The sequence below is a fragment of the Levilactobacillus yonginensis genome (assembly GCF_003946265.1).
Classification (GTDB): Bacteria; Bacillota; Bacilli; order Lactobacillales; family Lactobacillaceae; genus Levilactobacillus; species Levilactobacillus yonginensis.
Genome location: NZ_RHNO01000015.1, coordinates 1 through 57,671, shown reverse-complemented (window position 1 = coordinate 57,671; position 57,671 = coordinate 1). Strand labels below are relative to the sequence as shown.

The 57,671-nt window shown below is 47.9% G+C and carries 53 protein-coding genes, 5 tRNA genes and 1 other annotated feature (1 of these 59 running past the window's edge); of the genes, 11 read left to right on the top strand and 47 right to left on the bottom strand.

Annotated features, from left to right (window positions below):
- The 17 genes from EKM87_RS08720 to EKM87_RS08640 form a co-directional block, all read right to left on the bottom strand.
- Positions 1-326, bottom strand: the beginning of a protein-coding gene (locus EKM87_RS08720) for a response regulator transcription factor (protein WP_125683853.1). 370 nt of this gene lie to the left of the window's left edge; the window shows 326 of its 696 coding nt (coding positions 1-326); it begins with the start codon at positions 324-326; the stop codon falls past the left edge of the window.
- A gap of 145 nt (positions 327-471) precedes the next feature.
- The gene (gene rplL / locus EKM87_RS08715; protein ID WP_125683851.1) at positions 472-837 is read right to left on the bottom strand and encodes a 50S ribosomal protein L7/L12; all 366 of its coding nucleotides are present in this window, start codon (positions 835-837) and stop codon (positions 472-474) included.
- A gap of 58 nt (positions 838-895) precedes the next feature.
- A complete protein-coding gene (rplJ, locus tag EKM87_RS08710; protein ID WP_125683849.1) occupies positions 896-1,402 on the bottom strand; it encodes a 50S ribosomal protein L10 in 507 nt (168 codons plus the stop codon).
- A gap of 24 nt (positions 1,403-1,426) precedes the next feature.
- Positions 1,427-1,551, bottom strand: a sequence feature (ribosomal protein L10 leader region).
- 72 nt (positions 1,552-1,623) lie between these two features.
- Complete coding sequence (rplA, locus tag EKM87_RS08705; protein WP_125683848.1) at positions 1,624-2,322, bottom strand: 50S ribosomal protein L1; 699 nt, start codon at positions 2,320-2,322, stop codon at positions 1,624-1,626.
- A 98-nt stretch (positions 2,323-2,420) separates the two neighbouring features.
- The gene (gene rplK, locus EKM87_RS08700; protein WP_125683847.1) at positions 2,421-2,846 is read right to left on the bottom strand and encodes a 50S ribosomal protein L11; all 426 of its coding nucleotides are present in this window, start codon (positions 2,844-2,846) and stop codon (positions 2,421-2,423) included.
- A gap of 253 nt (positions 2,847-3,099) precedes the next feature.
- Positions 3,100-3,651, bottom strand: a complete 552-nt coding sequence (gene nusG, locus EKM87_RS08695) for a transcription termination/antitermination protein NusG (RefSeq protein WP_125683846.1) — start codon at positions 3,649-3,651, stop codon at positions 3,100-3,102.
- A gap of 123 nt (positions 3,652-3,774) precedes the next feature.
- Complete coding sequence (secE, locus tag EKM87_RS08690; RefSeq protein ID WP_125683845.1) at positions 3,775-3,951, bottom strand: preprotein translocase subunit SecE; 177 nt, start codon at positions 3,949-3,951, stop codon at positions 3,775-3,777.
- Positions 3,952-3,996: 45 nt separating this feature from the next.
- The gene (gene rpmG, locus EKM87_RS08685) at positions 3,997-4,146 is read right to left on the bottom strand and encodes a 50S ribosomal protein L33 (protein WP_082153174.1); all 150 of its coding nucleotides are present in this window, start codon (positions 4,144-4,146) and stop codon (positions 3,997-3,999) included.
- 74 nt (positions 4,147-4,220) lie between these two features.
- On the bottom strand, positions 4,221-4,790 hold the full coding sequence (locus EKM87_RS08680; RefSeq protein WP_125683844.1) for a sigma factor: 570 nt from the start codon (positions 4,788-4,790) through the stop codon (positions 4,221-4,223).
- 72 nt (positions 4,791-4,862) lie between these two features.
- Positions 4,863-5,408, bottom strand: a complete 546-nt coding sequence (locus EKM87_RS08675) for an NYN domain-containing protein (RefSeq protein WP_125683843.1) — start codon at positions 5,406-5,408, stop codon at positions 4,863-4,865.
- A 31-nt stretch (positions 5,409-5,439) separates the two neighbouring features.
- Positions 5,440-6,219 (bottom strand): 23S rRNA (guanosine(2251)-2'-O)-methyltransferase RlmB, encoded by a 780-nt coding sequence (gene rlmB, locus EKM87_RS08670; RefSeq protein WP_125683842.1) that lies wholly within the window; start codon positions 6,217-6,219, stop codon positions 5,440-5,442.
- Positions 6,219-6,626, bottom strand: coding sequence for a Mini-ribonuclease 3 (locus EKM87_RS08665; protein ID WP_125683841.1), 408 nt, complete (start codon positions 6,624-6,626; stop codon positions 6,219-6,221). The genes rlmB and EKM87_RS08665 overlap by 1 nt, the downstream gene beginning before the upstream one ends.
- 3 nt (positions 6,627-6,629) lie before the next feature.
- Positions 6,630-8,039 carry a cysteine--tRNA ligase gene (gene cysS / locus EKM87_RS08660; RefSeq protein WP_125683839.1) on the bottom strand — a complete coding sequence of 470 codons (1,410 nt, stop codon included), beginning with the start codon at positions 8,037-8,039 and terminating at the stop codon, positions 6,630-6,632.
- 293 nt (positions 8,040-8,332) lie between these two features.
- A complete protein-coding gene (gene gltX, locus EKM87_RS08655; protein ID WP_125683837.1) occupies positions 8,333-9,823 on the bottom strand; it encodes a glutamate--tRNA ligase in 1,491 nt (496 codons plus the stop codon).
- A 152-nt stretch (positions 9,824-9,975) separates the two neighbouring features.
- Complete coding sequence (locus tag EKM87_RS08650; protein ID WP_125683835.1) at positions 9,976-11,157, bottom strand: PIN/TRAM domain-containing protein; 1,182 nt, start codon at positions 11,155-11,157, stop codon at positions 9,976-9,978.
- A gap of 36 nt (positions 11,158-11,193) precedes the next feature.
- On the bottom strand, positions 11,194-12,576 hold the full coding sequence (gene radA / locus EKM87_RS08645; RefSeq protein WP_125683833.1) for a DNA repair protein RadA: 1,383 nt from the start codon (positions 12,574-12,576) through the stop codon (positions 11,194-11,196).
- 90 nt (positions 12,577-12,666) lie between these two features.
- Positions 12,667-13,206 carry a dCTP deaminase/dUTPase family protein gene (locus EKM87_RS08640; RefSeq protein ID WP_125683831.1) on the bottom strand — a complete coding sequence of 180 codons (540 nt, stop codon included), beginning with the start codon at positions 13,204-13,206 and terminating at the stop codon, positions 12,667-12,669.
- Positions 13,207-13,379: 173 nt separating this feature from the next.
- Here EKM87_RS08640 and EKM87_RS08635 point away from each other — a divergent pair, with 173 nt between their 5' ends.
- The 3 genes from EKM87_RS08635 to EKM87_RS08625 all read left to right on the top strand — a co-directional run bounded on the left by EKM87_RS08635 (position 13,380) and on the right by EKM87_RS08625 (position 15,554).
- Positions 13,380-13,700, top strand: coding sequence for an N-acetyltransferase (locus tag EKM87_RS08635; protein WP_225428424.1), 321 nt, complete (start codon positions 13,380-13,382; stop codon positions 13,698-13,700).
- A gap of 25 nt (positions 13,701-13,725) precedes the next feature.
- Positions 13,726-14,412: a ribose-5-phosphate isomerase RpiA gene (rpiA, locus tag EKM87_RS08630; RefSeq protein WP_125683829.1), complete on the top strand. Its 687-nt coding sequence runs from the start codon at positions 13,726-13,728 to the stop codon at positions 14,410-14,412.
- Between the two features lie 335 nt (positions 14,413-14,747).
- On the top strand, positions 14,748-15,554 hold the full coding sequence (locus EKM87_RS08625) for an aldo/keto reductase (RefSeq protein ID WP_125683828.1): 807 nt from the start codon (positions 14,748-14,750) through the stop codon (positions 15,552-15,554).
- 145 nt (positions 15,555-15,699) lie between these two features.
- Here EKM87_RS08625 and EKM87_RS08620 read toward each other — a convergent pair whose 3' ends face one another.
- Entirely contained in the window at positions 15,700-16,158 is a 459-nt protein-coding gene (locus EKM87_RS08620) for a hypothetical protein (RefSeq protein WP_125683826.1), read from the bottom strand.
- A gap of 116 nt (positions 16,159-16,274) precedes the next feature.
- Between EKM87_RS08620 and EKM87_RS08615 the strand changes: the two genes are divergently transcribed.
- Together EKM87_RS08615 and EKM87_RS08610 are read left to right on the top strand one after the other, a co-directional pair.
- A complete protein-coding gene (locus EKM87_RS08615) occupies positions 16,275-16,709 on the top strand; it encodes a MarR family winged helix-turn-helix transcriptional regulator (protein ID WP_125683824.1) in 435 nt (144 codons plus the stop codon).
- 532 nt (positions 16,710-17,241) lie between these two features.
- On the top strand, positions 17,242-18,576 hold the full coding sequence (locus EKM87_RS08610; protein WP_125683822.1) for a C1 family peptidase: 1,335 nt from the start codon (positions 17,242-17,244) through the stop codon (positions 18,574-18,576).
- 152 nt (positions 18,577-18,728) lie between these two features.
- On the opposite strand, the gene EKM87_RS08605 is transcribed toward EKM87_RS08610, so the two are convergent.
- The 6 genes from EKM87_RS08605 to EKM87_RS08580 form a co-directional block, all read right to left on the bottom strand.
- Positions 18,729-19,859: a glycerate kinase family protein gene (locus EKM87_RS08605; protein ID WP_125683820.1), complete on the bottom strand. Its 1,131-nt coding sequence runs from the start codon at positions 19,857-19,859 to the stop codon at positions 18,729-18,731.
- Positions 19,860-19,882: 23 nt separating this feature from the next.
- Positions 19,883-21,187 carry a GntP family permease gene (locus EKM87_RS08600; protein ID WP_125683818.1) on the bottom strand — a complete coding sequence of 435 codons (1,305 nt, stop codon included), beginning with the start codon at positions 21,185-21,187 and terminating at the stop codon, positions 19,883-19,885.
- A gap of 358 nt (positions 21,188-21,545) precedes the next feature.
- A complete protein-coding gene (locus EKM87_RS08595; protein WP_125683816.1) occupies positions 21,546-22,778 on the bottom strand; it encodes a serine hydrolase domain-containing protein in 1,233 nt (410 codons plus the stop codon).
- Positions 22,779-22,903: 125 nt separating this feature from the next.
- Entirely contained in the window at positions 22,904-23,575 is a 672-nt protein-coding gene (locus EKM87_RS08590; protein ID WP_125683814.1) for a 2,3-bisphosphoglycerate-dependent phosphoglycerate mutase, read from the bottom strand.
- A gap of 619 nt (positions 23,576-24,194) precedes the next feature.
- Positions 24,195-25,265 carry a DMT family transporter gene (locus tag EKM87_RS08585; RefSeq protein WP_125683812.1) on the bottom strand — a complete coding sequence of 357 codons (1,071 nt, stop codon included), beginning with the start codon at positions 25,263-25,265 and terminating at the stop codon, positions 24,195-24,197.
- A 40-nt stretch (positions 25,266-25,305) separates the two neighbouring features.
- Positions 25,306-26,253, bottom strand: a complete 948-nt coding sequence (locus EKM87_RS08580; protein WP_125683810.1) for an AEC family transporter — start codon at positions 26,251-26,253, stop codon at positions 25,306-25,308.
- Between the two features lie 367 nt (positions 26,254-26,620).
- On the opposite strand from EKM87_RS08580, the gene EKM87_RS08575 reads away from it, so the two are divergent.
- From EKM87_RS08575 to EKM87_RS08560, 4 genes are all read left to right on the top strand, one after another.
- Complete coding sequence (locus EKM87_RS08575) at positions 26,621-27,748, top strand: LCP family protein (protein WP_125683808.1); 1,128 nt, start codon at positions 26,621-26,623, stop codon at positions 27,746-27,748.
- A 412-nt stretch (positions 27,749-28,160) separates the two neighbouring features.
- Positions 28,161-28,808 (top strand): EAL domain-containing protein, encoded by a 648-nt coding sequence (locus tag EKM87_RS08570; protein ID WP_125683806.1) that lies wholly within the window; start codon positions 28,161-28,163, stop codon positions 28,806-28,808.
- Positions 28,809-29,039: 231 nt separating this feature from the next.
- The gene (locus EKM87_RS08565; protein ID WP_125683804.1) at positions 29,040-30,170 is read left to right on the top strand and encodes a GGDEF domain-containing protein; all 1,131 of its coding nucleotides are present in this window, start codon (positions 29,040-29,042) and stop codon (positions 30,168-30,170) included.
- 160 nt (positions 30,171-30,330) lie between these two features.
- Positions 30,331-31,572: an RNA-guided endonuclease InsQ/TnpB family protein gene (locus tag EKM87_RS08560; protein ID WP_164506465.1), complete on the top strand. Its 1,242-nt coding sequence runs from the start codon at positions 30,331-30,333 to the stop codon at positions 31,570-31,572.
- A gap of 161 nt (positions 31,573-31,733) precedes the next feature.
- Here EKM87_RS08560 and EKM87_RS08555 read toward each other — a convergent pair whose 3' ends face one another.
- From EKM87_RS08555 to EKM87_RS08545, 3 genes are all read right to left on the bottom strand, one after another.
- Positions 31,734-32,156: a PTS sugar transporter subunit IIA gene (locus EKM87_RS08555; RefSeq protein ID WP_125683800.1), complete on the bottom strand. Its 423-nt coding sequence runs from the start codon at positions 32,154-32,156 to the stop codon at positions 31,734-31,736.
- 35 nt (positions 32,157-32,191) lie between these two features.
- On the bottom strand, positions 32,192-32,803 hold the full coding sequence (locus tag EKM87_RS08550; RefSeq protein WP_125683798.1) for an HAD family hydrolase: 612 nt from the start codon (positions 32,801-32,803) through the stop codon (positions 32,192-32,194).
- Between the two features lie 98 nt (positions 32,804-32,901).
- Positions 32,902-34,326 (bottom strand): MATE family efflux transporter, encoded by a 1,425-nt coding sequence (locus EKM87_RS08545; protein ID WP_125683796.1) that lies wholly within the window; start codon positions 34,324-34,326, stop codon positions 32,902-32,904.
- A 380-nt stretch (positions 34,327-34,706) separates the two neighbouring features.
- On the opposite strand from EKM87_RS08545, the gene EKM87_RS08540 reads away from it, so the two are divergent.
- Positions 34,707-35,732 (top strand): hypothetical protein, encoded by a 1,026-nt coding sequence (locus tag EKM87_RS08540; RefSeq protein WP_125683794.1) that lies wholly within the window; start codon positions 34,707-34,709, stop codon positions 35,730-35,732.
- Positions 35,733-35,924: 192 nt separating this feature from the next.
- Here the strand turns inward: EKM87_RS08540 and EKM87_RS08535 are convergent.
- From EKM87_RS08535 to EKM87_RS08505, 7 genes are all read right to left on the bottom strand, one after another.
- A tRNA-Leu gene (locus EKM87_RS08535) sits at positions 35,925-36,009 on the bottom strand.
- Between the two features lie 79 nt (positions 36,010-36,088).
- On the bottom strand, positions 36,089-36,970 hold the full coding sequence (thrB, locus tag EKM87_RS08530) for a homoserine kinase (RefSeq protein ID WP_125683792.1): 882 nt from the start codon (positions 36,968-36,970) through the stop codon (positions 36,089-36,091).
- Positions 36,971-36,989: 19 nt separating this feature from the next.
- Positions 36,990-37,469 carry a SprT family protein gene (locus EKM87_RS08525; RefSeq protein WP_125683790.1) on the bottom strand — a complete coding sequence of 160 codons (480 nt, stop codon included), beginning with the start codon at positions 37,467-37,469 and terminating at the stop codon, positions 36,990-36,992.
- Positions 37,462-39,654, bottom strand: a complete 2,193-nt coding sequence (locus tag EKM87_RS08520) for a Tex family protein (protein WP_125683788.1) — start codon at positions 39,652-39,654, stop codon at positions 37,462-37,464. The genes EKM87_RS08525 and EKM87_RS08520 overlap by 8 nt, the downstream gene beginning before the upstream one ends.
- 151 nt (positions 39,655-39,805) lie before the next feature.
- Positions 39,806-40,240, bottom strand: a complete 435-nt coding sequence (locus EKM87_RS08515; RefSeq protein ID WP_125683786.1) for a hypothetical protein — start codon at positions 40,238-40,240, stop codon at positions 39,806-39,808.
- A 21-nt stretch (positions 40,241-40,261) separates the two neighbouring features.
- Positions 40,262-41,092 carry an ammonia-dependent NAD(+) synthetase gene (nadE, locus tag EKM87_RS08510; RefSeq protein WP_125683784.1) on the bottom strand — a complete coding sequence of 277 codons (831 nt, stop codon included), beginning with the start codon at positions 41,090-41,092 and terminating at the stop codon, positions 40,262-40,264.
- Positions 41,093-41,122: 30 nt separating this feature from the next.
- Complete coding sequence (locus EKM87_RS08505; RefSeq protein WP_125683782.1) at positions 41,123-42,589, bottom strand: nicotinate phosphoribosyltransferase; 1,467 nt, start codon at positions 42,587-42,589, stop codon at positions 41,123-41,125.
- A 160-nt stretch (positions 42,590-42,749) separates the two neighbouring features.
- On the opposite strand from EKM87_RS08505, the gene EKM87_RS08500 reads away from it, so the two are divergent.
- The gene (locus EKM87_RS08500) at positions 42,750-43,484 is read left to right on the top strand and encodes a WecB/TagA/CpsF family glycosyltransferase (protein WP_125683780.1); all 735 of its coding nucleotides are present in this window, start codon (positions 42,750-42,752) and stop codon (positions 43,482-43,484) included.
- Positions 43,485-44,061: 577 nt separating this feature from the next.
- Here the strand turns inward: EKM87_RS08500 and EKM87_RS08495 are convergent.
- The 13 genes from EKM87_RS08495 to EKM87_RS08435 all read right to left on the bottom strand — a co-directional run bounded on the left by EKM87_RS08495 (position 44,062) and on the right by EKM87_RS08435 (position 57,665).
- Positions 44,062-44,763, bottom strand: a complete 702-nt coding sequence (locus EKM87_RS08495; RefSeq protein WP_125683778.1) for a GntR family transcriptional regulator — start codon at positions 44,761-44,763, stop codon at positions 44,062-44,064.
- Positions 44,764-44,798: 35 nt separating this feature from the next.
- On the bottom strand, positions 44,799-45,941 hold the full coding sequence (gene nagA / locus EKM87_RS08490; RefSeq protein WP_125683776.1) for an N-acetylglucosamine-6-phosphate deacetylase: 1,143 nt from the start codon (positions 45,939-45,941) through the stop codon (positions 44,799-44,801).
- Positions 45,942-46,164: 223 nt separating this feature from the next.
- Entirely contained in the window at positions 46,165-47,385 is a 1,221-nt protein-coding gene (locus tag EKM87_RS08485) for an RNA-guided endonuclease InsQ/TnpB family protein (RefSeq protein WP_125683774.1), read from the bottom strand.
- Between the two features lie 159 nt (positions 47,386-47,544).
- Positions 47,545-48,348: a pyrroline-5-carboxylate reductase gene (gene proC, locus EKM87_RS08480; protein ID WP_125683773.1), complete on the bottom strand. Its 804-nt coding sequence runs from the start codon at positions 48,346-48,348 to the stop codon at positions 47,545-47,547.
- A 2-nt stretch (positions 48,349-48,350) separates the two neighbouring features.
- Positions 48,351-50,309 (bottom strand): S9 family peptidase, encoded by a 1,959-nt coding sequence (locus EKM87_RS08475; RefSeq protein ID WP_125683771.1) that lies wholly within the window; start codon positions 50,307-50,309, stop codon positions 48,351-48,353.
- 211 nt (positions 50,310-50,520) lie between these two features.
- Complete coding sequence (locus EKM87_RS08470) at positions 50,521-53,610, bottom strand: leucine-rich repeat domain-containing protein (RefSeq protein WP_125683769.1); 3,090 nt, start codon at positions 53,608-53,610, stop codon at positions 50,521-50,523.
- A 313-nt stretch (positions 53,611-53,923) separates the two neighbouring features.
- Positions 53,924-53,995, bottom strand: a tRNA-Gln gene (locus EKM87_RS08465).
- A gap of 10 nt (positions 53,996-54,005) precedes the next feature.
- Positions 54,006-54,088, bottom strand: a tRNA-Tyr gene (locus tag EKM87_RS08460).
- An 82-nt stretch (positions 54,089-54,170) separates the two neighbouring features.
- On the bottom strand, positions 54,171-54,971 hold the full coding sequence (locus tag EKM87_RS08455) for a metallophosphoesterase (protein ID WP_125683865.1): 801 nt from the start codon (positions 54,969-54,971) through the stop codon (positions 54,171-54,173).
- Positions 54,972-55,057: 86 nt separating this feature from the next.
- Positions 55,058-56,539: a peptide MFS transporter gene (locus EKM87_RS08450; protein WP_125683767.1), complete on the bottom strand. Its 1,482-nt coding sequence runs from the start codon at positions 56,537-56,539 to the stop codon at positions 55,058-55,060.
- A gap of 342 nt (positions 56,540-56,881) precedes the next feature.
- Positions 56,882-57,199: a PTS sugar transporter subunit IIB gene (locus tag EKM87_RS08445; protein WP_125683765.1), complete on the bottom strand. Its 318-nt coding sequence runs from the start codon at positions 57,197-57,199 to the stop codon at positions 56,882-56,884.
- A 292-nt stretch (positions 57,200-57,491) separates the two neighbouring features.
- Positions 57,492-57,564 (bottom strand) — tRNA-Thr (locus EKM87_RS08440).
- A 28-nt stretch (positions 57,565-57,592) separates the two neighbouring features.
- A tRNA-Asn gene (locus EKM87_RS08435) sits at positions 57,593-57,665 on the bottom strand.
- Positions 57,666-57,671: the final 6 nt, after the last annotated feature.

The following is a 57,671-nucleotide window of genomic DNA, read 5'->3' as shown; positions in this document are numbered from 1 at the left end:
TCGATATCAAACGGTTTGGTGATATAATCATCCGCCCCCGTATCTAAACCAGCCACCTTATCACCAACGTAGTCGCGGGCCGTCATCATGATGACCGGTAAATCATCGTGCTTACGAATCCGCCGAAGAACGCCTAATCCATCTAACTCAGGCAGCATCCAATCTAGTAAAATCAAGTCCAGCTGTCCGCGATTACTTTCATAAATACTTAGTGCTGTCTTACCATCTTGTGCGTTCAACACCGTGTAATCCTCAAATTGGAGCTCAGTGGTCAACGAATCAAGTAACGCTGCGTCGTCCTCCACAATTAAGATTGTTCCCGCCATGCTGCAACCTCCCGTAAACTTTACTTATCCTTAGCATAGCGATATTGTCCCTGAATTACTATCTGCTTCACTTAAATTTAAAAAATTATGCACAAAAAAACCACTACCCGCAGGCAGTGGTTTCTCATTTCGTAAGTGAAGATGATTACTTAAGAGTAACCACACCACCAACGGCTTCAAGCTTTTCCTTGATGTCGTTAGCTTCGTCTTCAGCAACGCCTTCCTTGATGACAGATGGTACGTTGTCAACGAGGCCCTTAGCGTCCTTCAAACCTAAACCAGTGATTTCACGGACAGCCTTGATGGCCTTAACCTTGGCGTCACCAGATTCAGTTAATTCAACGTCGAATGAATCCTTGGCAGCAGCGTCGCCACCAGCAGCACCGGCTGCAGCAACTGGTGCAGCAGCGGATACGCCGAATTCGTCTTCGATACCCTTAACTAAGTCGTTAAGGTCAGTAATGGATGCTTCTTTAAGAGAAGCGATGATAGCATCTTTATCAAAAGCCATGTTATTTTCCTCCAATAATTGGGTTTTATATTTTATGTTTCAAATTTGAATCAGGGACTTAGGCTGCGTCGCCTTCGTCACCCTTTTCAGCAATCGCCTTAACAGCGTAAGCCACGTTCCGTACTGGTGCTTGTAAGACATTAGCCAGCATAGAGAGCAGGTCTTCACGACTAGGCAAGGTAGCGTAGGTGTTGATTTCGTCGATAGACATGATCTTGTCTTCGATGTAACCACCCTTGATTTCAAGGGCGTCAACACTATCCGCAAACTTCTTCAAGACCTTAGCTGGTGCGATTGGATCCTCGTCAGAGAAAGCAACGGCAGTAGGACCGGCGAAAAGATCGTTAAGACCTTCGTAACCAGCTTTTTCTGCAGCACGTACCAAAACCTTGTTCTTGATGACGTTCATTTGGACGCCAGCTTCACGTAATTGCTTACGTAAGTCAGTAGCTTGTTCAACTGTTAACCCACGGTAATCAACGACGATAGCACTAACGGCGTTGTTGAATTTCTCAACGACCTCATCAACCTTTTTTGCTTTGATTGCAATAGCTTGTTCACTCAAATTGTTCACCTCCCGGAGTAGTTTGGTGGGATAAAAAAATCCCTATGCCACCAAGACATAAGGAGTCCAAAGTTTAAGTAAACTTCTTCCTCGGCAGGAAATTAAGACCATTAGGCCACCTGAGTCTTAGGTAGATCTATTAAATACAACTTCAATAGCATACAATACTTCGACATTGCTGTCAATGCACTGATAGGGATTTTTTTAATTCACGTTTTAACTTAGGCTAATAATGAAGCCAAGTCAACGTCGACGCTAGGGCCGAACGTTGAAGAAATTGAAACGTGTTGTACGTAAGTACCACGTACAGCAGCTGGACGAATGCGAACAATCGTTTCAGCAATGGTCTTCAAGTTACCGGCAAGCTTGTCAGCATCAAAGGAAACCTTACCAAATGGAACAGCAACGTTACCATCCCGGTCAGTCCGGTAAGTAACTTGCCCGTTCTTAGCATCGGAAACGGCTTTTTCGACGTTCATCGTAACCGTACCCGTCTTAGGGTTAGGCATCAAGCCCTTAGGTCCTAAGACACGACCTAAACGACCAACTTGGGCCATCATGTCTGGCGTTGCAATGGCAACGTCAAAGTCCAACCAGCCGTCTTGGATGCGTTCTACTAAGTCTTGTTCGCCAACAACGTCAGCACCAGCTGCTTCAGCAGCCTTAGCTTGGTCACCCTTAGCGAATACGATTACCGTAGTATCTTTACCGGTACCATTAGGTAATACCAATGCGCCACGGAGTTGTTGGTCCGCTTGCTTTGTGTCAACGTTAAGCTTGAAGGCAACTTCAACAGTTGCGTCAAACTTAGCGAAATCCATCTTCTTTACTAAATCAACGGCGTCGCCCATGGTGTAGACCTTGTCGGCCTCGACCAGTTTGGCAGCGTCTTGATACTTTTTACCTCGTTTGTGAGCCATTTTTGTGTATTCCTCCTTGCAAATGTGGTTGTAACGGATAAACCTCCCACTTGACACATTTCATTTTCGTGAAGTGTCCGACTATCCGAAAACTGAGCTTAACCTTCGACCGTGAAGCCCATGCTCCGGGCAGTACCTTCAATCATGCGCATAGCTGCTTCAACGTCAGCTGCGTTTAGATCTTGCATTTTAGTTTCAGCGATTTGCTTAACTTGATCCTTGGTTACCGTAGCAACCTTTTTCGTGTTAGGTTCGCCAGAACCACTTTCAACACCAGCGGCCTTCTTCAACAGAACAGCTGCTGGAGGGGTCTTGGTGATGAAATCAAAGGAACGATCTTCATAGACACTGATCACAACAGGAATCAGCATACCAGCTTGGTCAGCTGTACGTGCGTTGAATTCCTTAGTGAAGCCCATGATGTTGATACCTGCTTGACCTAAAGCTGGTCCAACTGGGGGAGCTGGGGTTGCTTTACCCGCAGGAATCTGTAATTTGACGACATTAGCTACTTTTTTAGCCACGAGACAATACCTCCTTGAGTCCGTGTGTGGTAAGTGGAGCTGTTAGTTTGCTCCTCCCACGTTAACTGTACGCTCTAACGCATACTTGAGAATCATACCACACTTTACTAACTACAACAAGTTCTTTTCAACCGGATGCTGAATGACCCACTAGCGAGGATGGGTTCCCCACTCTGGGGCTAAAACGTCCCCACAGTGTGGTTCCTGTCGGCTGTAAGCGGCAAGCTGCCTCCCATCACGCATCCAAAAGAACTTAACCTAAGATGGGGTCAACTTGATCAAAGTTCAGTTCAGTACTCGTTTCCCGACCGAACATATCGATGTTGACCTTCAACTTCATCTTTTCGTTGTCAACTTCCGTAATCTTCCCAACTAAGCCACTGAAGGCACCGTCGACAATGGTTACTGAATCTCCAACAGCAACGTCCAGCTCAGCGTGACGAGCAGAAATTCCGACCCGACGTAAGATGCGTTCAACTTCATCTGGCAGGAGTGGCGTTGGCTTACTACCTTGTCCATGGGAACCCAAGAACCCAGTAACACCAGGCGTGTTCCGCACAATGTACCAAGCTTGGTCACTCATGACCATTTCAACTAAAACGTAGCCAGGGAAGGTCTTTTCCATTGTGACCTTGTCCTTACCGTTCTTAACTTCGTGTTCCTCTTCTTCGGGGACAACGACCCGGAAGATGTTGTCTTGCATCCCCATTGATTCGGCCCGCGATTCCAAGTTCGCCATAACTTTGTTCTCGTAACCTGCGTAGGTGTGAAGAACGTACCATTGCTTTTCAGCTGACTCAACCATGTTTGGTGCACTCCTTTAGTATTCTTTGACTTTTCGAGCAAAATAAAAAAACTCCGCGTACACGAAGTTCCCTGTTACCAACTAATATAGCATATTTAAACGTCTTTGACTACCGACAATCCACTAGGAGATGAACTTTAAGCCGTACTGAACGACCCAGTCGACGACCGCAAAGAAGATTGCGAACAAGACAGAAATCCCAACGACGGTGCCAGTATCGTGCCGCGTTTGCTTAACCCCCGGCCAAGAAACTTGTTTCATTTCTGCTCCGACGGACTTAAAGAAACGGAATAAACGCATGGTGTTGCCTCCCTAAAATTAGTGTTTGTCGTGATTTACTACGCATTAGCGGGTTTCACGGTGTAACGTGTGTTTCCCACAGTACTTACAAAACTTCATAACCTCTAGTCGCTTAGTGCGGGTTGCACTTGCTGTGATGGTGTAATTCCGTGACCCGCAAACTGAACAGGCCAGGGCAATTTTCCTTTGAGCCATCTTGCCACCACCTTTAATTAAATCCTATTCAACTCATACTGCAATAGCTTACCATCGTTTGTCCCCGCCGTCAATCATTCAGCGAGGAGTCGGCGGAGCTTGACTTGACTCCGATGAGACGCCGCCGTGACCTGTCGGTAAGGTAACCGTTTTCGTTGGCTGATCACTAAAAGTGTCTCGCCCCGCAGTAACCCGTTAAAAACGGTGTGTTCAACCCCAGACAGGCTTTCCTGTACACGCTGAACGGCATCCTGAACCTCTAACTGCTCCCGTACAGCCCAACGACTATCCTTTAAGGTGTCCGCAAAATAGTCGCTGTTGGCTTCCAGTGAGATAACCTTATGGCTCTGCTGCCGCTTTAGAGCCTTGCTTCGACGAATCAGATCAAATACCCGATGGCGCAGGTTGAGCCGGTAAAATGCCCCAAAATTGGGAGCCTTAGTGGCGTCAAACCGCGAAATGGACCGACAGAACACTAGCAAGGCCTCCTGATCCCAATCATCCTGATCAAACCCAACAATAAAGTAACGGTGTTGTAACTTTTTCAGTACGGGTCGGTAACGCTCAAAAAGAATATGTAGGGCGGGTGAATCTAACTGATCCTGTAAACACACTAATAAAGCCGCGTTGCTCATCTCATTCATCAAAAAAGCCTCCCCTTCAACTGGTTACTCCAGTTTACAGGAAGGCACAGCACCCTTCTTACGAACGGGCGTTTATTTCTTATCTTTCTTATGGGGCTTGGCCATCATTTGGTCCCGCAACTTTTCCAGCTTATAGAGCTGTTGATCATTCCACGGTGACTTACGCACAATACCGCGGTCCGCAAACTCTCTCGCCGTTTGCTTGACCTCATTTTGGGCCCGTTCAATGTCCGTTAGTAATTCCCCAGCTGGGATTCGTAAGGCCCCCTCGGAGAAAATCGTCCATTGTTCCGCCTGATCACTCGTTGCCACCGTAACCTGTGTAAACCGCGTCTGACGTTCCTTGGCCAGCTTTTCGATATAGCTATCAGCGGTCTCGTCGCGATTAGTCCACACAACCTCTAAGTCGAATTGATTGTAGCTCTTAGAAATGCCGGGAACGTACATCGCATCAAACACCACCGTAATGCTGGCATCACGCAATTTTTTGTAGTTGGCCAACAGGTTCAGCAACTCGTCACGGGCCTCAGGTAACCGATCCTGCAACTTTAACCGGTTGAGTTTGGGCCAGTTGCCGATCATATTATAGGCATCGACAATTAAAATGTCTTCTTTCATTGACCTCTCCCTCGCTCATCTCTTGATTAGATTAGTGTTGAACCGGATGCCGGGAACTAAATCCTTGATACATCAACAGTCCAGCGGCAACACTGGCATTCAAGCTTTGGACCTCACCGACCATTGGAATCGTCAACATTTGGTCAACCGTTTCCTTCAGTAAACGTGAAATACCTTTGCCTTCGTTACCGATGATCAGTGCCGTTGCCCCCTTGGCATCCCAGTCACGATAATCAGTTCCAGCCATGTCAGTCCCAAAGACCCACACGCCCCGATCCTTTAACTCGTGAACGGTGTTGACCAGGTTGGTGACCCGGGCAACGGGAACGCGTTCAATGGCCCCGGTGGAGGTCTTGGCAACCGTCGACGTCAGACCAACTGCCCGCCGCTTCGGAATGATCACCCCATGTACACCACTGGCATCCGCCGTCCGCAGAATCGATCCTAAGTTATGAGGATCTTCCACACCGTCTAAAATCAGAAAGAATGGTGCTTCGCCAGCGGCTTCCGCCTTAGCAAAGAGGTCATCGATACTAGCATAGGCAAAGGCTGCGACACCTAAAGCCACCCCTTGGTGATTCTGATGTTCAGTCAGCAGATCCAGCTTTTGCTTAGGCACTTCTGAAATAACCAAGTGACGTTTCTTAGCTAACTGTCGGATCTCATCCAGAGCTTCCGCCTTCAGGCCACTCTGCAGAAAAACTTTGTTGATTGTTTGTTGGCTACGCAAGGCCGCAACGGCTGGATGCCGGCCAATGACAAAATCGCTGCTGATATCTTTATCTTCATTTGTTGGTTGATCTGGTCTCATTATTCAGTCCGCCCCGCTTCTACTTGTTCAATGCACCACTGACCGAGTTCATCGACTCGGGCCTGTTTACCGCTCAACGCAAGGTAGCCCATCAAGGCTTCAAACCCGGTTGAGATTCGGTAAGTCACCACGTCCGTGTTCTTAGCGTGCGTGTAACTCTTAGCATTCCGCCCCCGTTTGAACATGGTCCACTCGTCTTCGCTCAAAATCTTATCCTGTTCCATCAGATCGATCAAAGCCGCTTGAGCCTTGGCGGAGACGTAATGGGTCGCCTTCTTTTGCAGGTGATTGGGCTTAGCCAAGCCTTCCGCAATCAAGTGTTTACGGATGATGACTTCGTAAGAAGCATCCCCCATGTAGGCCAGTGCGACCCCGTTCAGTTGCCGATAATCTACTTCAGTTGTCATTAATTAACCCTTTCTCCAACGCGTCCCTTGGGGCGTGTCTTCCAAAATAATTCCTTGATTCTTCAATTGTTCACGAATTTCATCACTGCGTTCAAAGTTCCGGTTCTTTCGAGCAGCCAGGCGTTCATCAATCAACGCCTGAATCCCGTCGTCATCCAGGGAATCAGCTTCATTGAAGGTGACCCCAAAGACGCCCACCAGGTCAGCCAGTGTCTTGCGAATAAAGTTTAACGTACCAGCAAAGACCACTGGCCGTTCCGCGTACACGTTACCTAACCGGGCTAAGTCGTGGACACCCGCGACACCATTTTGGACGTTAAAATCATCATCCATGGCATCAATGTAGTCCGCAACAATTTGCCGAGTTTCTTGTTCTACCTTAGGATCATTGCCTTCTTCGGCGTCCTTCAAACGGTAGCCCATGTTGTTGTACGCCGTCTGTAAGCGTTCCAGGTTGCGTTCAGCGGTATCTAAATTCCGTTGACTGTACTGAATCGGCCGGCGATACTGAGTCGTTGCCATAAAGAACCGCAACGTTTGTGGATCCACTGTCTTCAGAATGTCGTGCACCGTAACAAAGTTGCCCAGCGACTTACTCATCTTCTCGTCGTCATCCCCAACGGTCACAAAACCATTGTGGAGCCAATAGTTCACAAACTTCTTGCCCGTCTTGGCCTCACTCTGGGCGATTTCATTTTGATGATGTGGGAAGACCAGGTCTTCACCCCCACCATGAATGTCAAAGGTATCCCCGAGGTAGTGGGTCGACATCACGGAACACTCGATGTGCCAGCCAGGACGTCCTGCTCCCCAAGGCGATGGCCAGGAAATTTCACCAGGCTTAGCACCCTTCCAAAGAGCAAAATCTACGGGATCTTCCTTACGAATCGTTTCCTCATCGTTGGTATGCTGAGAGGCACCCTCTTCTAAGTCATCAATATTCATGTGAGCCAGCTCACCATAGTGATCAAACTTCCGCGCCCGGTAGTAGACGTCACCAGCAACCGGGTAAGCGTAATCCTTCTTGATTAAATCCTGCACAAATTCAATGATTTCATTGATGTGTTCAGTAGCCCGTGGATTGGCCGTCGCCGGTTCAATGTTCAAGGCCGCCGTGTCTTCCTTGAAGGCCTTGATAAACCGGTCACCTAATTCGGGGACCGTAATGCCTTCCTTCTTAGCCTCGTTGATCATCTTATCGTCAACGTCGGTAAAGTTCGAGACATACTTGACCTGGTATCCCCGGTATTCAAAATACCGGCGAATGGTATCAAAGGCAATGGCACTACGCGCGTTACCAATGTGAATATAGTTGTAAACGGTGGGGCCACACACATACATGTTGACCACTCCGGGGGTAATCGGTTCAAATGTTTCCTTTTGACGAGTCATGGTGTTAAATACTTTGAGCATCCCGAAGCTCCTTTCACGTCTCATAGTTTTCGTTAATTAGCTAGTTATTGCCACCCGATTGAAATCATACTGAATCTAACGGTGATTCCTTAAGTGTCGCCATCGTCGTGGTGGGCCCTAACTGAACAGAACCAGTTGTCTGGGCAACAACTCACGATTGGCACCGGTCGGGCGGTGCGGCAGCCTACTTCATTGAAATAAACTGAGGTAGCTCCATTGTAGCATAATCAGGGGATAACAAAGAAGCCGAATGAAGTGCCAATTGGCCTTCACTCGGCTTCTTTACGAAATCATTAGCCTTCTAATTGCGCTAAAGTTTGTTTGATGTGTGTTAAAGCAGTTTCCCGCCCAACTAATTCAATGGATTCTGGCAGTTCTGGCCCGTGCATTTCGTGGGTCACAGCAATTCGAATCGGCATCCAAAGTTGCCGACCCTTGATACCAGTCTCAGCTTGAACGGCTTTGATGACCTTAAAGATTTCTGGCGCATCAAATAAGTCCAACTTTTCAATCTGAGCAGCGAACGCCTTCAAGACCAGCGGTGCGGTCTCGTTGTTGATTTCGTCAAAGGCTTCACCACTAACTTGGTCAGGTTCTTCAAAGAAGACTGAAGCCATGTCATTGATTTGAGCCATGTAACTCATCTGACGCTTGTACAAGTTGATCAATTGCCGCGCCCATTCAATCTTTTGATTGTCTGGGTTAGCTGGAATATTCCCCGCCTTGATCAATTGCTTCAAAGCCAGATCCATGATGGTACTGTCATCGGCATCCTTCACGTAACGGTTGTTCAACCATTCCAGCTTGTCACTGTCAAACGTGGCAGGTGATGAACTCAGGCGAGTTTCATCGTACATCTTAATGAATTGCTTACGGTTGAAGATTTCATCTTCACCCACCGGTGACCAGCCCAACAACAGAATGAAGTTGAACATAGCCTCTGGCAAGTAACCCAGGTCACGGTATTGTTCGATGAATTGCAGAACAGATTCATCACGCTTAGATAACTTCTTACCAGTATCCTTGCTGATGATCAAGCTCATGTGGCCGAACTTAGGTGCTTCCCAACCAAAGGCTTGGTAGATCATCAATTGCTTAGGCGTGTTGGCAACGTGGTCATCACCACGGAAGACGTGGCTGATAGCCATCTTGTGGTCATCAACAACCACGGCGAAGTTGTAAGTTGGCATCCCGTCACGCTTAGCGATAACGAAGTCCCCACCAATGGTGTCAGAGTTAAAGGAAACGTTTCCCTTAACCATGTCATCCCAGGCAAAAATTTCATCCTTAGGTACGCGGAAACGAACAACTGGCTTCAAGCCCTTAGCCTTAGCGGCATCGATAGCGGCTTGCTTTTCTTCTTCGCTCATCCCAGCGTATTCATATTCGTAGTGAGGCATTTCCTTGCGCGCTTTTTGAGCTTCACGGTCGGCTTGTAATTCATCTTCCGTCCGGTAAGATTCGTAAGCCTTGCCTTCATCTAACAATTGTTGGATGAGTGGCGTGTAAATGTCGCGCCGTTCGGATTGACGGTAAGGACCGTAGTCGCCACCGACGTCAGGACCTTCATCCCAGTCCAAACCAAGCCACTTTAAGTTCTCTAATTGGCTCCGTTCACCGTCTGCGATGTTCCGTTTCGTATCCGTATCCTCGATCCGGATGATGAACTTACCCTTGTTGTGACGGGCAAATAAATAGTTAAAAATGGCCGTCCGGGCATTACCAATGTGCAAATGACCGGTTGGGCTCGGTGCGTACCGAACCCGAATTGAATTTTTCGCCAAAACGTTTGCGCCTCTTTCTAAATTTTATTCACGTTTAATTGCTGACACTTCGCCATAATTTTATGACGCAATGTTCTAAGTTTACAATGCTCGCCAAGAAAAATAAAGGCGTGACCCTCAATCCTTCTCAGAATTCCGTCAATTTCAGTAAATTAACGGGAACGCTTTGTATTTTTGGACCCCTTAGCTGCTGACTTTTCACTTTCAGCCTGTTCCTCAATATTCTTACTGGAGTGAGCTGGCTTAGCAAAAATCATCCGGCCGGCATCCGTTTGAATGGCACTCGTAACCGTGACATCCAACTGCTTATTGATGAAGTAACGACCATCTTCCACGACAACCATGGTTCCGTCATCCAGGTAAGCAACCCCCTGTTGACGTTCGGTCCCATTCTTGACGACCATCACGTGGATGTCCTCACCAGGAATGACCCGTGGTTTCAACGCATTAGCTAGGGAGTTGATGTTTAAGACCTGAACGTTTTGGAACTGGATGACTTTGTTCAGGTTGTAATCGTTGGTAACAATCACCCCACCATTTTGCTTAGCCAGGGCAATCAACTTGCTATCAACTTCCGGAATGTCTTCAAAGTCCCCTTCGTACATTTCAATCGGCATGATGTGTTCATTCTGGAGCTTGTTCAAAATGTCCAAGCCACGACGACCCCGTACCCGCTTGATTGAATCACTAGAATCTGCAATGTACTGAAGTTCATACAACACGAAGTTGGGGACTAAGAGTGTCCCTTCCAGGAAGCCCGTCTTAGCCAAATCGTAGATACGACCATCGATTAAGATATTGGTATCCAAAATCTTGTAGTGGTGAAAGTTAGGTTCCACCTCTTTATCTAACACGGCTTTTTCTGCTTTCTCTTCAGCGCTCTTCTTGTTTCGAGGTTGGAACAGCTTCCGCCATTCTTCTGGCCGCATCTTACTCAGCCGCACCCCAATTCGAAAACCAAAATAACCAAAAAGTAGCATTAAGATTCCGGGAATAACGGTTCCAAACAGAACGTTTGGAATCTTAAACAGGAACGACGAAATCAACAACGCTAGGACTAACCCAACGATGGTCATCAACGCCCCCAGAATCATGGTCACCGGATTCTGCTGGTTCAAATAGGCTTCGATTCGATTGATTAGTTTCAGCAACAGGCCCGCAAAGAGCAATCCCAAAATCAGGAAAATAATAGCACCAAGCAAAATATTAACGAGCATGTTGTCGACTAACGGACTCGTGACCCCCATCAATACCCAGATGTGGGGCAGATAAGCTACCCCGAGAATGGCCCCGATGACGGCAAAGACAATCAAAATCACTGTTTTCTTACGCATTATTTACTCACCTCCCTTCACTGGCAGTGAACACCGTTAAACGCCCAAAGCCAATTTCAACGTTTGCCGCAACGTGGAAACTCCCACAACGTCGATTCCAGTTGGTGGGTTCCACCCTTGGAGATTGTTTTTAGGAACGTAAATCCGTTTGAAACCGAGCTTTTTGGCCTCGGCAACCCGCGATTCAACCCGGTTGACCCGCCGAATTTCACCAGTCAGTCCGACTTCACCCACGAAGCAGTCCGTAGGGGCCGTCGCCGTGTCCCGATAACTGGAAGCAATCGACATCGCAATCGCCAAATCAATGGCGGGTTCGTCAAGTTTGACCCCACCGGCAGCCTTCAAAAAGGCATCTTGATTCTGTAACATCAAGTTCGCTCGCTTTTCCAGAACGGCCATCAGTAAGGAGACCCGGTTACGGTCCAACCCACTTGAGGTCCGTTGCGCATTGCCAAAGACTGACGGTGTAATCAAGGCTTGAACTTCAACCAGAATTGGTCGCGTCCCTTCCATCGAGACCACAATCGCCGACCCAGTTGCATCCTTCAACCGTTCCTCTAAGAAAATCTCCGACGGATTGGCCACCTCATAGAGCCCGCCTTCCCGCATTTCAAAGATTCCTAGCTCATTGGTGGACCCAAAACGGTTCTTCACTGCCCGTAAGATCCGGTAGGTGTGGTGCAAATCACCTTCGAAGTACAAGACGGTGTCCACCATGTGTTCCAAAATCTTAGGCCCCGCAATGGCGCCTCCCTTGGTCACATGACCCACGACGAAAATCGTAATGCCGTTGGTCTTGGCAATTTGCATGAGTTCACCCGTCACGGCCCGAATCTGAGAAACCGAGCCAATGGCCGATTCAATTCCTGGTGCCTGCATAGTTTGAACGGAATCGATAACCACGTAATCCGGCTGCATTTGTTCAATGTTAGCTCGGATGCTGGCCATATCCGTTTCTGGATAGAGGTAAAGATTATCACTATTGACCACTAATCGGTCAGCCCGCATCTTAATCTGCGAAGCACTTTCTTCCCCTGACACGTACAACACCTTGCCCCCGGTCTGACTAAGTTGCCCAGACACCTGTAGCAGCAAGGTGGACTTGCCAATTCCGGGGTCCCCACCAATTAAGATGAGGGAGCCCGGTACGATACCACCACCCAAGACCCGATTCAATTCCTCCATCTGAGTCTTGACCCGAGTTTCAGTGGAATGCTTAATTTCACTCATGAGTTGTGGATGGGACTGTTCCCCACCGACAGCTGTTCGCGTAGATTGCGGCTTTGGCTTATCAGCGGCCGGGGTCACAACCTCTTCCACCATCGTATTCCACTCGCCACAGTTGGGACAGCGGCCCAGATAGCGCGGTGAACTATAATCACAGTTCTGACAAACATAAGTTGTTCTTGGTTTAGCCACGTAGATCCCCCTGTTTTCTTGATTGATTTAACTTTATTTTAGCATACCTAATGGGCGTTCCCCACTAGTCTGTTGCGCTATTTTTCCGACCTAATTTTTGTCCGAAGACCCAAAGCCACCAGTCCGTTGTTGCTGTGGAATCTGTTCCCCATCAGCGAGTAAAAATGGCATAAAGATTCCCTGCGCAATCCGTTGGCCCTTCTGGATAGTGATGTCAGTTAGACCCACGTTGACCAGCTGAACAAAAATTTCGCCTTCATTTTTATCATTATTATAGTAATCAGCGTCAATCACGCCGACCCCGTTTGGCAGAATCAAATTGTGTTTCAACGGGTTACTGGACCGGTTAGCCAGCATCAGCACCTCACCCGGCTGCATAAATGCCTTGATGCCCGTCGGAACCAGCCAAGGCTTCAGGTCACTTTGGCCGGCCGTTAGCTCAGCTGTCGTCAAGGGTTCACGGTGCTTCAGGTGTTTAAAAGCGTGGAGAAGATCATGGCGCCAAATAGAAGGTAACGTAAAGTCCTCGGCGCACTCAAAGTCGTAGCCCGCCGCCTGTTGCGTGGTCCTATAAGGGAGTTTTAACCCCTGATCGGCATACTTACTGACAATTTCAAATCCCCGTTGCATAAAAATCGACACTCCCTCATTTTTAGATGAACGCTAATCTTTCACTCTGTTACTAGAATAAGCATCCTCAGACCAGATTACCAGCAAAAACACGTTCTCTCGAAAATTAGTTGACAACCCTTGCCTGATAGACCAAAATCGAAGTAAGACTGGTTTGGAAAAGGAGTTTTGGCATGGCGATTACAGAAGAACCTGGTCGATTGACCCTAATGGTCGACGACCAGTTGCGGGCAAGCTTACACTACATTTGCTTGAGTGACGCAAGTTGGGTACTCGAACAAATTTTTGTCCGACCATCACAGCCTGCTACTGAATTAGCAGCTCAACTGATCACCCGGTTCATCGAGCTAGCAACGGCGGCGCACGTAACCGTTAAGTTGTTGGACCCGTACGCCAAACGCTACTTTACTCAGCATCCCGCGCCCACGTTGCTGGCAGACCACCAACTGCCGGTCAGCGGGGCCGCGGCGGTACAACCAGTATCTTTAGACTAGAACACTCAGAAGAGGAGACATTTAGATGGATCAGAATGCATTAAAGGCCCTCGTTGGCCAAGAAGCCGTAAAGTACGTCAAAGATGGCATGATTTTAGGTATCGGTACCGGTTCAACCGTTCGTTACATGATCGATGCCCTTGGCAAGCGCGTTAAGGAAGAGGGCCTCAGCATCGTGGGGGTCGCCACTTCAGACCGTTCCGCTAAGCAAGCTGAATCATTGGGCATCACCATCAAGCAATTGGATAAAGTCGACCACCTCGACCTCACCATTGACGGTGCTGACGAAATTGACGATAACTTCCAAGGAATCAAGGGTGGCGGTGCTGCTCACCTTTGGGAAAAAATCGTGGCTATCAACTCGACTAAAAACATGTGGATCGTTGATGAAAGCAAAATGGTTCATCACTTAGGCCAATTCCCACTTCCACTAGAAGTCATTCCATTCGGTTCCACTCATGTGTTAGAAAAGCTGGATAAAATGGGCTTACACCCTGAATTCCGGATGCAAGAAGACGGCAGCCACGTGCTGACCGACTCCAAGAATTACATCATTGACCTGCACTTGGGCCGGATCGACCATCCTCACGAATTAGCCGACACGTTAAACGGCATCGTGGGTGTCGTCGAACACGGACTCTTCTTAGACACGGTCAACACTGTGATTGTTGGCCGTCAAGATGGACCAGAAGTCCTGAACGCACGGGACTAGTTTTAACTTAATTCTAAAATGCCCCATTCAATTCTGAAATAGAATTGAATGGGGCATTTCTTATGATTTTCAAGTGATTTTCTTGGAAATGGCGACTTGAAGACGTGCCTTGCGGCTTCAAGCGAGGGGCAAGACCGCTTTTGGGCTTGTCCCGTCCTGCCCACCGCGTTCCAGTCCAAATTTGGCGAACGGTAAGGCGACAATTTTCCACTATGTCTGTACTCAAACGAATGGTACACGGTGATAAGGTGCCATCCGTGAAACTATTAGCCCAGTAGTGTATCATTAATACATGTTTATATCGCTTTAAAATATTTGTATAGTGAGGTAATTACATGGAAACGACACAATTAAGCAACGGCGTTACCATCCCCATGTTAGGATTCGGAACTTACTTAATTGACAGTAAAGACGTCCCAGCAGCTATCAAGACAGCCTTAGATGCTGGCTACCGGCATCTCGATTGCGCCCACATTTACGGCAACGAACCAGCCGTTGGTACGGCCATCAAAGCGTCTGGCATTGACCGCTCTGACCTGTTCATCACGTCCAAGGTTTGGAACGCTGATCAAGGTTACGATAAGACCCTGGCAGCCTTCGACCAAACATTAAGTGACTTACAATTAGACTACTTGGATTTATATTTAATCCACTGGCCAAATGAAGAAAACTTCGACCTCACCTTAGACACTTGGCGCGCCTTAGAAACGCTCTACCAACAAAAGAAGGTTCGGGCCATTGGGGTTTCCAACTTTTCCGAAGACCAACTGAACCAGGTTTTTGCCATGGCTAAAGTTAAACCAATGGTCAACCAAATCGAACGTCACCCCTACAAGGTACAAGCTGAATTAGGCAAATTCGACACGGACAATGGTCTGCTGAATGAAGGTTACTCACCGATTGGCCACGGTCACTTGATTCTCGAAGACCCCGTCATCACTAAGCTGGCTGATAAATATGGTAAGTCCCCAGCACAAATTGTTTTGCGCTGGCAAGTTGACACGGGCTTTGTGGTCTTCCCTAAGTCCTCAAAGCCAGCCCGGGTTCGAGAAAACTTTGAAATCTCTGGCTTTCATTTGACGACCGAAGAAATTGCAGAAATCAACGGCTTAGATCAAGATAAGCATTTAAATTACGACTAAGCAGTTGTTAAAAATTAGAAATATCGGTCATTCAAAACCGACCAGCGTCTGGGAGCAGTCCCAGGCGCTTTTTTTGTTACCGGCGTCTCCATGCTTGGTTATGAGTCACTGAAGGCTGATAACGCTGGAAGTCTCAACTGCCCTACTAAGAAGGCATAATCCGAAATACCAAGCGAGTCGCTGCTGGCATAACGAACAGGTCCCGAATAAAATAGGCCATTGTCAGGGTACTGAAGAACCCCAGAATAAATTGACTCACCGTCATATGCCCCAGTGTCCCGTTCAACAGTAACGCCCGCGTGCTCATTGTGAAACACATTGTCAGGAGCATGGTCCAACTACGAATCGTCGTAGATTTCGCTTGGATTCTCGCCTCATCAACCATCCGGTGCGTCTGCCATTTAATTAACAAGTTACTCAAATTCACAGCTACCAGGAGGTTAAGAACGAAAGCGAAGGCAATCGTGGGCCCAACTGACAGCCAAAATACTCGCCACATGTTGTGGTTAATGCCAACACTCTTCGCCATTCCTAACCAGCTCATACTGCTAGCCATACCGGTGCACAAAAATAATGTAAAAAGTAATCGCTGTTTTAAAGTCATTTTAAAGTCCTCCATATAGTTGATAAGACAACTATTACAGAATAGTCGTATTTAGTGTATTTGTCAACTATATTTATGCTATACTAACCTAAATAACCACAAAGGAGGCCGTTGCCTTGGACACTATCAAATTAGGAAAGTTCATTGGAGCACTCCACCGTCGCTTTCAGACGGCTATGAATCGCGAATTAACGCTCCCTGAAATCAATGCCAGCAACGCAAATTTTCTACTGTTTATCAGCGAACATGACCGGGTCACCGCCAAACAAATCACAACCGAACTGGCCATCAATAAAGGTCTCGTTAGTCGTGAAATGACCCGCCTTGAGAACGCTGGTTACGTCACCAGGGTCCCTGATGCCACTGACCGCCGAGCCACTTGGGTCAGTATTACCCCTAAGGGCCTGACTGCCTGTGAAACGATTCGGCAAATTAAACAAGCGCTCTGGGATCAAATTCTCGTTGATACATCAGCAGCTGACGTCGAACTATTTTTCAATCAATTGGCATCCCTGAGTGAGCGTGCAAAGGTATTCGATCATCTCCAGTGATCCATTTTCACTAAAACCACGATTTAACGTTCATTTAAGCCAGCAATTAACAAAGGGTGCTCACTACTCCACACGGAGTTAGTGAGCACCCTTTTAATACGTCAACTGCCTATTTACGCTTAACCAAATGTCTAATCAGCCAAATAATCCCACCAAAGACTGCAATCCAAAAGACAAAACTAATTATGTAAAACAAAGAATCTCCCAAATAGAACATCCTGACATCCCCCGACAAGTATATCTATTCAAATAATGGGCTTGGTCGTTTGGGTTGTCAACCAAAAGTTGTGTGCGTCAAAGGCTGGTTAGTCAATGATCATTAACGTTAATCGTCACATAATCCCGGTCTTGGATTGTTTGTCTAGCGTGGTTAGGCCGAACTGACTGCCGCTTGTCACACATTTCGATTACATTCGTTCGGAGCCGCAAACGGGCCTGAGACTTTTGTCCCTGACCCACGAATTTCAACCAACCCTATACAAAAATGAGAAGATTGGGGTACAATGAGAGAATAGTTAGGAGAGTGACGTCATTGAGTAAAGAAATCACGGCGGATCAAACCGCCCGTTACCAACAAGCTTTAGCTGCTGACCCCACCGCAAAGGTCTTAGAACGGGCCGTCAGTCATCAAGGAATTTTAGCAACTTCTGCCGATTACGCTTCAGAAACCGACATGACTCCCGTCTTCTCCATTGATTTGGACACTGGGAAAGTTGCCAATCAAAAGCAAAGTGGCCGTTGCTGGATGTTTGCCGCATTGAACACGATGCGTCATCATTTAGCCGACCTCTTCAACTTAAGCGATTTTGAATTATCTCAGAACTACACTAACTTCTGGGACAAGTTTGAAAAAGCTAACTACTTTTATGAAAACGTCTTGGCCACTGCTGACCAACCAACGTCTAGCCGGAAGGTCGCCTTCTTAATGGCTACCCCACAACAAGACGGTGGTCAATGGGACATGCTGTGTGCCATCATTGAAAAGTACGGAATCGTGCCTAAGTCCGTTATGCCTGAAACTTATAACAGTTCCAAGTCCAGCGAACTCAACAGCACGTTGAACTTAAAGCTACGTAAGGATGCCGTTACTTTACGTAAATTAGTTGCCGACAAGACCAGCGATGCTGACATTGCCGCTGCTAAGGACAAGATGTTAGGCGAAGTTTACCGTTTACTGAGCTTCTCACTCGGCGAACCCGTTAGCGAATTCGACTTCGAATACCGCGACGATGACAAAAACTACCACATCGACAAGGGCTTGACCCCTAAGTCCTTCTTCGACAAGTACGTCAACTGGGACTTAAGCGACTACGTTTCCATCATCAACGCCCCAACTGACGACAAGCCATACAACCACACCTACACCGTTGAAATGTTAGGCAACGTGGTCAACGGCCGCCAAGTTAAGCATTTAAACGTCACGATGCAGGACTTCAAGCAACTGGCCATCAAGCAATTACAAGCTGGCCAATCCGTTTGGTTCGGTTGTGACGTTGGTCAATCCTCAGAACGTCAAAAAGGAATCATGGACACCAAGTTCTACGACAAGGATGCCCTCTTCAACATCGACTTCTCCACGACCAAGGCAGAACGCCTTGATTATGGTGAAAGCATGATGACCCACGCCATGGTCTTAACTGGTGTCGACTTGGTCGATGGCCAACCAACCAAGTGGAAAGTTGAAAACTCTTGGGGTGAAAAGGTCGGAACGAAGGGTTACTTCGTGATGAGCGACGCTTGGATGGATGAATATTGCTACCAAGTTGTTGTGAACAAGCAATTCTTACCTGACGACTTGAAGAAGACGCAGGAAACCGAAGAACCAACTGTTCTGGCGCCATGGGACCCAATGGGTGCTTTAGCTTAGTCAAAAGTTTCTTTCTTAATATAGTCCAAAAGTCCGTGAAATCGCTAAGATTTCACGGACTTTTTAATGCCTAACTTTTTTAATTTCAAATCGTCTAATGGCAGGCTGTTTTTCCCGGCAGACCTAGCCTAGCCAGCAGGTGTCAAATCAAGCTATTTGATGACGCGGGCAATATTCTCCGCAGTCCGGGCCAAGTTAGCCTGTCCCGTCTGAATGGCGGTTGGCAGATCAACAACTCCCGGTAGGATACCAAAGATGGCATCAATGCCCAAATCATAGAGTTGGTCGATTCCCTCTCCAACGTTGCCAGCTACACCAATCACCTTAGCGTGTGGACTGGCTGCTTTCACAGCCTGAGCAGTTCCCATCGGGGTCTTACCGTACTGCGTCTGGAAATCAATGGCACCTTCACCAGTAAAGGCCAGGTCAGCCCCCACCGCTCGCTCTTTCAGGTGCGTTTCCCGAACCACAATTTCGACACCTTTCTCCATCTGCGACCGGGTAAAGGCTAACAAACCCGCACCCAGTCCACCGGCAGCACCGGCACCAGGGTAATCTGCCAAGTCTTTCCCCAAGGTTTGTTTAATAATTGCCGCGTAATGGGCCAAGTTCGCATCCAGAATGGGAACCATCTCTGGCGTCGCCCCCTTCTGCGGACCAAACACGGCTGCCGAACCTTTTGGTCCCACCAATGGATTCGTCACGTCAGACGCAATCCGGATCTTGGTTTGGGCCACCAACGGATCAACCGCAGAAACGTCGATACTGGCTAGTTCAGCCAAGCCACCGCCACCTCGCTTGATGGGCTCGCCGGCAGCATTGAGGAACTTTACCCCTAACGCTTCAGCCATCCCCTGACCGCCGTCCGTCGTGGCACTACCACCGATACCAATCACGATTTCCTGAGCACCGTGATGCATCGCATCTAGCATCAGTTGACCGGTCCCATAGGTCGTCGTAACCAAGGGATTCTTAGTCGCATCGTTGATAAACTGAATGCCACTAGCTGCGGCCATTTCAATGACGGCGGTCCGTTGATCGCCTAACAGTCCGTATTCAGCAGAGACCGTTTGGCCTAAGGGATTCAGCACGTCGGCGTGTTTAAACGTTCCCTGTGTGGCGTCAACCAAGGACTGCACCGTCCCCTCGCCACCATCAGCCATTGGCACGACTTCATAGTCTGCATCCGGGAATACCCGTTGTAAACCGGTGTGAATGGCCTCGGCGGCTTGTTTCGCAGTCAGACTTCCTTTAAATGAATCTGGGGCAATCACAATTTTCACAGGTGAACCATCCTTTCCGTAATCTAGAGCAAGGTAAACATAATGACCCCAACAACCGTCATCGTTAACCCAACAGCTGTTTCATAAGGGACTGATTGCATCCGTTCTTTCAAGGTCATGTTCATCGCGTTCGCCGTCACGTGGAAATAATTTCCTTGTGGCAGGTGGTCGATCACCGTAGCACCGGTATGAACCATCACGGCTGCGGCTAGTGGTGCCGTACCGAAGGCCAAGATGGCTTTCCCAAACGATCCAGTGGCTAAGATAACACCGGTTGACGTCGAAGCTGTAGCAGCGGCCATCAAGATACCAGCAATTGGTGCCAGGAAGGTACCAGAAATACCGGAGATCTTAATCAGATGCACAATTGCTGCGGGGAGGGTTGAGGTCGTAATCAGACCACCAATTGCCCCAGCACCAATTAGAATCAAGACAACGTCCGTCATCCGTGCCATACCAGCCTTCGTGTAGGCTAAGACTTGTTTGCCCTGGTGCATGGCCAGCATCCCAACTAACCCGGCCAGTGGCAAAATATACATGGCATCGACTTCAAATTTTTCTAATAATCCAATATGTAAAATACTACCAACGGGGTTCAGCAAGAGCAGAATGACCGCCAGTACGGGAGCCACAATAGCGGACCGCAAGGAAGGAAGTTCCACCGGTTCGTCGGACGTGCTCTGGTCCTGGTTAGCCTGAACGTCGGCCATCGTGGCAATGGCACCCCGGTGACGTAGCAACGTTGCCAGCAACACGGTCATGATCAACCCAAAGACGGCAGGAATAAAATCGGCCACCATTAATTGACTCAACTCAATGTTGAATCCGTGAGCGGCCGCAATCGTGTTGGGATTAGGCGAGATAATGTTCCCGGCTTTTCCCCCACCGGACAGGGCCACCAATAACGCCAGCTTAGAAATCTTCATCCGACTGCCCACCTCTAGCGCAATTGGCGCCACAATCAGGACGGCTACGGGAATGAAGACCCCGACCGCTGTAATGATCATGGTTGCCAACGCTAACGAGAAGATGGCGAGGCTTTCCCCAAATTTTGTGACGATTCCTCGGGCAATGGCGTTAGCCGCACCGGACTCCATCATGACGCCGGCAAAGACACCAGCAGCCAAGACCCGGACGACAGTTCCCATGACACTCTGAGAGCCAGTCACGACGATGTTAACGGTTTGGGTGAGATTAGCACCACCAATGAGTGCGCCCACAATGGTTCCCAGGAGTAATGAGTAAACGGGATTTAATTTACGAAGGATTAAAATAATTGCAAGAGCCAACCCGATTAAGGCTCCGATCCAGCTAACAGAAACTGACACGCGTAGACCACTCCCATCTTAGTCATTGTTGCTCGGTAAATTTCACAAAGTACTCTTGCAGTATAGCGCAACATAATTCCTTATGAAAGCGCTATATTTATCCGGACTAATTAATGGCATAGTCGCAAATTCACGTGCCGCCTGTAGGTATACCGGTTTAATATAGCTCGTTAAATCCGAGTGAAATTCGTTTTGGCCCATAATCAATCTCCAGACTAATTTAACTATTTACTAGTTAATCCAGAAAATCACCAGGTGACTTTCACAAAATAATTGGTGGTTGAATTGGAAAAAAAGAGGTCCCGGACAAAATCCCGGACCTCTTCATTTTCGAATGCCTAAAGACAATTAGCACTAGTTATTTAAGATTTTTCGCCGTTAACACATGTTTAAAGGTGGTCTTGGCTAACTCTTCGGTCGACCAGTCTGGCCACATGGTCTTCTTGTAGAAATTGTTTGAGAGGAAAATTACCCCAGTCCGTCCATTCTTACTCATCACGAACGTTCCTTCGTAAAACTCGCCTAAGCCATGACCATAGTAGCCGAGCTTCTCAAAGTGATACATTCCTCCGGCGTAGTTAGCGTCTGCCACCTTCGCTTCATGGAGCTCGTTAGCGCCACTAGGCGTTGCCAACAGGGTTCCTTGAATGATGGCCCGCTCTGCTCGGAACAGGTCCCCAGCACTCATTGTCGCGTTCCCAGTGGCCACTTGTGCCTCCATGTCTCGCATGGACGTTGAGACCGGTGTGGTGTAATCACCCGGAATATTCCCTTTATACCCCATCGTCATGCCCTTCGTCGTGGACCGGATCTGGGCAAACGACGTATGGTTTAAGTCCAGCGGCGTCACAATGTGTTCATAGAAGTTTTGGTAATAGGATAACCCCGTCACTCGGTTCACAATGGCCGCCAATAAAACAAAACTGATTGGCTGATAGTTAAATTTATTGATTGACTGCTTATCGACTTTGGCCAACTGACTAGAGTACTTGTACACGCCCTTCTCAGACAGTGTCGTGCTAGGATTGACCTCTCCCACCAGTCCCGCCTTCATATCAAGCATCTGCCGTAGGGTCACGCGATTACTGCCAGCAATTTTCGGGTAATATTTACTTAACTTATCCGTCAGTGAAATCTTGCCGGCTTGGACGGCGCGCATGACCAGCATCCCCGTCATCGACTTCTGAATAGAGTTCACCACAAATTGAGAAGTGGCCTGGTTCTGTTGATTCTTCTCAGCATTGGCCATCCCAAATGACCGCTGATAAACCACTTGGTCATTTTTCACCACCAAGGCCGTCCCACTGAATTTTTTATCTTTCAGTGCCGTCGTTAACTTACCCGTAAATATCGGTGTTTGCTTCCCAGCACGCCGCCGATCAAATGCAGTCACCTGATGGGTCCGCTGGCGGCTACTATCTCGGGCGTCTGACCGAATGTCCCGCTTGATTTTTTTTGCCGACTTACGGTTAGACGTTGCGATTTCTTTTTTGTCCTGTGTATCGATCTGATGCATCCCAAAGACCAGGCCGCTTATCCCCAAGATAATGACCAGTAACACACCCCAATGGATCAAATTTCGCTTATTCACTTTTCCCCAATCCCCAATCTAATAGATACTACTAGCTTGATTATACGAAAAAGTTGGCCAAAAACAATGATTTATGAGCATTGCTTCCGCCAACTTAATTATCTTATTCTTTTGTTAATTTTCGGCTACAGGACGGTCTTCCGTAAGACGTTCAACCGATCATCAAAATCATAGCGAATGGGTTCACCATTTGCTACTTCAACCTGGTTGATATCTGCATCCGCCACATGGTCGAGGTACTTAATCAACGCCCGCAACGTACTGCCGTGCGCGACCACCAATTGATTGTCACCGGCCAGCAACCGTGGGGCAATTTCATCCTCCCAGTAAGGCATCAATCGATGATAGGCCATTTCTAGACTTTCACCCAATGGCTCCACGTGCGGGCCAAATTGATCATAGCGCCGGTCCTGAATCACGTGATCCAGTAACGGAGGCACCGTTTCAAAACTCCGCCGCCAGAGCTTCACCTGGGCGACCCCCACGGCTGCCTGCACGGCTGCTTTATTCTTGCCACGGAGCGCACCGTAATGCCGTTCGTTCAGCCGCCATGATTTATACTCTGGCAAATAGAGCTGATCAATGGCCTCTAAAATAATGTGGGAGGTCACAATTGCCCGCTGAAGCATGGACGTGTGCAGTGCCGCAAACTGGATACCAGTCTCAGCAACCAATTCACCAGCGCTCCAGGCCTGTTCCCTGCCTTTGGCCGTCAGCGGCACGTCGCTCCACCCCGTGAAAATATTATCCCGGTTAGCGACACTCTCTCCGTGCCGTAAAATAACTAGCGTTGCCATCGCCATACTCCCTTTCTCTCAGTCATTTCAATCAATTCCCACCAACCATGATACCATAGCTCCCAGGGCGTTTCGTCTAATTCGTGTAACTTTTCACGAGAATAATTGGGTCACCTGCTGAAACGCACCGTCTAACTAAAGAAAGTTCGAAAACCGTTATCAAGCCAAGAATAGTAAGGCGTTATAGACTTAAAACTAGTCTTATCCAGTCACCTGCGGCGGTCAGACGGGTTCTTGGAAACTAAGCTAGCTTAAATACCTACATGACCGCACTTACGCAATATTATTGGCGCTCCATTAAGTAGCCGAGAGTGAGCCAAATTTGAACTAAGCCGTGGGATTTTCAAGTGTCTTTCTTGAAAATGGCGACTTGAAGACATGCTTTGCGGCTTCAAGCGAAGGGCAAGACCGTTCTTTGACTTGTCCCGTCCTTCCCGCCGCGTTCCAGTCAAAATTTGGTGAACGGTAAGGCGGTAATTTCCCACTATTTCTGACTAAATTCCAATACCAAACTCTTGTTGTATCAGACATAGTGGGTGTTTCAGTGCTTTCAACCTTTAGCGTCTAACAAAAAATGCCACCCGGCCTCCATTTAGAAGGACGCGTGACATTGGTTTAATTAGTCATTTGAGTAATCAGTTGAAGATTCTTCAGCGTGTCGTGCCAATTTGGCTAAGGCAGCTTTAGCAACCGCCGACTGTTCAGCCATAGCAGGCGTTTGAAAGTCGCTGGCATCTTCTTCTTCCAAATCGGATTCGCGTGCCTTGACCCGGTTCCCCATGAAGGTAATGACGGACCCAATCAAGATGATGACGATCCCAACAATGGTGTTCGTCAAAATCTTTTCGTGAATCAAAATGGCCGCCATGATTGGCGCCAAACCTGGTTTGATAAAGAAGACCAGTGACGCAGTGGAAACATCGGAACGTTCCATTGCCAAGAAGTAAAAGGCAAACCCACCACCGGTCACACAAACCCCGATGAAGAACAGAATCCAGAAATATTGGAAGCTAATATTTTGTAAAATTGGCATGGCAGCAAACTGACGTAACCATCCCACCTGACGCATACTCCCAGCAATCGCTGGCACGTGAGTAATGGCCATGATGATGAACAGTTCCAATGAGCCAGCCAAGAAAGTGAAACAGGTCATCACGATGCCGTTGAAATCGTGACGGACGGAGCCCCACCGGGAAACGATACTGTACAGCCCAAAGGTCAACGCTGAGGCAATGGCTAAGGTCAGGCCCACGGGATTCGTTAAATGCGCGGGGTTGACGATAACTACCAGACCAATGATGGAGACGATAACGGCAATCAAGTTAGCCCGCCCCATTCGTTCATGCAAGATCAAGTAAGAGAAGATCAAGGCAAAGACGGGGTTGCAGCTAAACAGCACGGCAACGGTGGAAGCCTCATCCACCGTAATTGCCAATTGATATAGCGTCATACTAATGATGACGCAGACCAAGCCGGTCAGGAAGAACAACGCCCAATCACTCCGATTTAAGCGGTGATGTTGCTTATGTAAGGCACGTAAGGCGATTGGCAACAAGACAACGCCCCCAATGAAGAACCGAATGAGGTTCAACTGAATGGGGTTGAACGCCCCACCGGCAGACTTCAAAGCGATTTCCATTGAACTAAACATTAAGGTTGAAAATGCGATGTACAACATTGTTTTTCTCAAAACGAAAAATTGTTCCTCCTTATATGAACCGACTCAACAATCAGGCAACGTGCTGGACAATCACCATCAGAATCGGAATCACCACTAAACTTAGGAGGGTCGTTTCGGTTACCATGATGGCCGCGTAGTCGGCATCCGCTCGGTAGAGCTTGGCGACTACTGGTGCATTCGTCATGACGGGCATCGCTGCTTGCAAAATAAAAACCTGTTTCATTAAAATTGGTAAGGGTAACGGTAGTACCAGGCACGCCATTAAGGTTGGTGCCACAATAAACCGTCCAAACAGGATGCCCCAACTATCCCGGTTAAACCGGATGTTCTGCAATCCTGCCCCGGCGATGGCTGTCCCGATAAAAATCATCGACAGCGGAATCGTCAGGCCACCGATATACTGGAAGTCCTTCATGATCCAATCTGGTAATTGGATGTTAAGGAGGACCAAGAGGACCCCCACAATGAATCCCAGTAACGGTGGTGAAAAAATCTTTTGGAGTGTGTCTTTGAGATTGAACTTAGCCTTACCTTGACCATCGCGCTGAATGAGGTAAACCCCCAAGGTCCAAAAGAAAGTCGTGTTTGCCATGTAGTAGACTAACACGAATGGTAAACTCTTCGGACCAAACAACGCTTCGTTCACGGGTAATCCCACAAAAACCGTATTTGAATTCAAAAACATTGATTCAAACAATCCCCGGTGTTGCGGGTGAATCCGGAATAAATGGAAGGCAATAATTGAAAGGCCAAACATAATCAGCATTGAAATAATCGGGAACCGTAGATCCGGCAACGTTCGTTTCAACGTCACTGCGGAAAACTTCGCGGTAATGGTACTGATCATATAAGCTGGCAACGCAATCTGGGTCACCAACCGGGCGATTAGCTTCGGCGCTTGATCGTCAAACCACCCCCGGCGGGAAAGTACGTACCCCAGACTGATCATGACCAAAATGATCAAGACCCCTGAGACACTTCGAATAAAGACGGCCATCCGCTAACCTCCCCGCTAATCATTACGAAAAATTAGAGTTTCTTAAGCAACGCGTCTTATTATAGCATAGGTCCGCGCAAACACGCCTTCGCAACCGTTTACAACCAGCATTCTTATCCGGTTTATCCTACCTTGACAGCTTGTGAAATCACCAAAGTTGCGGTAAACTTTCCCTCATTATCTGGGAGTTGACGGTGCCCACACATTTACGAACGTCGAAATTTATGGTCTAATGGATTAATTGAGTCTACAGATGGGATTCCAGGGGAATTTTAAAATCTGGTAAAGTTGGTTGGCTCCCTTTTAACTGGTGGGAAATCCGGCTTATAATGGTCTAAAGATTTTGATGAGGATGAGGAAAATAAATATGCCAAATGATAATAAACCACGGCGGCAACACTCCCCCGAAGACTTTGAACAAGTCTACGACCGGCGTGCCGACCGAAACTCACACTACAAACAACCACAAGTTCACCCACACCGTCCAGTCATGTGGACGATTGTCATTGCCCTACTCGTTCTGTTAGGCGGGGGCTTAGCATACGGCTATCAGGCATGGAACTCGGCCAAGAAGACCTTCAGTCAAACTTATGAAGCCTCGAACGCCGCTAAGAGTCGGAATGTGTCAGCCGTCTTACGGTCGAACAAACCATTCTCAATTCTCTTAATGGGAACTGACACCGGTGCCTTGGGTCGTTCAGATGTTGGGCGAACCGATACCATGATGGTTGCCACCATTAATCCCCAGAAGGAAACAGCCTACTTGACCAGTATTCCGCGGGATACGCGGGTCACAGTTGGTTCCGGCCAGAATGCTTCCATTCAAAAAATTAATGCGGCATACACCATTGGTGGTGCCAAAACTGCCGTTAAAACAACGGAAGACCTCTTGGATGTTCCAATCGACTTCTACGCCATCGTCAACATGGGTGGGCTAGAAAAGATGGTCAACGCGGTTGGTGGGGTAGACGTTAAACCGCCACTCACTTTCCACTATGGTGCGGCTAACGTGGTCAAGGGCAAAAAGACCCATCTTAATGGGAAACAGGCCCTAGATTACTCCCGGATGCGTCACGAAGATCCACTAGGCGACTACGGTCGGCAAAAACGGCAACGGGAAGTTCTACAAAAGCTGGTTGTTAAGGCAGCCGGGCTTTCATCGATTACCCGTTACCAAACCATTCTCAAGTCGCTGAATGGTAATTTAAAGACTGACTTGACCTTCGACGATTTGATGCAGATTCGGGCCAAATACGGCGACGCGTCTCATCATATTAGTTCTGAAACTTTGCAAGGACAGGACGCAATGATTGACGGTCTTTCCTATCAAGTCCCTACCACGACCGAGTTAAAGAAGGTTTCCAATCATATTCGAAAGACTTTGGGTCTGGCTAACACGACGAAGTTTACGACTGACGCAGACACGTCTACTACTGGCGCCACTGGTTACGACGGTACCACCGGAACTGCAACCAATACCGGTTACGGTTACTAATAGATAATTCCTAAGGGTTCGAGACGATTGTCTCGGACCCTTTTTTTCTGGTTGGCCAGTCAAAGTAACCAATTAGCGCGAAGTACACAATTATATGCTATGATAAGTGCAGACGTCTCGTCTGCATTTTTTAATTGCGACAATTCTGCCAATTTGGTATTTTTGCCAAGATTTATCAGTCGCTAGCAAATGACGAGAACACTTCGATAATGTGAAACAGTGCTAGAAATGCTCGCCTGTTCTTGTAGAAATGAATTGCGACCCCGATAATCATTAGGGTAAGCGAGTCATACCATTCTGAAGTTACCACACTAAAAGATATATGTCGTTGTGCTTTTTTAATAATGCGTTAAAATGGATTTAAACTTATCAGAACGAATGGTCTTTAAAGCGTCCAAAGGAGAGGATCGGCATGTATCGATTTTTCGTACAGCCTCAAATAAATCAAGATGATAAACGGGTTTTTGGTTACGAAGTTTTACTACGTAAGCAGGAAAATGATACCTGGGTTTTGCCAAAACACTTTACGGATATTTCCGTGACTGACCAGGCAAAGCTCCTGGAAGAAGCAGCTTCATCCCTGCACACCGCTGTTAATAACCAAGTCTTGGCCTTTAACCTTAACAATCAACAATTACGAGATCCCTTAACTCTGGGAACAATTATCGCACTTAAAAAACGTATCGCTCCCGCAGCGCTTACGATTGAATTGACGGAAGCGCCGACGTTAGATGAAATGAAACTCTTCAGTATGTCCGTTCATCAATACGGCATTGGCTTAGTGTTAGACGATGTGGGCACTGGAAGTAACACTTACGAAAACATTCGTTTCCTATTACCTTTCGTCGATGAGATCAAGTTTGCTATGCAAAATTTGCGCATGAGTGGCGAAGGTGACTTAATTCCGGCTAGTTTGGCCTTCTGGGCTCAAACCGCCCGGGACTTCCGTCTCCGGCTCGTTCTGGAAGGTGTCGAGAACGAACAGGATCAGGAACTTGCCAAACAATTCGGTATTACGCTTCATCAAGGATATCTTTACGGCAAACCTAGTCTAGTTTAAACAGCTTAATTTAAAATTTTTGTGAGGTCCGGGAATATCTTCCTGGGCCTCTTTTTTAGGGACACTTTTATAAGTCTGTTACCAAGTCGAACAGTTAGACCGCTTTTTCTCTATCCATTTTCTCAAGACTGTTTCGTTATCATGGCAAAAGCGCTGGTAACGCGTTAATATGTGACAATGAAATTAATTGATATTAAAAACTTATTTTTCCGGATTGGATGGTGACTCATATTGACTTGGTCCCACTGGTTCGTGACACCGGCCTTTACCAGTCTCTTCTTTCTCCTCGGTGTCTTAACCCTATATTGGTTCCTTACAAACGAGATTATTCGTTTTCTTAAAAATCGTGGCAAACATCCTGACCCTGATCAGGTACGCACTCACGTTGGGGTCATTTACATTGCCCTCTTAATTGTTGGTATGCAATTAGCTGTCAACGGTACTTCTAATAGTTGGGTCTTCGCTAACTTTCAAATATTTGCGATTGTATTTGTCAGCTACTTCCTCCAATTAGACATCCATCTATGGCAACTGATCAGTGTGATCGTCATCTTCATGGTCGTCAATGGTACCATGTTCTTCGGTCTATCTTGGGTCTTTGCCGCCTTTTACATTGGCCTATTTTATGCGATGAAACAGGTAAAGAAGCATCGCCATCATCACTGGCTAGACTTCGTGGACTATACGATAGCCAGTCTCGCATTCTCTGCCGTTCTCTGGGGACTGATTGGGATTCGCTATGAATTGCCGCGCAACACACTTCTCTGGGAATTAATTTTTAGTTTCTTCTTGCTCACCATTATGTACATTTACCTGGGAACGTTGATTTCCAGTGCCTCAACGCTAGCCCAATTAACCTACACGACTAATTTTGATGAATTAACGAAGGTCAAAAATTATTTTGCCTTCAAAAATGATTTTGAACGCGGCTTTGGTCAGAGTAAGCTCGCCAATCAGCCATTGACGCTAATGTTATTTGATATTGACCACTTCAAAAACGTCAATGATACGTATGGTCATTTAGCTGGCGATTACGTGCTTAACCGTACCGCTAGCCTGATCACGAAACAGTTGCAGACTATCGACCCAGAACTCTCACTTTACCGAACTGGTGGCGAAGAATTCACAATTCTCTTCACCAACTACACAACGGACCAGGCACGGACCCACATCGATGCCATTGCACAGTCCATTCGTGAAGCCAAATTTGAACAGGCTGGTAATCAGATCGCCGTTCGCCTCTCAGTTGGCGTGACCCAAGTCCGTCGAGCAGACGCTGAACAGCTGGACGTTTATAAACGGGCTGATCAGAATCTCTATTATTCTAAACGCCACGGCCGAGACCAAGTCACGGTTGGCTAAAATTAGCGTTGCTTCTTTCCAATGGGAAATGGAAGCAGCGCTTTTTGTTTACGATTTTTTTAGTATTCGGTATGAAAAACGTTATAAGGTGAATGGGGTGAATAATCAACGTGAGCATGTTATGGTAAAGCTACCAAAAACTCAGATTGGTGGTGGCTTCATGAGAGACTTTGGACAACTCCCCTATCGTTTTGGCATCAAGGTAAGAATCTACCCTTCCGACCGGCAAAAACAATTGATCAAACGTAACGCTGAGGCGTACCGTTTCGTCTACAACGAGCATCATGCCATTCAACAGCGATTGGAACATCTTCATCAAATTAAACACCCACCAACCAAAGTCCATACCCTCATCCAATACCTCACCAAAAGTCTAGATTATCAGCGAATGGCCCTCAATCATCCCTTCCTAACAGATTCTCGCATTGACGCTCACGTCCGGTTACAGGCCATTATTGATTATCACAACCGGCAGACGGCTTACGTACTCGGGCGGGCCAAGCGTCCCCACTTTATACGGAAAAGCTATACGTGGCGATACCAGTTGGCTTGTCAGTACCACCATCGTAGTCACGGATCCCTGCGCAACGGATCGATTGCATTCACCGATGCACACCACGTCACGCTGCCCATCATTGGGCGATTACGTGTGGCCGGTTCGCAGCACCGTCTGCTGAACCGAGAGACTCCAATTCAAATTAACCTGGTAACCCTAACTAAAGACGCCATTAATCACTATTACCTTTCCTTACAACTATCCAGTCCCGCTCCCTTTGTTCAGCATTTAGACGCCCAGCCTCACCCCGTAGGCATCGACCTGAATACTGCCAATTTTTTAACCACTTCAACGGGGAGGACTGTAGCCAGTCCCCATTTCAATCGGCGACTCAGTTCCCGTTTTAGGCGAGCGGTACGGCGATTAAATTTGCAACGCCATTTAGCCCAAAAGGAAAGGCGACCCCTAAGGACCGCCAAAAATTACCAGAAGCAACGCCAATGTGTGGCAAAGCTACTCATTAAATTACACCAGCAACGGGAAAATTTTTTACAACAATTGAGTACCCAAATTATTCGTCATCACGATGTCGTAGTTGCAGAAGAGCTTCGGGGCCAGGACACTGCCCGTAACTATGCCATGTCCTGGCGTTTTCGTGACCCAGGCTGGATTTCGTTGCTGTCTATGTTGCACTATAAAGCGCAATTATACGGACGAACATTTATCACGGTCGATCCCGTTTCAACTACCCAAACCTGTAGCCACTGCGGATACGTCCTGCATGGCCAGCAAAAGCTGACTTGTCGTGAACGCACCTGGTGGTGTCCACACTGCCTGACGTTTCACCGCCGTGATCAGAATGCTGCCCAAAATATCTTAAACCGTGGGTTACTCTGTCTAGCATAATAGCTCCCCCGTTTGGCAACTTGCGGGTTTGGCGTGATGGCCAATACTTAACCTAGGAAAAATCACGCAAATTACGGTTCCCTGATTGCTAACCAGGGCTCGTAAGCGTCCATGACGCAGTTGACTACCAACCGTGGAACCACTGAGTCCACGCAACTACCTTAAAAGTCCTCTTCATCAGCCGCCGTATCGTTAGCATCTTCTACGTGGCGAATTCCCGCTCTAGCAGCCGTTTCAATTCGTGGAATCACTTCCGCTAGTGGTTGCTTTTGACTCGACAATGCTTCAATTAACATTGGCAGATTTAATCCTGAAACGAGACCATATTTATCTGCATGTTGTGCAACAATTTGCTTAGCTGCATTGTAGGGCGACCCACCCCACAAATCCACTAAGAACAATAACTCATCAACCGGTCGCATAGCTTGAATTGCAGCCTGGTAATGATTGGCCAGGTCTTCAACGCTCTCTTTAGCCCCCAGAGTAACTGCTGTCACTTTGGGCGCCTTGCCAAAGATCATCTCGGCACTCTGCAAAATACCACGGGTAAACTCACCGTGGCCAGTGACGATTATGGCTAACATGTTGCCATCCCTTTCCTCTTATACTTAAGGAACACTTACATCAATTTTAACATGGCTTGTGGCGTTGCAAAACGCACGTCAGGTGTGAAATCCCGTGGTTGACGACCATTCCAAGCGGCAAAACCAAAAGTCACACCTGCTGCTTTAGAAGCCAGCGCATCATAGGCCGTATCCCCGACATAGACCGTTTCGGCAGGCTTGGCACCTAAACGTTGCATGGCTAATAGAATCCCATCGGGTTCCGGTTTACCGTGCGCAACATCTTCTGCAACGACAGCGATACTCATCTCTGTGTCTAGGCCCTCAGCCGTCACGTCACGCTCATATTCAAATTGCTGTTTTGACGTCATGATTCCCAGGTGAGCACCCGCTTTTCTCAAAGCCGTCAATGCTGGTTTGACACCTGCATACACTTTAACTGATTCACGATATTGAGCCGTTCTCGGTCCCCAGGCAGCTAGCACGTCATCAATATCAGCGATTCCTAGTCGTACCAGTGCTTCACGACTAGGAATACCAAAGGTTGTAACTAATTCTGCGTACTCCCGGTCAATTCCCCTTTCGTGAAGAACGGCCTGCAGGGACTTCATGTACATCGCCTCCGTATCTAACAACGTACCATCAATGTCAAAAATAAAATTTTTCATTTAAATAACTTCTCCTCAATCACAGGTTGGTTGACCCTTAGTGCATCAAAAAAAGGATGCAGTCATACCGACTACACCCTAGTTTATCACGCTTTAGGTTAGGACTCTAATTTGGGAGATGCTGCCATCATTCTTGGTGCATCTAAGTTCTCTTCCGTCGTTTCGGTCTTCCCTTCAACGACGTCAACAGAACGCTGTAAGTTCCGCAGTTGCTTAACTGCCCGAATCCAGGATGGCACTAAGATGGCACATGATCCCAACCAAGCTAATGGTTCTGCTGAAACTGCGCCAGCATAACCAAAGGCATGGACCATGAATAAAGCGGCAAACACCCGCATCGTTAATTCACCAACACCGGCCAAAGTCGGCAAAACACGTCGACCCAGTCCCTGAAGGGTGTTCCGAATAATAAACAACACACTCAACAACAGGTACGTACTACCAATAATGTTGAAGTACGTCTGTGACAAGTGAATCACGTTCTCATCAGCAGTACCGATGATCAAGGTCACGATTGGCTTACCCAGGAAGATAACCAAACCACCAGCGAAAACGGCAAAGCTCCCAGATAACCACAGGGTCTTTTTGACCCCTTCTAAGATTCGACCAAACTTACCCGCACCAAAGTTCTGTGCAGCAAAAGTTGCCATAGTAACACCGAATGAAGACATTGGTAACGAGCAGAGTTGATCAACCTTAGACGCCGCCGTCGAAGCAGCAACGGAATCAGTCCCTAGTGAGTTCAACGCTGCCTGCATAACCATCGTCCCAATTGCAATGATGGAAAGCTGAAATCCCATTGGCATCCCCGTTGAAAAGTGTTGCCACAATTCATTTAAATCAAACTTGAAGTCTTCCTTTGAAATGTGTAACAACGGAATTGACCGCACAATGTAGCCCACACATAAGAGTGACGCGATCACTTGAGAAATAACTGTTGCCCAACCGGCACCGGCAACCCCCATATGAAAGACCAGAATGAACAATAATTCCAAAATCACGTTAACCACCGTCCCAATCATCAAAAAGATCAGTGGTGTTCGTGAATCGCCTAATGCCCGAATAATGTTGGACAACAGGTTAAATGCCATGGACGCAAAGATACCAGCGAAAATGATACTGATAAAGGTCCGCGCATTGTCGAAGATTGACGCAGGTGTCTGCATCAACTTTAAAATGGGATCAACAAACGTTAATGCTAAAACCGTTAAAACAATCGTCATTAAAATCGAAATGATAATGCTCGCAGCAAACGACCGCCGCACCCCACGATAATCGCGTGCGCCAAATCGCGTTGCCGTAATGATGGCCAAGCCGGCAGTTAAGCCCTGGGCAAAGCCAATAATCAGAAAGTTAATGGAACCGGTAGCTCCAACAGCGGCGAGCGCCTTGACACCAAGAGTTTGTCCCACAACAACGGTATCGGAGACGTTATACAATTGCTGAAATAAGTTACCAATCAACAATGGAATCGTGAAAAAGAAAATAAGTTTCAGGGAATTGCCCTTGGTTAAGTCGCTCATACGCCGACCTCCTTCTAATATTTATCTTGCTAAACACACAAGAAGACTACTATAACGCGAAACACCCGGATTGTCAGCAAATTTGCTCACTTATTTTTCAATCGGATTTTTCGCTGTAATAAGGCATTCTACGCCCTTTTTAACCGCATTTGAACCCCCATTTCCACTGAAAACGATTTCCCTTAAAAATTGTTATCTGTTTGTCATTTTCTAGTGACATTTCAGTATTATTTTCAGAAAATAACTTTGATTATTCAACAGATTACGTGATTCATCAGTGGCTCCCCTACTCCCATTCATTAATATGCTTATTCTCATGCATTACAAAAAGCGTTACACTAGCCATTGAAGTAGGATATTCATTATAGGGGGTAATTAGATTGTTATCATTTAGAAGAACGAGTGCGGTATTGCTCATGCTGTTAGGGGCCACAGTTGGCAGTTTAGCTGTCACGAATGCATCCGCCATGAGCAAAGGCAAGCTGGCCCAGTTGAACAACTACGCCAAACTTGATAAAAAGACCACGAAGACTACCAAAAAGGTCGACAGTGAATTCGATAAGGTTGGCATGCGAAATCTAACCCGACTGACTCGAATCAATATGAGTAGTTCCGTCGTTAAAGACTTCCAACCGGACGTCTTTACGATTGGTCAACCACTCGCAATCGGCAATGAGAATCGAACCCACGGCGTCACCCTGGGAAAACATTCTGTCGTCGTTGGTAACGTTAGCACCTGGGGAATAGCCAACGTTGACACGACCGTCCTTTCCAAAAAGAATCAGAAGAAAGTTTTGAATGTCATCGGGCACAAGTGGTCATATGCTGTATCCATGAAGAAGTTGAATACATCTGCGCAAACAGCCTTTCTAACTGAACACAAATCCAAGACGGCTTTTGCTTACGGTGCCTACTCCAATCTTCCCAGACTCTATCGGAAAAACTTGCAATCCTATTTTGACACCGACAGAGCCAATAATGGATTTGTGACAGTCACCGCTGATAATTACTTGAATTACTATCATAATTACACCACCAAGTCAGGGCAAGTGAACTACACCAAAATTGCGCAATCCATTAAGATCAAAAAGTTCACTCGTGGTAAGTCCACGTACACCTACTACTTAGCTAAACCAATGACCGGCTTTGGGACCAAGAAGGTAAAGGTCGCTGGTAAAACACTCTACAAATTAACGATGTCACTCGGCCACGTTTTCCAAGCCTATGATAATGACAATGGTGACGCCGGAACCTTCCGGATCACAGTCAACGTCGGTAATCAAAAGTTCTACGCCAACCTTCAAGATATTGCCGAGTCGTACGCTTACTATTTGCAAGGTAGCCCTAACGGTGAATCATCCTTTAGTGAACAAAAAGCTAAAGCCTACATTCAAAGCTTACAGTAAATCGGCAGTGATACCCGGAATAAAAAATCAGACAGGGAATTCTCTTTTTTGAGAATATCCTGTCTGATTTTTTATTCCCGTTAGCGCACCGCTAGCTCCCCCCCACTTTTTAACTACCAGAAACATCCGCTTTTCATTAATTCCATAAAAAAACAGCAATCAGTAATCTGATTGCTGTCTCCGTAATTATGATGCGGCCAAGAAGATTCGAACTTCCACCCAGATTACCCGGACAAGATCCTTAATCTTGCGCGTCTGCCAATTCCGCCATGGCCGCATTAACTCACAAGAAATAGTATAACAAATGATTTCGCACCTGACAATATTTTTTGCAAGTTAATTCAAAAAAAATTTATTTATGCATCAGTTAAGACCGTCGCACCGTCCTGATCCAGCTCAATAATGCGCAGGCTACCCGGCAGATCCTGATCCGCTAATTTCCCACGTAACAGGGTTAGCTGTGCTGACGTGCCAAACGTGACGACCGTAGGCCCAGCCCCGCTTAAGTACGTTCCCATAATATTTAAATCATGGGCCGCATCCCGAATCGTATTAAGTTCTGGTACGAGTTGTGACCGCGCTTGTTCATGGAATTCATCGCGTTCAATCATCTTCGCCGCGAGTTCCCAATCTTTTTTCAATAACGCAGCGACCAAGACGTTAGCCGCACTGCTAGCATGCACGGCCTTGTTCAAAGGCAACGTCTTAGGCAGTGCCTCACGACTCTTTTCCGCCATCAACTTCTGGCCGGGAATAAAGACCAGCACCTGCAAATCAGGTAATGGTAACTTAATGGCATCGGCGTGGACACCATCCACTGTGGCAACCGCAGCTTGACCCATCAGCGCTGGGGCAACGTTGTCCAACGCGCCACCCAACTTGATGGCCCAGTCTAACTGTTCCGGAATCGTCAAATCCAACTCGCCAAGCTCATTAGCAATCTTGATTCCCGCAATGATGGCACTCGTTGAACTCCCTAATCCCCGTGACACTGGAATGTCAGACATCACGGTTAACTGATGGGGTGCCAAATCCGGCTTGATTTTCAAAGCCGTTTGGACCATCAAATTATTTTCATCCCGCGGAATGTCGGTTCCCAACGCGTGGTTGACCCGCCATTTTTCAGTCTTTTCCTCAATAATCACCGTTAAATACAGATGTAACGCTGCCCCAATTGAATCAATTCCGGGGCCCAGGTTCGCCGACGTTGCGGGAACCCGAATAATCGTTTTTCCCATGAGCTCTTGCCTCCTAAACCTAATGCGGACGGGTGGGTGCTAAAACAATCTTTTGCCAGGCCAAACGACCATGACACCGACCACACACCATCTTTTTAACATCAATTTTTCTTGCCCGGTAATACTTCTGTTGGCAGTTTGTGCAAATGTACAGATTCCAACGTCTGATCCGGGGCTTTTGATTTACGGGTGCCGGGGCATAACGTAGCCCCCCCACCTGTTTCAATAACTTTTTAAAGGCAACCGTTCGATGTTGCCCGGATTGACCGCCTAAATGTAAGTGGTAATGGCACAACTCATGTTTGATCACGCCTACCAAAGTGGCCTCGTCGTGCTCAGTTAACATCCGCGGGTTAATTTCAATGTTGTGATCTTGTAATCGATAGCGACCACCCGTCGTTCTTAACCGCGAATTAAACATGGCCCGGTGGCGGAACTCCTTACCAAAGCTTTCGCGTGAAATTTGTTCCACCAATCGCTGTAGCTCTTCATCAGTCATGATGATCAGCTCGCATCGTCAACTGAATGCGCTGCCGGTTCTCATCAACTGTGAGGACCCAGACGGTCACCACATCCCCAATCGTTACCACCGTGCTGGGATCACCAACGTAATGGTCCGCCAACTGGGAAATGTGAACCAATCCATCCTGTTTCACACCAATATCTACAAAGGCCCCAAAATCAACAACGTTACGGACGGTCCCCTGCAGCTCCATCCCTGGCTTCAAATCAGCCATGGTCAACACATCCTGACGCAACAATGGTGCCGGCATCGTATCCCGCAAGTCCCGACCGGGCTTACTCAGCCCGTCAATAATGTCTGCCAACGTCGCCGTCCCAACAGCCAACTGGGTTGACCACTGTTGCCGGTTTAATTGCGCCAACTTCTGCTGCAGCTTAACGGTGCCTACATCACTCAGCGTCGCCGTCACACCGGTCAACAATTTTCTAGCCACCGTGTAACTTTCAGGGTGAATATCCGTGTTGTCCAACGGATCGGTACCACCAATGATTCGCAGGAATCCTACCGCTTGCTGGTAAGCCTTGGGCCCCAAGCGTGGGACCTTTTTCAAAGCCTGACGCGACGTGAACGCACCGTTCTCATTTCGGTAAGCCACCACATTTTTCGCCGTGGTCGCCGTCAGCCCAGAGATGTGCGTCAATAGCTCCGGACTGGCCGTATTCACGTTGACACCGACCTGGTTCACAGCCGTTTCCACAACGCGATCCAGCTGATCATCCAAAGCCTTTTCCGGTACATCATGTTGGTATTGACCAACCCCCACGGCCTTGGGATCAATTTTGATCAGTTCGGCTAAGGGGTCCTGCAACCGCCGACCAATGCTGACGGCCGACCGTTCCTCTACGTGAAAATCAGCAAATTCCGCCCTGGCATTCGCGCTAGCTGAGTAGACGGATGCCCCCGCTTCATTCACCAATACGTAATAAACGGGATGGTCTAAAGTTTTGAGAATCTCACTAACAAATTCTTCCGATTCCCGACTCGCCGTCCCATTACCAATGGCAATCATTTCCACGTGGTAAGTGTCCAGCAATCGTTTGAACTCTGGCCCCGCTGCCGTCCGCTGCTTGCCACTTGCCGGCTTATGTGGGTAAATGACCTGTTTAGCCAGAAAACGGCCGTTAGCGTCCATTATAGCCAGCTTACAGCCGGTCCGGTACGCGGGATCAAACCCCATCACCACTTTGCCCTTCAACGGTGCCTGCATCAACAGATGATACAGGTTATTTCCAAACACCTGAATTGCATGGTCATCGGCCTTCTCGGTCAATTGCCGCCGGAGTTCCCGCTCGATGGCGGGGCCCAGGAACCGCTTGTAGGCGTCCGCAAATGCAGCCTCCACTTTCGCCACAGCTGGGCCCTGATGCTGCCCGATCAGCCGAAAGTACCCATACTGCAGGATTGAAGCTGGGTCTACGTTAACCCCCACAGTGAGAACCTTTTCCCGTTCTGCTCGGTTAATAGCCAGCACCCGGTAAGGTGGTAACTGCTTCAGTGGCTGACTAAAGTCATAGTAGGTCGCATACACCTGTTGCTCGTCGGTTGCGCCCCGTTTCAGCTTGCTGGTCAGCTCACCGTGTTGCCAAGTATAACGGCGAATCCATTCTCGAAAAGCAGCTTGTTCACTAAACGTTTCCGCCAAGATTTCATGGACACCAGCCCATACGGCCGCCACATCGGGTAATTCCTTCTGCAGGTTCACGAAGCCTTGCGCTTTGGCAGTTAGTCCGTTGGCCGGAAAATGTAGCAACCATTCTGCCAGCGGCGCTAACCCATTCTCCCGCGCAATCGTCGCCTTAGTCCGTCGCTTTTGTTTATACGGCAGGTAAAGATCTTCTACTTGCTGGAGAACGGTGGCGTGAGTCAATGACTGCCGCAGTTGTGGGGTTAATTTTCCCTGTTCAGCGATTAATTTTACAACATCTTGTCGGCGTTGATTTAATTTCATCAACCGGCGGGCCTCGTCTTCAATGTCACGAATCGCGACTTCATCCAGCGACCCCGTACGTTCCTTCCGGTACCGTGCAATAAATGGGACCGTATTCCCTTCATCCAGAAGGGACAGCACGGCCTGTATTTGGGTCACTTTATACTGACTGAGCTGGGCATGAACCGGCTGAGCCAATTCACGTAAAGCATTCTCATTCTTCTGTGTTGCCATGCAACCCCTCCGTTACGTTTCGTCATATCTGCATTATACCATGGGACGACCGCCCACCGTCCATAACTCGACTAAGCTGAGCGGTCAAAAAAATACGCAAGAGTTTCCGTCAGTACCGGAATCCTTGCGTATCTTCACGAGTTTTAACGTCCTACATTGGACTGCTCATAATCCGTTGAATTGCAGCGGTCACTTTACCCATAGCATTCTCTTGCGTTTTTTCAGCTTCATCAAACGCAGCCTGGTCAACCGTTTGGTGTTCTACATCTAAACTATCAGTCATGGACTGACAAGCATCGGTGTAGACCCGGTAAGCTGCCACCAAAGACTTGTGTTTGCCCAATACCCGGACTGGGGCACTTGCCTGTTCAAGTTGGTTCAACTTATCTTCGTAACCATCGGTACCGCGTTGAAAGTTGTCCGCAATTTTTTGTAAATCAACTTGGGATAAGTCGCCAACGGTCCCGTTGTCGATGGCCTGACGCATCGTTTCAAAGTCCGCGTTCATTTCTCCCGCGGCGTCTTCCGTTCCTTGTAGAACTTTCGATAAAACGTTGATGTACCCGTTCATATTGTTTTTACGCATTCTGTTAACCTCCGTCTTAGTTTACTTCTGCCAGAACGTATCGTAAACGTTGACTGGTAAATGCCGCTTGTGCGCGGTCTTTTGGTACCAATTCTCAATTTTTTCTGCTGCTTGGTCAGCAATGTCGTGCCCTTCCAGGTACGCATCAATATCAGCGTAGTGAACGCCTAAGGCCACCTCATCGGGAAGCGCCGGCCGGTCTTCTTCCAAATCAGCCGTTGGCACCTTCTTATAGAGGTGCTCTGGGGCACCTAAGTAGTCCAGCATAGCTGCACCCTGACGCTTATCCAACCGCCAAATTGGACAAATGTCTGACGCGCCATCCCCAAATTTCGTGTAAAAACCGGTGATGGCCTCCGCAGCATGGTCCGTTCCCACAACGGCCCCAGAACGAGCACCAGCAATGGCGTATTGCGCAATCATTCGTTGCCGTGCTTTGATATTGCCTTTATTGAAGTCACTCACAGATTCCTCGTTAGCGGTCACTGCGGCCACCATAGCATCCGTCGCCGGCTGAATGTTGACGCGTTCAACCTCATCGGCCCCCATGAAGTCGATGGCCATCATGGCATCGTCCTCATCCGCCTGTTCACCGTAGGGTAAACGAACCGCAATAAACCGGTAGTCATTATCGTTCGTTTCCTGACGTAACTCAGTCACAGCCTGTTCACACAGGATGCCAGTTAACGTGGAGTCTTGGCCACCAGAAATTCCTAAGACCAAGGTCTTCATGAAATCGTACCGCTTTAAATAATCCTTCAAGAAGTCCACACTGCGACGAACTTCCGTGGCAGGATCAATGGTCGGTTGTACCTTTAAAGCTTCAATAATCGTCTTTTGCATAGCACGCATGCTACTTGCCCCCTAGTTTTTTGCTCGACTCTATTCGGGCATCTTTTGAACGTAATTATGAATTCCTTTGATAATTTCCATCTTCTGGTTGTAGCAATCTTCGGATAAGTCAACCGGGTACTTCTGCGGATTCAGATCCCGCTTGTACTCAGGCCACAAGTTAGCTAAGGCACCGCGACAACGGTCCCGGGCAGCTTCCAAAGTTGGCAGCTCGTAAACCAATTGACCGCTTTCAAAAATCGGTTGTAAAATTGGCCGGGCATTGAAGTCATTGATGGTTTTATTGATATAGGTGTAGTTAGGATTAAACATGAAAATGGATTCTTCACGCCGGGGATCCTCATCGATCAGGGTAATGTAGTCCCCTTCGGTCTTGCCATCAGCCTTCTTGGTGATCCGCCAAACCTGTTTCTTACCAGGGGTCGTCACCTTTTCAGCGTTGTTAGACAGCTTGATGGTGCCGTGCATGTTCCCTTCCTCATCGGCAATGGATACCATCTTGTAAACGGCTCCCAGGGCGGGTTGGTCGAACGCCGTAATCAGCTTCGTCCCAATCCCCCAAACATCAATCTTAGCGCCCTGCATCTTCAAACTTTGAATGGTTTTTTCATCCAAGTCGTTAGAGGCATAGATTTTAGCATTTGGAAAACCTGCTTCGTCCAGCTCCTGCCGCACGCGTTTTGAAATGTAGGCCATGTCCCCGGAATCAATCCGCACGCCTTGGAAGTTAATCTTGTCACCCATTTCTTTAGCCACACGAATGGCATTAGGTAACCCGCTCCGCAACGTGTCGTACGTATCAATCAGAAAAACACAATCATGGTGGGTCTTAGCGTAAGCCATGAACCCGTCGTAATCGTTACCATAAGTCTGAATCAAAGCGTGCGCGTGCGTCCCACTGATGGGAATACCAAAAATTTTGCCAGCACGCACGTTAGAAGTAGCGTCGAACCCACCAATGTAAGCGGCCCGAGTTCCCCAGATAGCAGCGTCAAACTCTTGCGCCCGCCGCGTTCCAAATTCCATCAAGGCGTCATCACCAGCCACGGAACGAATCCGAGCGGCCTTCGTGGCAATTAACGTTTGATAGTTCACGATGTTTAAAATAGCTGTTTCCACCAATTGGCAGTCTGCCAAGGGGCCCTCGACTTGGAGTAAGGGTTCGTGGGCGTAAACTAATTCACCTTCAACCGCTGAACGAATTGATCCTCTGAATTTAAAATTGGCTAAGTAATTTAAAAAATCTTCTGAATAATCTTCAGCTTCTCGTAAGTAATCGATATCCGTTTGGGAAAAATGAAGATTTTCGATATAATGAACAATGTGTTCCAAGCCGGCAAAAACGCCGTACCCGTTTCTAAACGGCATCTTACGGAAGAAAACTTCAAAGACGGCACGCTTATCCGCGATACCTTCTTCGTAATACGTCTGAATCATGTTGATTTGATACGCATCCGTATGCAGGGTCTGACTGTCGTCAGGATACAAATTCGTCATAATGAGCTACTCCCTTGGCTATCTTTCAAGCCAGACTATTTGTGTTTGTTTTTAAATCCAATAGGTACATTTTAGCATGAATCAAATTAAGCGTCATACAATTTAGTGTCGTCACGGAAGCTTTATTCGTTTCCATGACAATCTCGAAAGGAGCACCGCCATGCAAACTACATTTCCGACCGTCACGGTCCTTGATATTCCATTCGTTAAAACGACCACAGACGAGTTGCTCAAAGTTCTCAAGCAACGCATCGTTGACCAGCAAAACACCTTCGTGGTTACAGCTAATCCAGAAATCGCGATGTACGCTCACGACCATCCAGATTACCTTGATCTGATACATACCGCTGACTTCGTCACACCAGACGGCGTCGGCATCCTGGATGGGGCTAAGATTCTAAAACAGCCCTTGCCAGAGCGCATCACCGGCTTTGATACACTGGAAGCGTTACTGAACTGGGCCAGTGATAACCACCGTTCCGCCTACTTTGTGGGTGCTAAACCAGTCGTCATTGCCCAATTAAAGCGGGTACTAGATATCCAGTTCCCCGGCCTGATTATCGCCGGCATGCACGACGGTTATTTTGAAGACGACGCCGAAATCGTGGCTGACATTGCGGCCAAGCAACCCGACATGGTCTTCGCCGCACTAGGCTTTCCAAAACAGGAACGATTCATTAACGCCCACCGGCACACCACTAAAGGCCTGTGGATGGGCGTTGGCGGCAGCTTCGACGTGCTAGCTGGCGCCGTGGTCCGTGCACCAGAATTCTGGCAGAAACACCACCTAGAATGGCTGTACCGCACGGTCAAGGAACCTAAGCGGCTCAAGCGGATCGCAGTCATTCCCCACTATTTACACCTGGTTCGGCGCCAAGCTAAAAAGTTGAAATAGTTCCGCCTCCGGCTGTCAGGGATGGTCGCTGCTGTGGGGACCGCCTCCGGCCGAAGGTGCGGTCCTCCAGCTCGACTGGAAGCCCCTCGCTAAGTACGCGATGGTCTTTCAGCTCGTCCCATGGCCTAAACTCGGAAGTTCACCGAGTTAACGCCATCGACACAGCTGCAACCATCCCTGACGACCTACGGCTAAATTGGCTAACTGCTCAACCATAGCTTTACAACCTCAACAAAAAATACTTTTTGCAAGGTGGCTGTATCCGATGAATGGATATTGCCACCTTTTGTTTAGTCACCATTTCATTGGCATCTGAGATCAATTCTAGTTAATGTACATCGTCCTAAAACGGCCTGAATTAGAACACTACGGACCGAGCTTGGAGATTCACGGTTCTAAGTGAAGCTTCAAGTCGAGCTGAAGGACCGCTTCTCAGGCCGGAATCAGTCCCCACGGCCACCGTCGCCCCTAACGGCCGGAGGCGGCCGTTCATCACCATTTAGTTACACATTTAGTTACAGCAAATGCCTCACAATCTCGTTAGCTAGACTAACCCTTTGTGAGGCATTTTTACTGATTATTTTTCCAAGTAGAACTCGAAGCGTTCACCCACGTATTGCGTGCGAACGTATTCAAACGGCGTTCCGTCTTGTAAATAAGTTACTTGCCGCAACCGTAAGATGGCGTCCCCCCGTTTAATCTTGAGGTATTCCGCAATCCGTTCGGAGGCAGACATAGCGGAAACCGTCTGTTGTGCCTTGCCTGGGTTCAAGCTTTTCTTATCCTCCAGTGCCCGGTACAACGAGCTCGTAACTTCTTTTTTATTTAACCCATCGACCAGTTTTTCTGGAACGGTGGCCACTTCAAAACAGATGGGAACATCGTCGCCGTAACGAATCCGCTCCATCCGCAGAACCTGATCATCTTCCTTAAGCTTCAGCTTCTCAGCCTCACTCAGGGAAGGGTTCATGACGTGGTAAGAAATGGTCTTACTAGTTGGCTGTTTGCCTTGCGTCAGCATGAGATCCGTAAAACTCGTGACCCCAGACATCTTTTCCTGCACTTTTTGGTTAGCCACATAGGTTCCTGAACCTACTTGGCGCTCCAAAATCCCTTCATCGACCAGGGTTTGAATCGCTTGGCGCAGAGTCATCCGACTCACATCAAAATCTCGAGACAACTCTCGTTCCGATGGAATCCGGTCGCCAACCGCCCACTTTCCCGCTTCGATTGCTCGTTTGATATCATTATGAATTTGAATATAAATCGGTGAACTCACAGCACCCAACGTCCCTTCTCGAATCACTACAAATTTTAGTCTGTTGCGGCCTGAATATGACGACCTAAGCTATAAGTCGTTTCTACTTGCAGGTCTGAAGTTAACAAGTTTAAATCGGCATCGCGGCCCACTAAGAGCTTGCCCTTTTGAGTCAGGCCAAATTCCTCTGCTTGATTGACCGAGCTCATCTGCACGGCTGCGTCCACGTCGCACCCGGTAAAGGCAATCACATTTCTGAACGCCTCATCGAATCGTAAGACGGAACCAGCTAAATTGCCACTCTCTAATCGGGCTTGTCGGTCTTTCACGATAACCTTTTGACCACCTAATTCGCTAACGCCTTCGGGCATCCCCTTAGCTCGCATTGAATCGGTCACCAGTTCCAAACGATGTTGGCCCTTTTGTTCATACGCCAGCTTGATCATATCGGGAACAATGTGGAACCCATCACAAATCAATTCGCAGTACAGGTTGTCTTCCAACATTGCATGACCCGTTACACCAGGTTCCCGGTGCCGTAAACCACGCTGTGCATTGTACAAATGTGTGACGTGAGTGGCCCGGCTGGTCAGGAGTTGTTCCCGGGTAGCATTGGAATGACCAACGGATGGCACAATGTTATTTGCCAAACAGTAAGCTTCAAAGTCCTTGGCCCCAGTATCTTCTGGTGCGTAGGTAATCAGCTTGACCCGGCCACCGGACAATTGGTTCCAGTGGTCTAGTAAATTAACATCCGGATCTTTAATATACTTTTCTGGCTGAGCGCCCTTAAAAATCGCCGCGATAAATGGTCCTTCCAAGTGAACTCCCTGGATAATGGGATTCCGTTCAGCAGCAATCGCGATTCCGCGCATAGCGTGGTCAATCGCCTCGTTAGACTGCGTCATGGTAGTTGGAAAGATCGACGTAATCCCTTCTTGCGCCATCAGGTTAACCATCTTATCAATTTGGTCTGGTTCCCCATCCATACTATCATATCCATAGCCACCATGGCTATGCACATCGATGAATCCAGGGACAATGGTCCGACCCGTCACAACCTGAATCTCATCAGCGGGAAGTGGCCGAAAATCTGCCACGGGGCCCACCGCTTCAATCCGTTGATCGAACCGAATGTAGCCATCATTGATAACCTCGTCACCGGTATAAATCTTCGCGTGCTTTAAAACAATACTCATGAGTCTCCTCCTCATCAAATGTCACATTTAGTCAACACTGACATTATAATCGGTATAGACCAAAAAGGCAACTGACAGTCATCGTCAATTGCCCCTGAATGAATTCAGAGGCTTGTCGCTCACGTGTCTTGCAACACAGTAGTCCAGCATGCCCGTTAGGCACTCCTACTCGCAGTGGCAACATCATCGGGTAATTGACGGTTACCCGTTTAACTATCAGGATCTACCCAATAGCTGTTAGCTTTGTAATCTTTGGTCGTTTGATACCATTCAACCATTCTTGACCCAGCATCTTGATGTTCATTGCCCCTAATCGGTCATCATTACAACGATACTGACATTGGGCACACCAATATTCGTGAGTCTCGTGATGGCGATTAGTTTTCTCAACCAGGCCACACCTGGGACAGCGTTGTGAGGTGAATGCTGGATTGACCTTCACAACAGCACTTTGAATAGCCTGAGCCTTATACATTAAGAAAGACTCTAGTTGAAAGAAAGACCAGGAGCGATGGCTGTTTCGTAGGGACTTAGGCAGGTCATCGGTGTTAAACGTCACATTGGTTAAGTCTTCCAAAACAAAAAGCGTATGCGAGCCGTATGCCGCAACGAGTGTCTTAGCTAACCAATGATTCACATCGGTCATCCAGCGGTTCTCTCGTTGAGCCAGTTGCTTCAGCTTTTTCTTGGCAGATTTAGTACCTTTACTTTGTAGTTGTCGACGGGTCTCTAGCAACTTCTTCCGCTTGCGTAAGATTTTTTGTCCATCAAAGAACCGTGTCTTTCCTTCACTATCAAAGGCGGTTGCTAGAAAGCGCAGGCCACGGTCAATACCCACAATTTGAGGATTATCCTTGGCATCAAAATCACTAGTTTCCTTTGTGATACCAATATGCAAAAACCACTTCCCCTGATTGTGGACCAACTTAGCGGTACCTAGCTTCCAGTCCTCGGTAAAATATTTTTCAAATCCTTTGTCGGTAAATCTTAACTTAGTTCGTTTGCCCAGAGTGGTTATTGACAGCTGTTGCATTTTATCTACAAAAGAATAGTTACTCTGACGTACCAAGTCTGCTTGTGGTCGATGAAACTGAATGGATGTTACCAACCAAGTTAGGTCTCTAGGAACTTGAACCCATTTGCTTTCTTCGTCCTTGCAACGATAAGGATGTTGTTTCATCTGTTCCCTAACTGTCTTATAGTGAGCCACAACCGTTCGAAAGACCGATTGGACCATCTGACTATTGAGTACTGATTCTTGTCTAATTTTTTTGTACATGTGGTGGTTGATTTTTAACCAGCTTAGCTGAAATCCATGGTCAAATATCCATTGACTGACAATGTTAGCCAATCGTCGATACTCTTCACTCATTGCTAGAAAAGCGGCTGCTTGTTCAGTGTCTGGATAGAGTCTCAGTTTAATTGTTCGCCCTAACTTAACCAATAGCTACCTCCCCTGTAGATTGGATTAAGTATACCATGGTTAGCTCTCTAGGGGGGAACATATGTTTCGGAAAATAACATTAAATTCTAGCATTCATCCCGCGATTAAACTCGCAGTTTTTTGATAAATTCAGTTGTATCTTGCTTGAGCTACCGATCGTTAGGCGGGACCCCCAGCATCCCGTTTGATGGTGGCGTCAATGCCCTTCACGACCGCCGTCATCAGACCAGCTTCCTCCATCGCCAATAACCCCGCAATGGTGCTACCACCTGGTGAAGCCACCTGGTCGATCAAGGCGAACGGAACCTTATCGCTCTGCAAAACCATTTTGGCCGAACCCAACGTGGCCTGGGCAGCAATTTGCGTCGCTTGTTCTTTGCTCAGACCGTGCTTGACCCCGGCCCGACTCAAACTATCGATGAAGAAATCAATGTAGGCGGGTGAACTCCCAGCCAACGCACTGAAGACCCCAAACTGGTCTTCTGCTAACGTGGTCGTGGACCCAATCGTGTTAAAGACCCGCAGGGCAGCGGCCAATTGATCACCAATCAGCTGATCATTGGCTGCGACCGCCGTCATCCCCGCACCGACCTCTACGTTAACGTTGGGTAGCGTCCGTAAGGTTGGTAGGTCAGTGCCCACGACCTGACGCATCTCGGCTAAGGACAGGCCTGCAACGATAGAAATCAACGTTTTCTCACCCGCCACCAACTGCGGCGCAATTTCCTGCAACACCTTAACCGCCACGTTAGGCGTCACGGCCAAGACTACCAGGTCACTATCTCGTGCCACGGCAACGTTGCTATCAGCCGCAACTAACCCATGTTCTTGCGCATATGGTCCATAACTCTCTTGTCGGTGACTATGCACCAAAATATCTGTTGGTGCAAATGTCTGTGCGTTTAATAAGCCACCAATAATGGCCTTTGCCATGCCGCCAACACCAATAAACCCAATTTTCATCGTTAAATTTCCTCCTCATGTGGTAAGTGGTCCTGGAACCACTGCTGAATCCGTTTCAACCGGTCGACCCGTAAATTGGGCAACCCCGACCGGGATAGTTCATGGGTCGATTTAGGATAAAGAACCAATTGGGTCTCCACCCCGGCCTCCTTGAGACCCACGTAAAACTCCTCACCCTGCGTTACCGGGCAACGTAGATCATCGGTCCCATGAAGCACCAACAAGGGCGTCGTGGCCTGTTTAACGTAGGCCAGCGGGGAGAAACGCCAGAGGGCTGAGATATCCGTCATATCCTGTTGTAGCTCCCAAGGCGTAAAGTAATACCCAATATCGCTGGTCCCGTAGAAACTGATCCAGTTTGAAATTGACCGCTGGGTTACTGCCGCAGCAAACCGACTGGTATGCGTTTCGATCCAGTTCGTCATAAACCCACCGTACGAGCCACCGGTCACACAAAGTTGCTCATCATCAATGGTCGAATCCAATGCCAGTGCTGCATCGACGCCCAACATAAGATCTTCAAAGTCACCTTCACCGTAATGCCCAATGACGGCCATCTCAAAGTCCTGGCCGTAGCTATTACCACCTCGTGGATTGATGGCGATCACGCCATATCCCAGGCCGGTCAAATACTGCAGCTCGTGATAAAAGCCGTAGCCAAAGTCCACCTGTGGCCCACCGTGTACGTAGAGAACGGCCGGATGCTTGGGTGCTTCATGAACCGGCGGGAAGTACCAGCCTTCGATCTGCCAGTCCTCGGCACCAGCAAACGTGAAGCGTTGCCCGGCAACCAACGCGTGTTTGGCCTCGTAAGTGGCGTTCGGATTAATTAACTGACGTTCAACCCCAGTTGCCACATCCAACACCCCTAACCGACTCACGTGGGTCATGGTCGTTTCCGTAAAAACAATGGTTCGAGCATCCACAACGCTAAAGTCTGTAATCGACCGATTACCGCCCAATACTACTTGCGCGGATGCCGGATTCTGGTCTGATTGAACTACCAGTTGAACACGGCCGTGAACATTTTCCAAAGTCAGTACCTGGGTCGGTGTTAACCACGCCACAAATTGGTTGCGCAGCCGCTGTTGACTATCGATTGCCAGCATGTTGCCAACCTCAACGTCGCGGGTAGCCGTCACGTCAGTTAGCGCCGTCCCATCTAGTTTGACCGTCCAAGCGTGAAATTGGGAGACATTGGGGACGTGGTTATCCTGGCCCCACATCACGACGCGATTGCCTGCGACCGTCAGCTGTCCCTGGCTAAAGCTACCCTCGGCCAGTTGCTGATTGAGCAGAACATCGCCCGCGCCAGTAAATGGATGCCAGTAAACGCCGGTACTAAAGTCGTGCTCATCCAACGGTAAGCGTTTCGTATCGTAGACCAAGCCGTGCTCGTTAGCTGCCGTCACGTTAAACGCCGTCGCTCGTTCTAAGACAACCGACTGGTCACGATTGACACAATTATACCGGATACACTGATACGTTAAACCTTGTGGTAATAAACCACGACCATTTTCTTGATAACGTAAGTGGTCAATCACGTGGGGCACTGGCCAAGTCGGCTGTTCAGTCATACCAGTGGTCGTTTGAAAATACAACACGTCCGCGTTGGCTTCCCACACCGGTTGCTGAACATCAGCATCCCCCCGGGTGACCTGTTCGGGGGCCCCACCATCTAGCGGCACCATGAAGAGCTGGGTATGCTCCCCAACTTTTCCGGTGAACGCCAAGTAACGGTGACTGGGACTCAATGTCAGTTGGGCGACCTGCACATCTGCCGGGCTCCACCGGCGCCGGTCACGCCCGTCCTTCAGGTTAACGCTGAATACCGCTGCCATGGACTTATTCTGCAGTTGGTCTAGTTGACTTTCAACAAAGTAGACCCGCTGCCCATCACTCACTGGTTGAGCCAGCGGGCGCAAGGCAAACAGGTCCTCTGGTTGCACGGCTAACGCCATCGTAAGACCCCACTTTCCTCATTTTAAAATACAAATGGTCTGGAGCAATTATTAGTTTGACTTTAGCGAAGTTCCTGGTAATTGTCAATTCTTTAGAGTGACCCGTCGTTGAGATCAACCGCTCTCACAAATTCGATAATAAAAAAGGGACTGGAAAATTCTCCAGTCCCTCGGTCAAACAAATTTATTATTATGAAGTAACAGTTAACGGCTATGACTCACGCTTATGTTTAGCCAAGCCCAACCAACTTAAAACACTAAGCATGGCAACACCCAATGCTTGCCACCAGCCAGTTTGCTCACTGGTCTGTGGCAACGTGACTTGCTTGTCAGTGTTTGTTGACTGCCGAGCGGGCTGTGTGGTCGGCGAAACGGTTGCCGTGGATCCTGATACCGCCATTGGCTTGACCGCTACGACACCATTTTCTCGGTAACTCCCAGCCGGCTTGACGCTTGTCTGCCGTTGCTGCGGTGCACGTTGCCCCAACCATTCAGTATCAATCGGCCGTCCCTTTTGATGATGCTGCCAACCAGGAACGTAAAGCACTGGTGTAATCTTAGCTGCCTCATGGTCATCAATCACAATGGGTACCTGAACGGTCGGTTCGTCAGTCGTGTCACCCTCAGTCGGTGTCTCATCTGGATCTACCGGCGTTGTGCCAGTGTCACCAGTCTGAGTACCATCGGTCGGTATCGTTGGTGTACCGGAATCATCCCCAGTATGACCAGTATCCCCACCGGTTGGAGTGGTTGGTTCACCCTTGGTATCATCCTTCGACGTGTAGATGACGGCTTCATTTGGCGTAATGGTCCCATCCGGATTGACCGTTGCCTTAATTGAGGCCTTGTTAGCAGTCCACCCCTCGATCACGGGTACCTTGACCGAGATGATATTACCAACATATCCAGCAGCATCTTTGACCTTGTCGGCGTGAATCTCGACCAGCCACTCGCCCATGTCTTCATCTTTCAGATTACTTGGAATATCAACATCAGCAATGACGTAGCGGTTTAAGACTAAGGTCAGATTTTTCACACCGTAGCGGCCGGTATCTGTACTATCGGTGCTCAGACTGACGGTAATCGTGCCACCAATGAACCCAACGGGTAACGTCAGTGTATCCGTCACCGCATCGTAGTTCAGCAGCTGTTGCGTATCAGTGTCAGTAAAGCTTAACCCAGCCAAGTCGAGGTTGCTCAACCCTAACCGTTTCATAATCGCTTCACGAACGTGATAGACTGCTGTATTGGTTTGACCATTGTTGGTAACCAGTGCGTCCACCTTAACATTATCTAGGTCTCGTTGCCCGGCAAACGCGTAGTCCCCAATCGTATTGATCTTACCACTAGCATTGATTTCCTTGAGATTATTATAAGCAAACGAGTAATCTGCCAGACTGTTGACCGCGTCACCCAAGTCCAGCTTCGTTAGGTCGTTGTAGGCAAAGGCATATTCCCCGACATCATGGAGCGTATCAGCTAACGTCAACGTTCCCTGCAACTGGTTGTTAGCAAACGCCTTGTCATTGATCGTGTCCAGACTGGCGCCACCGGTTAAACCGGTCAATCGGTTGTTGGCAAAGGCCGACTCCCCAATACTCTTCAAAACATTGGAAAGGTTCAAGACACCACTTAACTCATTATTTACAAACGCGTTGACTTCAATGGTCGTCAGACCCGCCCCACCCAAAATCTGAGTCAAGTGGTTGTTGGCAAAAGCTGATTCTCCAATACTCGTCAACTGATCCGAAAGAGTAAACGACCCCGTCAAATCGTTGTCCAAAAAGGCTTCCTTTTCAATCGTTCGTAGGTTAGTGCCACCCGTTAAACCGGTCAACTGATTGTTGGCGAACGCCTGCGTCCCAATATTTAAAATATTAGCCGGTAGGTTGAGTGTCCCTTTTAGTTGATTATCAGCGAACGTTTTGCTGCCGATCCCGGTCAACTGATCATTCAAAGTGACCCCCGTTAGTCGGTTGTCCCAAAAGGCTTCATCGCCCAGGTTAATCAACTTACTTGGTAAGGTAAGTGACTTTTCGATAAGGTTATGGGCAAACGCTGCCGTCCCAATCGAAGTCAGGTTATCGTTTAGCTGAACATCCGTCAACTGGTTATTGGTAAATGCCTCGTCACCAACGCTGGTGATGGTTGCTGGCAAGACCAACGTTCCCGTCAATTGGTTATTGGCGAAAACACCCGTGTTCAACATCGTCAAACCGCTATCCAAGGTAACACCCGTCAGCCGATTATTTTCAAAGGCTTGGACACCTAATTGTGTTAACGTATCTGGCAATACCAGTTGCCCTTGAATTTGATTATTCTGAAAGGCACCGCTCCCGATTGAAACGACCTTTTGATTGAGAGTCAGTTTCGTAATGGCATTGTTCTGAAAGGCATAATCCGCGATGCCCGTTACATTCTCGGGAATCGTCAGGTTGGTAATGTCATTGTCACTGAAGGCGTATGCGTTGATGGCGCTTACTTGGTTTAGATCAACCGTCGTCAGTTGATTATGGGCAAACGCACTTTCACCAACCGACCAAACACCATCGGGTAATTTAATTGATTTTAACAGATTATTTTCAAAGGCACCGGCTTCAATCCATTGTAGATTTTTTCCGAACGTTACATCGGTTAAGCCTGCTCCTTTGAAAGCATTAGTGCCAACCACCGTAACGGGCTTCCCTTGATAAAAATCAGGAATCACTAAGGTAGTAGCAGTCGACGCTGCCGCAGTACCCGCGTCCGCATATCTCGTCAAGATATACCCTGAGCCAGCGTCGTTCAACTGATAGGCTAGTTCACGTTGCGTCGTTGGCGTAGCCGTTGGTACTTCCTTAGTTGCTTCGGGAGCCGCCACCCGCGACCGAAAGTTTGAATCGGAAGTCGTCAGTTTGCCAGATTGGTCAGCCGGTTGAACCGGCTGACTAGTCTTGTCCGTTTCTTTAGAAAGGTCTGAACCTTTAGACAGACTCGAATCCTTGTCTTGGACCCCGCCATTAGCTGGCTGATCCGGGGCATTCTCACCACTTTGTTGATCACCGGCTCCTACCTGCTTATCTTCTGAGGAACTAGCAGGTGTCGCTGGCGTTGATGGGGTGGTAATTGCTGCTTGGGTAGCTGATGTAACTTGCGTCTGTGGTGTTAACTCTGAATCGCCAGGTGCAGCGCTGTTAGCACTTGCGACGACCCCTGTCAGCATCATTCCGGCGCTCAGGCCAACCACGGTTGCGCCGGCATATAACCATTTGCAACTTGAACAGCTGAAATGCTTTGCTGATTGCCATTTTTGTTCGTACATGTCTTTGCCACCCCTTTTACAATAAAACCATTTTTCTTATAATTTAATTTATCCCGTACTAACCACATATACATGTTAACACCTTGAGCCAGAAGCTCAATTGCCTAGGGGGATAACGATTACGGCTATAATTGGGTATCGCCCTTTTATATTCACTTAAACCAAATGCAGAAGAACACTTACTGCAAGCCCAGCACCTACAGTTAACTAGTGAGTACTTACTTTTAGGGACAAACTTTTCAATTTGTGACAAAAAAAGTTTTTTTGAAATTTGGACACAAAAAAACCAGCCACACACAGTGACTGGTCTAAGTTGGGCTAGCTGGGTTCGAACCAGCGCATCACGGGATCAAAACCCGTTGCCTTACCACTTGGCTATAGCCCAATAATAAAAATGGTGGGGAGTGGATTCGAACCACCGAACCCGAAGGAGCGGATTTACAGTCCGCCGCGTTTAGCCAGACTTCGCTACCCCACCAAAAAATGAATCGTCGTAACGAATCAACTTCACTATCATACAAAATTCTGCATAAACCGTCAAGAGGTTTTTGCATATTTTTTCATTTTAAGTCTAAAATTCTTAATCGTTGCTGCCACTCAGTCATATAATCTGGTTGCGACCATTCACTAAAGCGCTTATTCCGATAGCCAACTGCTTGATCATAATAAGTCGTTCCAGCAAAATGACGCGGGGCAAAGCGTCGATGGACGTGGCCAAATTGTGTGATTGTCACGTGATACTTGGCCAACAGGTCCCCCAACCGGGGACTACCTAACAGTGCGTTGGCCATGTTCCAGAAACGATCATCTCCGGTAATTTTGATGTAATCTCGTCGTGGAACGAAATGCGTCATAAACAATACCCGTTTGCCAGCTTGTTGTGCTACCCGTAATTGTGCCTCAACCTGAGCTAACACCTCATCCATCCGTTCGGGGTCCGTCATCGGTTGAGTAATTGCAGCATCGACCCAGAACGCCCGTTTCCAGGTTAAAAAGTTCCGACCAGTCAGGTTGTCGGCAAATAGATAGTCATACCAGCCGTTATTGCCAATTATCCGCCAGTTTGTCCCCGGTACGTCTAAATACCCGCGATGAAGGTAAGTTGGCCCCTGAGGCGATTCTAGGCCCGCATACGAGATGTCATGAACCATATCGTGATTGCCCGCAATAAATTTCACTTGAGCCGGTGCTAATTGTCTCTGCAAGTCCTGAGTAAACGCCACCGATTGGGAAAAATGATTGCTGATGTCCCCCGCAATCAGATAAATACCAACTCGTTGCTGGCGCAGATAAGCAGTTTGCTGCCGCGCCACAGTATGAGCGTCTTGATGATTGATGTCTAAGTGCAAATCACTGATCATTGCTACGCGAACCACAGAAACCCGCCTCCTTCCATAAAAAAAGTGCTACTCCGCATAAGAGTAGCACTTTCTGCTTTAAATAATGACTATTTAATCCCAGCCATTAAGTTCTTAATTGGTTTAACCAAGACAAACATAATCAACCCGGCAACAATGGCTACAATCGCCACGCCCAAGAAGTAGTTACCTTCATTACCTGGCGTGTAGAACTTAACGATTTGTGAGTTCACGGCTTGCCCAGCGGCATCGGCCAAGAACCACATACTCATCATTTGAGATTGGAAGGCCTTTGGTGCCAACTTGGTCGTCACGGACAACCCGATAGGTGAAATCAACAGTTCGGCAATTTCGACAACTGCCCAACTACCAACCAACCAGAGTGGGCTGATTCGAGCGCTAGTCCCAAACATCGTGACAGGAATCACCATGATCAAGTAAGATGCCCCGGCAAATAACATACCAGTTGCAAACTTAGCTGGAGAACTTGGCTGTTTCTTACCCCAACGGTTCCACAAAGCAGCGAAGAATGGCGTGTAGATCAAGATGAACAGTGGGTTTAACATCTGGTACCAAGCTGGCAAGATGTGAATTCCCATGAAGTGGTTATTCGTTTGGTTGGCTGCGAACAGTGCCAATACGGATGACCCTTGTTCTTCAATTGCCCAGAAGATCATCGCAGCGATGAACAGGCCCAAGTAAGCCCAAACGTGTTTCCGTTCGGTCGGTGTAACCTTTTTACTGGTTAAGAAGATGATAAAGTAGACAACTGGTGCAGCGAGGGCAATGATCGACAACAAGAGCACGAAGTTGTTTAAGTTCAATGAACCCAATAAGTACATCAGAACAATGACTAAGGCGAAAGCAACCAATCCGAGTGAGCCCCGAACAGTCAGCTTCTTCATGTCACCAGGTTCCAGTGGATCACTTGGGTACAAGCTATCCTTGCTCAGGTACTTGTTACCGCCAAGCCAGTATTGAACTAACCCCAAGAACATCCCGATAGCGGCTAATGAGAACCCAAGGTGGAAGTTGTACTTCAACCCAAGCCAACCAACTAACATTGGTGCCACTAACGACCCCAGGTTAATCCCGAAGACGAAGATGGTGAACCCAGCGTCTCGACGGGTATCCCCTGCATCGTACAGGCCCCCAACCATTTCAGAGACGTTTGGCTTCAACAGCCCAGTCCCTAAAACAATCAGCAGGATCGAAATAAACAGGGCAACGCTCCCGGCAGGAACAGACAACGCAATGTGCCCAAACATGATGAGAACCCCACCAATGAACACAGTCCGTCGACTACCCCAAACACGGTCACTTAAGTACCCACCCAAAACAGAGGATAAGTAAACCATCGACCCGTAGATGGACATCACGGAAGCAGCGGTCGTCTTGTCAAAGCCTAGACCACCCTTGGTGACAGAGTAGTACATGTAGTAAATAAGGATGGCACGCATCCCGTAGTAACTGAACCGTTCCCACATTTCTGTGAAGAACAAGGTTGATAACCCGCGAGGTTGGCCGAAGAAGGTTCGGTCCTGGCTGGTTGATTCCGGTTTGTTATTCAAAACTATAATACCTCCATAGCATCTGCAAAAATGAATAATTTTATCATCCGTAACGCCAATCCCAAATCCCTTGGCGGCGGTGTCTCATAGACCTCTAATAAAACATAGTAGTAATTATACTGCATGAAGTACCGTTACGCAACGACTTTCGCAACGGCACCCGCTCTAATTAGCGGCATGGCGCGAAAAAACAATGATGAAATTATTAGCCATCTCATGCAATCCTCTTATTTTTTATTCATTCTCCTTATCGTGCGATTATCAATTTAGTTATGAATAAAATTTCGCAAATAAAAAACGTGTGTCAGGTTTTAACCAACACACGTTTCTTCCATATATATGTTAAGCAGGCATTGAAGCTAAGTCCAACTGTTGGCAAGCAAATTTGACTAAAGCTTGGCCATTCAACCACCCATAGATATCATTGGGGATCAAAGCAGTTGGCACCTGAGTATGAAGGGCTGCAGTTTCCACGAGATCAGCAGCTTGGGGGGCCAGTAAGACCAAGTCTTGTTCCGCCAGCATGTCAGCTGTCAAATCATCAACCGTACTAGCTGTAAAAGCTAATGCCACGTGACGTGTCTCAGCAACTCGCTTAGCTTCACCTAAAAATAGTCGACTTGAGTTTTCTTTACCGGATAATAATAGAACATTCTTCATAATTAGTTCTCCCCTTCACGTTCTTCTTCATGAATTAAGAATAGCACTTTGCTACCTATACCACAATAGGATAATAGAGAAAATCAATATTTATTTAGCCCACCTTATTTACCGTCATGTTAGGGTTTATGTGCTCTATACCAATTAGTTTCGATTGGATATACCAATTGTGTCATCGACTGTAACCGTTTTCTTCCTGACACGGTCAAGTTAGGTTCGGCGGTTGACTACGACTAGCAAACAAATTTTAGACACAAAAAAATCACCAGTCATAAGACTGACGATTATCTGATGCCGGCTGAGGAATTCGAATCCCCGACCCTCGGTTTACGATACCGATGCTCTACCAACTGAGCTAAGCCGGCATAACTCTGGCTAACTGGGTTAACCCGACTCCGGCAGGCGGGCTCGAACCGTCGACAACCTGATTAACAGTCAGGTGCTCTACCAACTGAGCTATGCCGGAATAATT

Bases quoted from the DNA above. Each gene is read 5' to 3' on its own strand.
- rplL (WP_125683851.1), bottom strand. From the start codon at position 837: ATGGCTTTTGATAAAGATGCTATCATCGCTTCTCTTAAAGAAGCATCC.
- rplA (WP_125683848.1), bottom strand. From the start codon at position 2,322: ATGGCTCACAAACGAGGTAAAAAGTATCAAGACGCTGCCAAACTGGTC.
- nusG (WP_125683846.1), bottom strand. From the start codon at position 3,651: ATGGTTGAGTCAGCTGAAAAGCAATGGTACGTTCTTCACACCTACGCA.
- secE (WP_125683845.1), bottom strand. From the start codon at position 3,951: ATGCGTTTATTCCGTTTCTTTAAGTCCGTCGGAGCAGAAATGAAACAA.
- rpmG (WP_082153174.1), bottom strand. From the start codon at position 4,146: ATGGCTCAAAGGAAAATTGCCCTGGCCTGTTCAGTTTGCGGGTCACGG.
- EKM87_RS08680 (WP_125683844.1), bottom strand. From the start codon at position 4,790: ATGAATGAGATGAGCAACGCGGCTTTATTAGTGTGTTTACAGGATCAG.
- EKM87_RS08675 (WP_125683843.1), bottom strand. From the start codon at position 5,408: ATGAAAGAAGACATTTTAATTGTCGATGCCTATAATATGATCGGCAAC.
- rlmB (WP_125683842.1), bottom strand. From the start codon at position 6,219: ATGAGACCAGATCAACCAACAAATGAAGATAAAGATATCAGCAGCGAT.
- EKM87_RS08665 (WP_125683841.1), bottom strand. From the start codon at position 6,626: ATGACAACTGAAGTAGATTATCGGCAACTGAACGGGGTCGCACTGGCC.
- cysS (WP_125683839.1), bottom strand. From the start codon at position 8,039: ATGCTCAAAGTATTTAACACCATGACTCGTCAAAAGGAAACATTTGAA.
- EKM87_RS08650 (WP_125683835.1), bottom strand. From the start codon at position 11,157: ATGCGTAAGAAAACAGTGATTTTGATTGTCTTTGCCGTCATCGGGGCC.
- EKM87_RS08640 (WP_125683831.1), bottom strand. From the start codon at position 13,206: ATGCAACGGGGATTTGAAATTGTCAGTAAGTATGCCGATCAGGGGTTA.
- EKM87_RS08635 (WP_225428424.1), top strand. From the start codon at position 13,380: ATGGCGATTACAGAAGAACCTGGTCGATTGACCCTAATGGTCGACGAC.
- rpiA (WP_125683829.1), top strand. From the start codon at position 13,726: ATGGATCAGAATGCATTAAAGGCCCTCGTTGGCCAAGAAGCCGTAAAG.
- EKM87_RS08625 (WP_125683828.1), top strand. From the start codon at position 14,748: ATGGAAACGACACAATTAAGCAACGGCGTTACCATCCCCATGTTAGGA.
- EKM87_RS08620 (WP_125683826.1), bottom strand. From the start codon at position 16,158: ATGACTTTAAAACAGCGATTACTTTTTACATTATTTTTGTGCACCGGT.
- EKM87_RS08590 (WP_125683814.1), bottom strand. From the start codon at position 23,575: ATGGCAACGCTAGTTATTTTACGGCACGGAGAGAGTGTCGCTAACCGG.
- EKM87_RS08580 (WP_125683810.1), bottom strand. From the start codon at position 26,253: ATGGCCGTCTTTATTCGAAGTGTCTCAGGGGTCTTGATCATTTTGGTC.
- EKM87_RS08575 (WP_125683808.1), top strand. From the start codon at position 26,621: ATGCCAAATGATAATAAACCACGGCGGCAACACTCCCCCGAAGACTTT.
- EKM87_RS08570 (WP_125683806.1), top strand. From the start codon at position 28,161: ATGTATCGATTTTTCGTACAGCCTCAAATAAATCAAGATGATAAACGG.
- EKM87_RS08560 (WP_164506465.1), top strand. From the start codon at position 30,331: ATGAGAGACTTTGGACAACTCCCCTATCGTTTTGGCATCAAGGTAAGA.
- EKM87_RS08555 (WP_125683800.1), bottom strand. From the start codon at position 32,156: ATGTTAGCCATAATCGTCACTGGCCACGGTGAGTTTACCCGTGGTATT.
- EKM87_RS08550 (WP_125683798.1), bottom strand. From the start codon at position 32,803: ATGAAAAATTTTATTTTTGACATTGATGGTACGTTGTTAGATACGGAG.
- EKM87_RS08545 (WP_125683796.1), bottom strand. From the start codon at position 34,326: ATGAGCGACTTAACCAAGGGCAATTCCCTGAAACTTATTTTCTTTTTC.
- thrB (WP_125683792.1), bottom strand. From the start codon at position 36,970: ATGGGAAAAACGATTATTCGGGTTCCCGCAACGTCGGCGAACCTGGGC.
- EKM87_RS08525 (WP_125683790.1), bottom strand. From the start codon at position 37,469: ATGACTGATGAAGAGCTACAGCGATTGGTGGAACAAATTTCACGCGAA.
- EKM87_RS08520 (WP_125683788.1), bottom strand. From the start codon at position 39,654: ATGGCAACACAGAAGAATGAGAATGCTTTACGTGAATTGGCTCAGCCG.
- EKM87_RS08515 (WP_125683786.1), bottom strand. From the start codon at position 40,240: ATGCGTAAAAACAATATGAACGGGTACATCAACGTTTTATCGAAAGTT.
- nadE (WP_125683784.1), bottom strand. From the start codon at position 41,092: ATGCGTGCTATGCAAAAGACGATTATTGAAGCTTTAAAGGTACAACCG.
- EKM87_RS08505 (WP_125683782.1), bottom strand. From the start codon at position 42,589: ATGACGAATTTGTATCCTGACGACAGTCAGACCCTGCATACGGATGCG.
- EKM87_RS08500 (WP_125683780.1), top strand. From the start codon at position 42,750: ATGCAAACTACATTTCCGACCGTCACGGTCCTTGATATTCCATTCGTT.
- nagA (WP_125683776.1), bottom strand. From the start codon at position 45,941: ATGAGTATTGTTTTAAAGCACGCGAAGATTTATACCGGTGACGAGGTT.
- proC (WP_125683773.1), bottom strand. From the start codon at position 48,348: ATGAAAATTGGGTTTATTGGTGTTGGCGGCATGGCAAAGGCCATTATT.
- EKM87_RS08475 (WP_125683771.1), bottom strand. From the start codon at position 50,309: ATGGCGTTAGCCGTGCAACCAGAGGACCTGTTTGCCTTGCGCCCGCTG.
- EKM87_RS08470 (WP_125683769.1), bottom strand. From the start codon at position 53,610: ATGTACGAACAAAAATGGCAATCAGCAAAGCATTTCAGCTGTTCAAGT.
- EKM87_RS08455 (WP_125683865.1), bottom strand. From the start codon at position 54,971: ATGATCAGTGATTTGCACTTAGACATCAATCATCAAGACGCTCATACT.
- EKM87_RS08445 (WP_125683765.1), bottom strand. From the start codon at position 57,199: ATGAAGAATGTTCTATTATTATCCGGTAAAGAAAACTCAAGTCGACTA.